The sequence below is a fragment of the Aeromonas sp. S18(2024) genome, assembly GCF_041402525.1.
Taxonomy (GTDB): Bacteria; Pseudomonadota; Gammaproteobacteria; order Enterobacterales; family Aeromonadaceae; genus Aeromonas; species Aeromonas enteropelogenes.
Window position 1 is genome coordinate 1 of record NZ_JBGLQV010000015.1, and the last position, 56,849, is coordinate 56,849.

Consider the following 56,849-nt stretch of genomic DNA (forward strand, 5'->3'; position numbering starts at 1 on the left):
TTCATCAGACATTGAAAATCAAAAATTGTTTTTGATGCTCGATGCTGTGAGTGCCCACACAGATTGCTTGATTCAAATTGTTAAAGAGCGCTACGCTTGTCGCGTTGAGGAGGCGCATATTACGCTTCTCACTTCGAAAGTCAAGCGATTGTTTTCGCTTTTCTTTCGGCGCCGGCTTCTTAGTGAAGCTGGCTCATCAGGTTGGCGTGAACCGCCGTGCTGGTGAGGGCGTATTATAGGGAGCCAAGCCACGATGACAAGGGCTTTTTGCAAAAAAGCGTTCGTTTGCTGAAAAAGCGAACTGAAAGCCCTAAAACCCTCTGTTCACGCTCGATTTATGCAGCTTTTTTGCTCAACTCTTCGCTTTGTGCCTGGATATAGTTGACCCAGCTGGTAGCCCGCTGTTGCCAGTTGCCTTGTTGTTGCAGTTCACGAGCCAGTTCCAGCGCCTGGGCATACTGCTCCTTATTGAGGTGTACCTGCACCAGCAGCGCCTTGGCACGATTGCCCTGCTCCCCCTTTACCGACTTCATCGCCACCAGCTGGGCCATGGCGGCATCCAGCTTGCCCTGTTGCAGCAACAGCTCGGCGGCACGCATGGCAGCTTTGGGCCTGGCGTGCTGTTTGGCCAGCAGCTGCCAGCTATCGACAGCCTTTGGCCACTCACGAGCGCCTTCCCACAGCTGAGCCAGCAGTTGCTGGTTTTCGGCGCTTTGCTTCATCTGCCCCTTCGCCATGGCTGCCTCCAGCAGCCAGGCTCCACGATAAGGCAATCCTTGCCAGGCATAGAGACGGATCAACTGGTTGCGGGCAGCGGCATCATCCATCAGTTTTTTATCGATAGCTGTTTGCAACAAGGCCAGCGCCTGATCGCCGCGCTTGGCGGAGAGGTTGAGAGACACCGCCTGTTGCCACCACTTGCTCTCTTGTGGTTCATGGCGGATCAGCTCTGCGGCCTGATCGGCAGCAACCCCGTAACGCTGCAGCGCGGTGAGAGCAGAGAGACGAATGATGGCTGCCTGCTTCTGCCAACTCTTTCTAAGCAGTTGTTCGCTCTGGCTGGCCGCCTCGCCGTATTGCTTGTTGTGGTAGTAGAGGCCGGCCAGACGCAGGCGAAGAGCATCGTCGGCCTTGATGGCCAGCGCCGCCTTGTAGCTGGCGATGGCACCGGACCAGTTGGATTGCTGGGCCTGGATATCACCGCGCAGTCGCAGCAGCTCGAGCTGTTGCTGCTCCGGCCACTCTTTATAGGTCAGCGCCTGTTCCACATAGCGGCTCGCCTGCGCGGTCTGCTGCAGGTTTGCGGCGAGCGATGCCTGCAGCTGGGCCAGCCAGGCACGTTCTACATCTGTGCCAGGCTTGAGTCCGGCCGCCTTGCCCTGGGCCTGTTGCCACTGGCCGGATTGATAAAGCTTCATCACGGGTTCAAGCTGGCGAGAGAAGTGCGGGCTCACCTCCATCGCCAGACAAGCTTGGCTGACCAGGGCCAGCAGACAGATCCAGATCCGCAACATGGTTATGACTCCAGTTTGAATTTGAGCGTGATGACTTGCACCAGCTTGTCGCTGGCGCCGGGCCTTGGCTGATAGCGCCACTTGTTGATCGCCTGAATGGCCGCCCGTTCGAACTGCCGCTTGGGCTTGGCCTCGACCACTTCCACATCCTGCACCCGTCCCTTAGCATCGACGCTGAAGCGCAAGGTGACGGAGCCTTCGATCCCCGCCTGCTGGGCACGGTAGGGATAAACAGGTTCGACTCGTTGCAGCGGCATCAGCATGTCACCGGCACCGATCCCGGCGCCCTGTTGCTGGCCATGGAAGTTGCCGCTCGCGACCGGTGTGGGGCTGGTCGCCACGCCAGGGGCTGAGACCTGTACCGCACTGAGGCTGGAGACCAGATCCAGGCTGGGTTGCACCGCAGGCAGGGGGGCTGCTGCAGGAAGAGGCAATGGGGTGGATGCCAGGGCAGCAGGGGGCTCCGGCAAGGGTTCTGGTTCCTGGGGAACGGGGCGCTCTCGCACCTGCACCTCGGTCACCTCATTTTGCATGTTGATGACGATGGGCTTTTGTTCGCGCGCCATCTTCTCCCCCTTGGGGGGCTCCACCAGAGTGGCCATAAACAGCAGGATCGCCAGACTGAGGGCAACCCCCAGGCCCAGGCTCATCAGCTTGTATTTCATTTCGGCGCCACCGCTACGGCGATGTTGGCGATGCCCGCCGCCTTGGCCTCATCCATCACCCGCACCACCTTGCCATGGGGCACCCGTTCGTCAGCCTGGATCACCAGGCTGGCATCTGGCTGCTCCGCCAGCAGTCGGGCGACGCTGACCTGCACCCGCTCCACGTCGATCTGCTTACGGTCGAGGAAGATCTGCCCCTGGGCGCCGATCGCCAGCATGATGCTGGAGGATTTCTGCGCCTTGGCCTGGCTGGCCTGGGGTCTGTGCACCTCCAGCCCGGCTTCGCGCACGAAGGAGGTGGTGACAATAAAGAAGATCAGCATGATGAACACGATATCCAGCATGGGGGTCATGTCGATCTGTACTTCATCACGCTGGCGTTTGGATTGCCGTCTCATTGTTTTTTCTCTTCTCGCAGGCCGTCCCGGGTCTTGGCCAGCGCTCGCTTGGCCTGGCTCTCGAGCCGACTGAGTAACAACACGCCGGAGAGGGCCACCACCATGCCGGCCATGGTGGGAATGGTGGCGCGGGAGATCCCGCCCGCCATGCTCTCGGGGTTAAAACGGTTGGCCGCTGCCAACGCATCGAATACGCCTATCATGCCGGTCACTGTGCCGAGCAGACCCAGCATGGGGCAAAGCACCACCAGGGTGCGGATGAAGATCAGATGTCGGTTGAGTGCAAGCTCCGCCTGGGCCAGCCAGCGGCCGCGAATGGCCCTGGCATGCCAGCTATGGCGCTCGCTGCGTGCCTGCCAGCGAGTGAACAGCTGGTGCTGCAGTGGGACAAAACCCAGACTGAGGTAGAGCAGCCGCTCGATCATCAGAATCCACATCAGCACCAGCAGGGCCAGAATGACCCAGAGCACGGGACCACCTCGGCCCATGAAACTCTGCAGCTGCTGCCAGATGTCGAACATCATGCCGCCCGCTCCATCCCTTGCAGGTTGCTCTCGGCACGTTCTGCCAGAATGCCGGCCACCTGCTGCTCCAGCACATTGGATAGTTCGCTGAAACGGGATTGCAGCAAACTGTGGGCCAGGATCAGCGGAATGGCCGCCACCAGCCCCTGCACCGTGGTGACCAGGGCCATGGAGATGCCACCGGCCATGATCTTGGGATCACCGGTACCAAACTGTGTGATGGCCTGGAAGGTACCGATCATCCCAGTCACGGTACCGAGCAGACCCAACATGGGGGCGATGGCCGCAATCACCTTGACCATGCCGATGCCGCGCTCGAGACGGGGTGTCTCCTGCAGGATCGCCTCATCGAGACGCAGCTCCAGCGTTTCCATGCTCAGTTCGGGATGCTGATCCGCCACTGTCAGTACCCGGCCGAGGGCATTGTCGGCGTGGTATTCACCCTGCTTGAGCTGGCGACGCACCAGGGTCAGCTCGCGGGTCAGAGCCCACAACCGTACCGCAGCGATGCCAAGGCCGATGAGGGCCAGCAGCACGATAATGGCGCCAACCTGTCCCCCCTGCAGAACCTTCTGCCAGAAGGTAGGAGTCTGGGCCAGCATTTCGAGCAAGGTGCCGTGGGAAGGATCCAGCGGCAGCGCTTCTCCCTCCTGGCCCTGATAAGACGCCAGCTCGGAGTGTACGCTGCCGGGCAGACCCAGCACCGGGCTCAGTCCCTCTGCGGTCGGTTGCAGGAAGCCCGTATCGCCAAACAGGGCAAAGCTGCCTAGCCGGCTCAGCGACTGCTCGCTGGCATTCCCCTGAGCGTCGAGCACCTTGCCGTTGAACTGGGCTACCCGACCCGATTCACGGATCTCCTGTAGCAAGGTCGCTGGCAGCAAGGCGAGGGCGGCGCGATCCGGCACATCCTTGTCTTGTGCCATGGCTTTCAGCGGAGAGAGGCGATCCGGATATTGTCCCTGCACTGCCGATTCGGAGAGCAGCTTAACCGCCTCACCAGCCCCCTGACGAACAACCGCGAAGATCTCGTTCATGTCACCGGAGGCTTGCTCCCACTGGCCGTTGAGTTCGACCAGCTGTTTTTCATTGCTGGCAAACTGGCTGGCCAGCTGCTTGCTGAGGTTCTGGGCTTCCGCCAGTCTGGCACGGGCGCGATTCAATTCGCCGGAAACTGCCGCCAGATCCTGTTGTGCCTGCTGCTCGCGCGCCTGTTCCTGCTGTTGCCACTCATCATTGGCAATGGCGGTATTGGTCCCGAGGGAGAGGGCGATAATAAGGGGAAACCACTTCATGGCGACTCTCATGATTGGGCCTCCTGACTACGGCTGACAGACAGGGGGACATTCAACAATTGCGGTACCTTCTTGTCGGCCGCGATATCCAGGGCATCGGCAATGGGGGAAAGCCACTGACCATCGAGGGCTTGCCACTGTTTGTTCTCGACAGACCAGCGCCAGGCCTGGCTGCGATCCGCAGTCATGGCCAGCAGGGCCACGCGGCCTACCGCCAGAACATCGACCCGGCGCGAGGCGCCGTCCAGGGCGATTTCGGTGGAGTAACTGTCCATCCGGCTGCCATATTCGGCTTCGATCTGGTAGGCCTGCAGCAGTTGGCGAAACTTCTCGGCCTCGCTCACATCGGCTCTGGCCATGGTGGCTTTCAACTGTTCGACTCGCGCCACACGCTCTTCCTTGCGCAGCGGAATGTCCTCTTGCACCAGTTGTTCCAGATCGGCCTGCATCTGCAGCATCAGGGGGATCAGGCCCTGACGGGTCTCTTGTACCGCATCCAGCTGGCGGGTGAGCTTGTCCAGCTCATTTTGCTGATCGGCCACCAAAGACTGCATGTAGCGGTTGTAGGCTTCCAGATCCCGCAGTTGCAGCTGGGCATTTTGCAGCTCCAGTCGGGCGGCGACGGCCGCATCGGCGGCTTTTTCCACCCGCTGCTGGGAGGCTTTTCCGGCAGCGATGCTGTTTTTCAGGGAGGGCGCAACCAGATCATCGGCACTGGCAGCGAAGTGAACTGTTAATGGCAACAGGGCCAAACCCCAATACTTGTGCATGATATAATTCTTAACAATGATAACTATTCTCATTGTCTCAGAGAGTGGGGACAGTATCAATCAGAGGATTTCCTTGGCCTTCGACGGCAAAAAACAGGATAATTTTTAAACACGCACGGAATAATGGCATTGGATGCCATCTCAAAAATTATAAATAACTAGAAAAATCTTTTCGGTCAGACGGATAGCTGGTCGAGAGAGGAGAAAGTCATGCTCAACGATGCGATCTGGGAACATATAGACCAGTTCACCAAGGCCACCAAAACCAGCGACATCCAGCAACTGCTGGAGCGTTTTAGTCATCAGATGGGCTTTGATTACTTCCGGCTGCTGATTATTTTCCCCATCAGCATGCAAAAATCCCACGTGGCACTTTTCAACAACTGCCCGACCAGCTGGTTCGATGCCTACAGCGAGAATCAGTATCTGACCCAGGATCCGGTCGTCTATCTGGGGTTGAAGCAGACCCAGCCGATCTTCTGGAACAAGCTAGATTGCGACTCTCCCTGGTTACCCAGTGCCAGCCGAGATGTGATGAACCTGGCGGCGGACTTCGGGGTGCGCAACGGTGTCTCCTTCCCGCTGCACACCCCGCAGGGGGAACATGGCATCCTCTCATTCATCACCAAGGACAAATCCAATTCCGACCTGATGTTTGAAAACGTTCCCCTGCTCTCTTTCTGTGCCAGTTACATCTTCAATTCGGCACTGCTGTTGATCAAAAGCCGGCCGGACCTGATGAGATACCTGACCGAACTCTCCGATCGGGAGAAGGAGTGCCTGTTCTGGGCCAGCGAGGGCAAGACCTCCTGGGAGATCGCCACCATCCTTGGTATCAGCGAGCGGACGGTCAACTTCCACCTCACCCAGGTCACCAACAAGACCGACTCGAAGAACCGCAGTCAGGCCATCGCCAAGGGGATCACCAGCGGCATCATAGTGCCCTCACTGGATGAGGTGACCATCACCAACCTGCGGCTGTCATGACGCCAACCTGGCAACACAGCCAATAAAAAAGAGCCGCATTGCGGCTCTTTTTTCATTTGTGGCAATGGCTTATTCCACGGTCACGGACTTGGCCAGGTTACGCGGCTGATCCACGTCGGTGCCCTTGATCAGGGCCACGTAGTAGGAGAGCAGCTGCAGCGGCACGGTATAGACGATGGGCGCGATCACCTCTTCCATATGGTTGAGGTTCATCACCCGCATGGTCTCGTCGCTCTTGAAGCCGGTCTCGGCGTCGGCGAAAACGTAGAGGATACCGCCGCGGGCACGCACCTCTTCCACGTTGGACTTGAGCTTCTCCAGCAGGTCGTTGTTCGGCGCCACCACTATGATGGGCATCTCGGCATCGATCAGGGCCAGCGGGCCATGCTTGAGCTCACCGGCGGCATAGGCCTCGGCGTGGATGTAGGAGATCTCCTTGAGCTTGAGTGCCCCTTCCATGGCGATGGGGTACTGATCGCCACGGCCCAGGAACAGGCTGTGGTGCTTGTCGGCGAACTCTTCGGCCAGGGTCTCGATCTGCTTGGCGAGCGACAGGCTCTCCTTGATGCGCTGGGGCAGCGCCTGCAGGGACTTGACCAGGGCGGCCTCGGCGGCGGCGTCCAGGTTGCCGCGGCAGCGGCCGATGGCGGCCACCAGCATCAGCAGGCCGGCCAGCTGGGTGGTGAAGGCCTTGGTGGAGGCCACGCCGATCTCGGCGCCGGCACGGGTCATGAAGGCCAGATCCGACTCGCGCACCAGGGAGGACCCCGGCACGTTGCAGATGGCCAGCGAGCTCATGTAGCCGGAAGCCTTGGCCAGACGCAGGGCAGCCAGGGTGTCGGCGGTCTCACCGCTCTGGGAGAGGGTGATGAGCAGGCTGTTGGGACGCACCACCGACTTGCGATAGCGGAACTCGGAGGCGATCTCCACGTCACAGGAGACACCGGCGATGGACTCGAACCAGTAGCGGGCCACCATGCCGGAGTGGTAGGAGGTGCCGCAGGCGACGATCTGGATGTGATCGACCTTGTCGAAGATGGCGCGCGCGCCGTTGCCGAAGGACTCGACCACCACGTGATCGATGCCCAGGCGCCCGTCCAGGGTCTGGTTGATGGCGGCCGGCTGCTCGTGGATCTCCTTGAGCATGTAGTGACGGTACTCGCCCTTGTCACCGGCATCGTGGGAGATGTCGGACTCTTTCTCCTCGCGTACTACCGGCTTGCCGTCGATATCGAACACCTGCACGTCGCGGCGGGTCACCTCGGCAACATCACCCTCTTCCAGGAAGATGAAGCGGCGAGTTACCGGCAGCAGGGCCAGCTGGTCGGAGGCGATGAAGTTCTCGCCGATGCCGCGGCCGATCACCAGAGGGGAGCCGGAGCGGGCCACCACCAGACGGCTGTCGTCACGGGTATCCATCACCACGGTACCGTAGGCGCCACGCAGCTGCTTGACCGCCTTTTGCATGGCGGTGATCAGGTTCGGCGCCTCTTTCAGCTCGTGGTGCACCAGGTGGGCGATCACCTCGGTGTCAGTGTCGGAGGTGAATACGTAGCCTAGCTCCTTCAGGCGATCGCGTAGGGGCTCGTGGTTCTCGATGATGCCGTTGTGCACCACCACAATATGCTCGGAGACGTGAGGGTGGGCATTGCGCTCGGAGGGCTCGCCGTGAGTGGCCCAGCGGGTGTGGGCGATACCGGTGCCGCCGTGCACGGACTGCTCTTCCAGGGCCTTGGCCAGCTCGGCCACCTTGCCGAGGCGGCGCACCCGCTGCAGGGGGTGCTGGGCGCTGAACACGGCCACACCGGCCGAGTCGTAGCCGCGGTACTCGAGACGGCGCAGCCCCTCGACCAGGATTTCAGCCACATCACGCTGGGCAACAGCCCCGACGATGCCACACATAGACTTCTCCTTGAGACGTAAAAACGAAAGTTCGTTTGGATAATTCAGACTTCAATATCAGCCTGCAACAGGGGCACAGATCAGTGTCACCCCTTTGGCTTGAATCAGTTCACGGGCCTCGGCAGCCAGCCCGTCATCGGTGACCAGGGTCTGGATGCTTGACCAGGGCAGCTCGAGATTGGGGATCTTGCGGCCAATCTTCTCGGACTCGACCATGACGATCACCTCCCGCGATACCTCGGCCATCACTCGCGACAGCCCCACCAGCTCGTTGAAGGTGGTAGTGCCGCGTTCCGGGTCTATGCCATCGGCGCCGATAAACAGCTGGTCGAAGTCGTAGGATCGCAGCACCTGCTCCGCCACCTGCCCCTGGAAGGACTCGGAATGAGGGTCCCAAGTGCCTCCAGTCATTAACAGGGTAGGCTCATTTTCCAGCTCGCGCAGGGCGCCGGCCACATTGAGAGAGTTGGTCATCACGATGAGGCCGCGCTTGTTGCCGAGCAGCGGGATCATGGCGCTGGTGGTGCTGCCGCTGTCGATGATGACGCGGTTGTGATCGCGGATCCGCTCCGCGGCGGCACGGGCGATTGACATCTTTCGGTTCGAAACTTGATCCGGATTGGACTCCACCACCATCTCGCTCGGCAGGGGCACGGCCCCCCCATAGCGGCGCAGCAACAGGCCGCCGGTTTCCAGCACCGCCAGATCCTTGCGAATGGTCACTTCAGAGGTGGAAAAGTGTTTGGCGAGGGCATCGACACTGACCTCACCCTGTTCGTTAACCAGCGTCACTATGGTGTGACGACGCTGCTGGGTATTACGTTTAGTCATCTTTAAGTTTCGATTCGAAAGAATATCGAAATATTAGTGCCTTTCTGGCAAAAATCAAACAGCAAATAGGATCCAATTTGGTTAGGTGCCAGAATGGGGTGCCGACTTGCGACGAGGATGCCATGCAAAAACGACTCATCTGGCTGGTGGAAGATGAAGCCAGCATTGCCGATACCCTGATCTATGCCCTACAAACCGACGGGTTCGAGGTGGAGTGGTTCATGCTGGGCCAGCAGTTGCTAACCAGGCTGGCACAGGTACAACCCGATTTTCTGATCCTCGATGTGGGACTGCCCGACATCAGCGGGTTCGAGCTGTGCAAGCAGGTACGGGCCCGCAGCGATGTCCCCCTGATGTTTCTGACTGCCCGCAGCGAGGAGATAGACAGGCTGATTGGGCTGGAGATCGGCGCCGATGACTATGTGGCCAAGCCCTTCTCGCCACGGGAGGTATGCGCCCGGGTGCGAGTCATTCTGCGCCGCAGCCAGCCGACGGCCCCCAAGCAGAGTGCAGCCCTGACTCTCGATGAAGAGCGGGCCCGCATCCACTTTCACGGCCAGCCTCTGGTACTTACCCGCTACGAATACCTGCTGCTCAAGACGCTTATGCAGTCACCAGGCAGGGTCTACTCGCGCCAGCAGCTGATGGATCTGGTGTGGCAGGATGCGGAGGAGAGCCTGGATCGCACCGTCGATACCCACATCAAGACCATCCGCGCCAAGCTGCGAGATCAGGACCCGGATGCCAACCTGATCCTGACCCATCGCGGACTGGGCTACAGCCTGGAGCTGGCATGAGAACAAGAGTGCAACGGCGGCAAGACAGGGAGCGGATATGAGACTGGGGCTGCAACTGCTGTGCGGACTGCTGCTGATCTTCGCACTGGCCGCCTGGTTCGTGATGGAGATCTTCGTCGAGGAGATCAAACCTGGCGTACGCAGCGCCACCGAAGATACCCTGGTGGACATGACCCAGCTGCTGGCGCCACTGGCGCTCGACGATTTGCAGGAGGGCAATATGATGACCGGGCGGCTGGCCAACGCCTTCGCCCGACTCAACCAGACTCCTATCAATGCCCTGATCGACGGTTATCTCAAGCAACAGGTCGAGTACCGCATCTATGTGACAGATGCGCACGGCGTAGTGATTTACGACTCCGACGGGACGGATCTGGGCAAAGACTACTCCCGCTGGAACGACGTCTACCTGACCCTGCGTGGCGAATATGGCGCCCGCAGCACCCGCACCGATCCCGATGATCCCGCCAGCTCGACCATGCATGTCGCGGCCCCCCTGCGGGATGGGGATAACATTATCGGCTCCCTCACCGTCGCCAAACCCAACCGCACCCTGATGCCAGCCATCAAACGGGGGGAGCAGGAATTGTTGCGCGCCGGGGGTCAGATGCTGCTTGTCTCCTTGCTGATCGGCAGCCTGCTGGTGTGGTGGCTCAACCGCTCCATCGGCAAACTGGTGCACTACGCCGATTCTGTCAGCAAGGGTGAAGTGGCGCCCTTGCCACGGCTGCATACGGTCGAACTGGATCGCCTCGGTCATTCCCTGGAAACCATGCGCCACCAGCTTGATGGCAAACGCTATATCGAACGTTACGTACATGCCCTGACCCACGAGCTGAAGAGCCCGCTGGCCGCCATTCGCGGGGCTGGGGAGATCCTGGCCGAAACGCCGCCTCCCGAGGTGGCCAGCCGTTTCATCGGCAACATCAACCAGGAGACGGCTCGTATGCAGCAGTTGATCGAACGCATGCTGCAACTGGCCAGACTGGAGTCGGGGCAGGGGCTGGATCGCCAGCCGGTGGAGCCGGCAAGCCTCGGCAAACGCGCCCTCGACGCCCGCCAGATCATCGCCCAGCGCCGCCAAGTCAGGCTGGTGGGCGAACTGGCCAACGCCCCCAGGCAGAAGTGGGATCCCCTGCTGGTGGAGCAGGCGATTGGTAACCTCTTGGACAATGCCATCGACTTTTCCCCCGCCGAGGGGGTGGTGACCCTGAGCGGTACCCGCCTGGATGGAGGCTATTGCTTTCGGGTTTGCGACCAGGGGCCGGGCATTCCTGACTATGCCCTGCCCAGGATCTTCGAGCGTTTCTACTCCCTGCCTCGTCCCGACAGGGGCAAGAGCAGCGGCCTTGGCCTCAGCTTCGCCCATGAGGTGGCCCACCAGCATGGTGGCCGCCTGACACTGGTCAATCGTCAGCAGGGAGGCGCCAGCGCCGAGCTCTGGTTGCCACTCGCCTGACCGCGCTCCCGCCGCTTTGCATTTCGCATGCAAAGCGGCGCCCGATACCGGTTTTTTTGTCTTCCTTCACAGTAGCTTCACACAGCCCCATCTCCCCTTCACCCGTGCACGGCACACTCGCCCCATTCAACAAGGAGAGGTGTCATGGTCAAACAGATATTCAGCCACAAGATCGTCCTGCTGCTGTTGCTCAGCCTGCTGCTGATGGTACCGGTGCACTCCATCATGGAGCTGAACCGGGAGCGCCAGGCCTACCGCAGTCAGGCCATTCACAGCATCATGGCCAGCAGCAGCGGCCCGCAACGCCTGCTCGGCCCCGTCCTGGTGCAGCCTTATACCCGCACCGTCACGGTGGAGCAGGATGGCAAGCGCTTCAAACGTACCGAACAGCTTTACCGTTATCGGTTGCCCGAACAGCTGAACGTGCAAGCCGGCATGGCGGTCACCCCGCGCAAGCTCGGCATCTATCAGGCCCAGGTCTATCAAACCCGGCTCTCCCTCTCCGGACGTCTGCCAACCGGGAAGGAAGACAAACCACAGGATCTCGATGACACGGATCCCACCCTGGTGGCTGGCAACCCTTATCTGAGCCTGGTGCTATCCGATGCCCGCGGCATCAGCAGTGTGCCTGCGCTGCAACTGGGCAAACAGCGGATCCCGTTTGCCCCCGGCGCCAGGCTCGGGGACAAGCTGGCCGGCATCCATGCACCGCTGCCAGCCTTGGCTGATGACGAGGGTATCTTTCATATCGAACTGGATTTGCAGGGGATGAATGCGCTGGAAGTGGTGCCCCTCGGCCAGGACAGCAAGCTGAATCTGAACGGCAACTGGCCCCATCCCAACTTCATCGGCGACTTTCTGCCGGCCAGTCGCACCCTCACCGAAAAGGGGTTCGACGCCAGTTGGCAGAGCAGCTGGTTTGCCACCGATATGGAGAGCCGTTTCAACCGGATGATGAAGGGGGAAGGGGATCCGCTGCCCGCCTTCAGCGTCAGCCTGGTACAACCGGTGGATCACTATCAGCTGAACGAACGGGCGGCCAAATATGCCCTGCTGTTTATCGGTCTCACCTTCATCAGCTTCTTCATGTTCGAGCTGCTCAAGGGATTGCGGGTACACCCGATCCAGTACGCCCTGGTGGGCATGGGGTTGGTCATCTTCTATCTGGTACTGCTGGCGCTGACCGAACATCTGGGTTTTGCCCTGGCCTATCTGATCGCCGGCCTCGCCAGCGTAGCCCTCAATGGCTTTTACCTCAGCCATGTGCTGGGTGGGCCCAGACAGGGGATCGGCTTCGCGGCCCTGCTGGGGCTGGTCTACGCCATCCTGTTCGGGCTGCTGCAGGCCGAAGAGATAGCCCTGCTGCTCGGCGCCCTGTTGTTGTTCGCCATCCTGGCGCTGATCATGGTACTGACCCGCAAGCTGGACTGGTATCAGGTGATGGACTATGACTCCCCCACCACCGTCTGGGCAGCCCCCCTCCCATCGACGAGTGACACCAGCCATCAGCCATAAGCCAAAAAAACCGGCGCCCAAGGGCGCCGGTTGCATTTTATTGATCGGGCATCACTTCTTCTTGACCGGGCGAGCCCAGTTCTTGATGTGACGCTGGGGTACTCGGGTGATCACCAGCTCGTTCTCCGCCACATCCTTGGTGATGGTGGAGCCGGCCCCCAGGGTGGCCCCCTTGCCGATGCGCACCGGCGCCACCAGCTGGGTGTCGGAACCGACGAAGACATCATCCTCGATAATGGTCTGGAACTTGTTCACCCCGTCGTAGTTGCAGGTGATGGTGCCGGCACCGATATTCACCTTGGCACCGATCTCGGCATCCCCCAGATAGGTCAAATGACCACACTTGGAACCAACACCCAGCCGCGCCTTCTTCATCTCGACGAAGTTGCCGACGTGGGCGTCCTGCTCCAGCACCGCGCCCGGGCGCAGGCGGGCAAACGGACCGACCGAGCATTGATCAGCCACCTGGGCGCCCTCGATGACGGAGTAAGGCTTCACCTCGGTATGATCGCCGATGACGCAATCCTTCAGCACGGCTCCCGCGCCGATGCGCACATGGTTACCCAGCGTCACCTTGCCTTCGATGATGACGTTGACGTCGATCACCACCTCTTCCCCGATCTCCAGCTCACCGCGCAGATCGAAACGGGCGGGGTCGATCAGGGTGGCACCGGCGATCATCAGCTTCTCGGCCTGCATCTGCTGATAGCTGCGCTCTAGCGCCGCCAGCTGAACCCGGTTGTTGGCCCCTTCCACCTCCGCAGCGCGCTCCGGATGAACGGCGGCGATGGGACAACCATCGGCATGAGCCATGGCGATGACATCGGTCAGGTAGAACTCGCCCTGGGCATTCTTGTTGTCCAGACGGGACAGCCAGCCGCGCAGCTGGGCACCGCTCGCCACCAGCACGCCGGTGTTCACTTCACGAATAGCAAGCTGCTCGGCATTGGCATCTTTCTGCTCGACGATACCGACCACCTGGCCGTTGTCGCGCACGATGCGTCCGTAACCGGTAGGGTTGTCCAGCACCACGGTCAGCAGCGCCATGCCACCAGCCGCCTTGGCGGCCAGCAGCCGTTGCAGAGTCTCGGGCTGGATCAGCGGGGTGTCGCCATACAGCACCAGTACGTCATCTTCGTCGTTCCAGAACGGGATGGCCTGGGCCACCGCATGGCCGGTCCCCAGCTGCTGCGCCTGCAGCACCCAGTTCACATCGGCGGCCTGGATCCGCTCCTTCAGCAGCTCGGCACCGTGGCCATAGACCAGGTGCAACTGCTCGGCACCGACCTGACGGGCGGTATCGATCACGTGGGAAACCATGGGTTTGTTGGCCACCGGGTGCAGCACCTTGGGCAGGGAAGAACGCATGCGGGTACCTTTACCCGCCGCCAGGATCACGACGTTGAGAGACATGGCTTCAACCTTGAACTTGTGTGGAAATACCCGGCGGAGTCTATCCAACGGGCAAAAAAAAAGCGACCCGAAGGTCGCTTTTTGCATCACCGTTATCAGCGGTAATTCTTTTTGACGATATCGATGACCCGCAGTTGGGCCATCGCCTTGGCCAGCTCGGTAGCGGCCTGGGCGTAGTCGATATCACCATGGGAGCTGTGGATCCGCTCCTCGGCCGCGCGTTTGGCTTCCTGGGCTTTCGCCTCATCCAAATCGTCGGCGCGAATCGCGGTGTCCGCCAGCACGGTCACGGATTCAGGTTGTACTTCCAGCATGCCGCCGGAGATGTACAGCACCTCTTCAGTTCCGTTCTGCTTCACCAAGCGGACCAGGCCCGGCTTGATGGCAGTCAGCAACGGAGCATGACCGTGGCGGAGACCCAACTCACCTTCGGAGCCTGTTACCTGAGCGGATTGCACGCGACCGGAAAACAATTTTCCTTCGGCGCTCACCACGTCCAGGTGAAAGGAGATCATCTCTGCCATGGGCCCTCCAGTCGAGGCTTACAGTTTCTTGGATTTCTCGACGACTTCGTCGATACCGCCAACCATGTAGAACGCCTGCTCGGGCAGATCGTCATACTCGCCTTTCAGGATGCCCTGGAAACCACGGATGGTCTCTTTCAGCGGCACGTATTTGCCCGGAGAACCGGTAAACACTTCTGCCACGAAGAACGGCTGGGACAGGAAACGCTCGATCTTACGGGCACGGGCTACGGTCAGTTTGTCTTCTTCTGACAGTTCATCCATACCCAGGATGGCGATGATGTCCTTCAGCTCCTTGTAGCGCTGCAGTACGGTCTGAACGCCACGAGCGGTCTCGTAGTGCTCCTTGCCAACCACCAGCGGATCCAGCTGACGGGAGGTGGAGTCCAGCGGGTCAACGGCCGGGTAGATACCCAGAGCCGCGATCTGGCGGGACAGTACGACGGTCGCATCCAGGTGGGCGAAGGTGGTCGCCGGAGACGGGTCGGTCAAGTCATCCGCAGGCACGTAAACGGCCTGTACGGAGGTGATGGAACCAGTCTTGGTGGAGGTGATGCGCTCTTGCAGAACACCCATCTCCTCGGCCAGGGTCGGCTGGTAACCTACTGCGGAGGGCATACGGCCCAGCAGTGCGGATACTTCGGTACCGGCCAGGGTGTAACGGTAGATGTTGTCCACGAAGAACAGCACGTCACGACCTTCGTCACGGAACTTCTCGGCCATGGTCAGGCCGGTCAGCGCCACGCGCAGACGGTTTCCGGGCGGCTCGTTCATCTGACCGTAAACCAGAGATACTTTGTCCAGTACGTTGGACTCCATCATCTCGTGGTAGAAGTCGTTACCCTCACGGGTACGCTCACCCACACCGGCGAACACGGAGTAACCGCTGTGCTCGATCGCGATGTTACGGATCAGCTCCATCATGTTTACGGTTTTGCCTACACCGGCACCACCGAACAGACCGACCTTACCACCCTTGGCGAACGGACATACCAGGTCGATAACCTTGATGCCGGTCTCCAGCAGCTCGGTGCTGTTGGACTGATCTTCGTAGCTGGGGGCCTCACGGTGGATGGACCAGCTCTCTTCTTCACCGATCGGGCCTTTCTCGTCGATTGGCTCGCCCAGTACGTTCATGATCCGACCCAGGGTCGCAGTACCGACCGGAACCTGGATGGATTTACCGCTATTCATTACTTCCAACCCACGACGCAGACCGTCGGAGGAACCCATGGTGATGCAACGAACGACGCCGCCACCGATCTGCTGCTGAACTTCCAGCACCAGACCCTGGCCTTGACCTTCGCTGACGACCTTCAGAGCATCGTACACCTGGGGCACGGCATTCTGCGGGAACTCGATGTCCACCACAGCGCCGATGATTTGGACGATGAAACCGTTACTCATGTCAAATCCTCTAAACCTTTGATAACCCTTGCCTTACACCGCAGCAGCACCGGAAACGATCTCTGTGAGCTCCTGGGTAATACTGGCCTGACGGGCCTTGTTGTATACCAGTTGCAGATCGTTAATCAGGTTGCCGGCGTTGTCAGTCGCGGCTTGCATGGCAACCATTCGGGCTGCCTGTTCACTGGCCAAGTTTTCCACTACGCCCTGGTACACCTGGGATTCGACATAACGAACCAGCAGGGTATCCAGCAGCTTCTTGGGATCCGGCTCATAGAGGTAATCCCAGTGGTGTTTCTTGACCAGCTTGCTGTCTTCAGTTACGGGCAAAGGCAGCAGTTGATCGACCCGTGGTTGCTGCACCATGGTGTTGATGAACTTGTTGTACACCAGATACAGCCTGTCAATCTCACCGTTGTCGTAAGCCTTCAGCATGACCTTGACTGAACCAATCAGGTCATTGACGCTCGGGTTATCGCCCAGTCCTGCGACGTGAGCTTTCACCTTGGCGCCGTGCCGTTCAAAGAAGTTGGAGGCTTTGTTGCCGATCAGGGCCAGGTCAACCTTGGCTCCTTTCGCGCTCCATTGCTTCATATCATTGAGGGCAGCCTTGAACAGGTTGATGTTCAAACCGCCACACAGGCCACGGTCGGTGGAGACGACGATGTAACCCACTCGCTTGACCTCACGTTCGATGAGGTAGGGGTGCTTGTATTCCAGGTTCCCCTGAGCGATATGGCCGATCACCTTGCGCATGGTTTCAGCGTACGGACGGCTGGCAGACATGCGATCCTGCGCACGGCGCATCTTGCTCGCTGCCACCATTTCCATAGCGCTGGTGATCTTCTGAGTGTTTTTCACACTCCCGATCTTGTTACGTATCTCTTTTGCGCCGGCCATCTCTTCTCTCCATCAGGTGGCAGCTTGCGCTGCCACACACGCTTACCAGGTCTGGGTTGCCTTGAAGTTATCCAGCAACGCAGTCAGCTTGCCAACGATCGCGTCGTTGTAGTCGGCCTTGGCATTGATTTCAGCCATCAGCTCGGCATGCTGGGTATTGGCGTAAGAGAGCAGAGCGGCTTCGAAGTCGAGGATCTTGTTCAGTTCGACATCGGAGAGATAGCCTTTTTCCGCAGCGAACAGCACCAGAGACTGGTGAGCCACGCTCATCGGAGAGTACTGCTTCTGCTTCATCAGCTCGGTCACTTTCTGACCGTGGTCCAGCTGCTTGCGAGTCGCGTCATCCAGGTCGGAAGAGAACTGGGCGAATGCGGCCAGTTCGCGGTACTGGGCCAGCGCGGTACGGATACCACCGGACAGCTTCTTGACGATCTTGGTCTGGGCAGCGCCACCCACACGGGACACGGAGATACCCGGGTCAACCGCAGGACGAATACCGGCGTTGAAAGACTGGGAGGTCAGGAAGATCTGGCCATCGGTGATGGAGATCACGTTGGTCGGTACGAACGCGGAAACGTCGCCGGCCTGGGTTTCGATGATCGGCAGGGCGGTCAGAGAACCGGTCTGGCCTTTCACTTCACCCTTGGTGAACTTCTCAACGTACTCTTCGTTGACGCGAGCAGCACGCTCGAGCAGACGGGAGTGCAGATAGAAAACGTCACCCGGGAATGCTTCACGTCCTGGCGGACGGCGCAGCAGCAGGGAGATCTGACGATATGCAACGGCCTGCTTGGACAGGTCATCGTAAATGATCAGGGCATCTTCACCGCGGTCACGGAAGTATTCACCCATGGAGCAACCGGAGTACGGAGCCAGGTATTGCAGGGCAGCCGCTTCGGACGCAGAAGCCACCACCACGATGGTGTTGGCCAGGGCGCCGTGCTCTTCCAGCTTGCGCACCACGTTGGCGATGGTGGAGGCCTTCTGGCCGATCGCAACGTAGACACACTTAATGCCGGAGTCTTTCTGGTTGATGATGGTGTCGATCGCAATGGCAGTTTTACCTACCTGGCGGTCACCGATGATCAGCTCACGCTGGCCACGACCGATGGGGATCATGGCGTCGATCGCTTTCAGACCGGTCTGGACAGGCTGGTCAACAGACTTACGCTCGATAACGCCCGGGGCGATCACTTCTACCGGAGAGAAGCCATCGTGCTCGACCGGACCTTTACCGTCGATAGGCTGACCCAGGGTGTTGACCACCCGGCCCAACAGACCACGACCAACCGGCACTTCCAGGATGCGGCCAGTACCTTGTACTTTCATCCCTTCGGCCAGATCGGCGTAGGGACCCATTACTACGGCACCAACGGAGTCACGCTCCAGGTTCAATGCCAGAGCGAAGCGGTTACCCGGCAGCTCGATCATCTCACCCTGCATGGCATCGGCCAGGCCGTGGATACGAATGATACCGTCGCTCACGGAGACGATAGTACCTTCGTTACGCGCTTCGCTCTTTACATCAAACTGCGCAATGCGCTGCTTGATCAGCTCGGCGATTTCAGTGGAATTCAGTTGCATGCTCTAATACCCCAATCAAGATTGCAGCGCGTCAGCCATGCGATCCAGCTTACCGCGGACAGTACCGTCGATAACCAGATCACCGGCCTTGATGAGCACTCCGGCCATCAAGGACGCATCAATGCTGCAATTCAGCTTCACTTTGCGCGCGAGACGTTGTTCCAGAGAAGCCTGAATATTGGCTTTCTGCTGGTCGGTCAGTTCGATCGCCGAAATCACGTCAGCCTGAACTTCTTTATCCAGTTCAGCCTTGAGCACCACAAATTCGGCAACGACCGCCGGCAGCACACCCAAGCGACCATTCTCAGCCATCACCCGGATCAGGTTCTGGCCATGCTCGTCGAGTTGCTCACCGCAGATGCTGACAAACAGTTTTGCCAGTTCTTCGGCAGCCACAGAGCCGTTTACCAGGGAGTGGATGGTCTCGTTCTTCACGACTTCCGCCGCGAAGCTGAGCATCCCCAGCCACTGATCAACCGCCTTGTGCTCAACGGCAAACTCGAAAGCAGCCTTGGCGTAGGGGCGAGCGATTGTAGTCAGTTCAGACATAGCCCCGTTCCCGTTACAGTTCTGCTACCAGTTTGTCGACGATGTCGCTGTTGGCAGCCTGGTCGATTTGGCGCGCCAGGATCTTCTCTGCACCAGCGATGGCAAGAGTTGCAACCTGCTTGCGCAGTTCTTCTTTGGCACGATGACGTTCAGCTTCAATCTCGGCACGGCCTTGAGCCAGGATTTTTTCCCGCTCGGCCTGGGCCCCGACAGTTGCCTCATCAATGATCTGGGCCTTGCGTTTGTTGGCCTGTTCAATGATTTCAGCAGCCTGGAGCTTGGCTTCTTTCAGCTGATCGACGGCGTTGGCCTTGGCCAAATCCAGATCTTTCTTGGCTCGTTCGGCAGAAGAGAGACCGTCAGCAATGGCTTTCTGACGAGCTTCGATGGCAGCCATCAGCGGCGGCCATACGTACTTCATGCAAAACACTACGAAGAAGAAAAAAGCAATTGCTTGGCCGAGGAGGGTGGCGTTGATATTCACAGCCGATGTCCTCTTTAGTTAGTTAATGGGTTATGCCTGGAGATGTCGTATCGACTTAGCCAGCAACCGCAAACATCACGTACAGACCCAGACCAACGGCGATCATCGGAATCGCATCCACCAGACCCATTACGATGAAGAACTGGGTACGCAGAACAGGGATCAGATCAGGTTGACGAGCAGCACCTTCCAGGAACTTACCACCCAGAATACCGATACCGATGGATGCACCGATAGCAGCCAGACCCATCATCATTGCAGCAGCGATGTACAGCAGGTCCATGTTCAAGTTTTCCATGAGGATCTCCATTTATTAAGATGTAATTGATTGTATAAAAAGGATTATTTGAGTTGCATCAACCATGATCTTCCTGCGCCATCGACAGATAGACGATGGTCAGAACCATGAAGATAAACGCCTGCAAAGTGATGATCAGGATGTGGAAGATTGCCCAAGGCACGGACAGAATCCACTGTGACCACCAGGGTAACAAACCCGCAATCAGGATAAAGATCAGTTCGCCAGCATACATGTTGCCGAACAGTCGAAGACCCAGAGAAACAGGTTTGGAAATCAGCGTAACAGTTTCCAAGATGAGGTTAACCGGGATGGCCGCCGGGTGGTTGAAAGGCTGAAGCGTCAGCTCTTTCACAAACCCGCCGATTCCCTTGACCTTGATGCTGTAATACAGAATCAAGAAGAACACGCCCAAAGCCATGGACATGGTGATGTTAACGTCAGCAGAGGGAACCACACGCAGATAGGGAATACCCATCAATTGTGCAGCGTGGGGGATAAAGTCAACGGGGATCAGATCCATCAGGTTCATCAGGAAGATCCACACAAACACCGTCAGGGCCAAAGGTGCGATGACCTTGTTTCGACCATGAAAGATGTCCTTGACGTTACCACTCACAAACTCGACCAGCATCTCCACAAAGCACTGCAGCTTACCCGGTACCCCGCTGGTAGCCTTGACGGCGACACGGCGGAACAACCAGATAAACAGGGCGCCCAACAGAACAGAAAATACCATTGAGTCGATATTGACTGTCCAGAACCCAGACCCGACTTGCAGGTGGGTCAAGTGGTGGGAGATATATCCCTGAGGAGTCAGGACTTCTCCGGTTGCAGACATGAGTTTTCCTAATAGTGGTTGTTAAGTGTGAATGAGACCATCCACTGTACAACGAGGGCGAGGATATAAGTGGTGAAGAACGAAGCGGCATGCACTTCAACACCTGCACCAAACAGCAGGCCAAAGAGTCCTGTTGTAGTTATGAGCTTAATCCCTGCCCCACCATAAAAGTCCCGCAAGACCAGGCCTACACTCTCGGCATCCACCTTGCGGCGCAATACCCAGACCGTAAACAGGGCTTGAGGAACCCAGTACATCCCCCCTCCATAGAGGGAGGAGTAACCAGCGCTGGCGCCAGTCAGGTAATACCAGACGGCACTCATCGCCAGGATCAGGACCAGCTGACAAACGAGCATAACCAAGGCCAGTGTCAAACCTTCCAAGGCTATTTTCTGCTTCACCAACGTACCCCTGAACATTACAGAACTGTAAAAAATCGGGATCCGAAGACCCCATGTTAACAGCTCTTAAAGCCGGTCAAATTATACCCTTGAGGGCAGCTATTGCAATATGACAAAAATCCTTATTTTTTGCGGCTTTCAGCGCTAAATTCAGGTTATGTACATATCAAAAGGAATGGATGTTTTATTACTACAAAAAGCGTAAAAATCACGATTCCGACACGCCAAAATAGCCCAATATACGGTCCAAATCGGACAAGTTCTCGTAACTAATTACTAACTTTCCGCTATCCCGCTTGCCAGGCTGAAGTTGTACCTGATTACCAATTTTTTCGGCCAGCTGGCGTTCCAGGTAGCCAAACTGGGGATCGCGTGCCGTTTCCACCCTGGCTTTTTCCGGCTCCAGCGCCTTTTGCACCAGTTTTTCGGTATCCCGCACGGTCAACCCTTTCTGGGCAACCAGCTTGGCCAGCTCGGACTGGGCCTGGCCGCTCAGGGCCAGCAGGGCACGGGCATGGCCCATGTCGAGATCGCCGTGTTCGACGAAGCGCTTCACGTCATCGTTGAGCTGGTTGAGGCGCAGCAGGTTGGTGACCGTGGTGCGAGACTTGCCCACCGCCTCGGCCACCTGTTGGTGGGTGAGTTCGAACTCAGTCAGCAGCCGCTGCAGGGCGACCGCCTCTTCGATGGCATTGAGATCTTCGCGCTGGATGTTCTCGATGAGAGCGATGGCCACTGCCGACTCGTCGGGCACATCCTTGACGATACAGGGAACTACTTCGAGACGGGCCAGTTGGGATGCACGCCAGCGTCGTTCACCGGCGATGATTTCGAAAGACTTTTCGGCGACAGGGCGCACCACGATGGGCTGGATCACCCCCTGGGCGCGGATGGAATTGGCCAACTCTTCCAGTGCATCCTGCGACATATCCTTACGCGGCTGGTACTTGCCGGAGTGCAACCACTCCACCGGCAGCTTGCGCAGCTCCCCCTGGTTGGCGGGGGCCATGGCCTGCTCGGTGCGCTGATCGCTCATCACCTGTTTCTGGCGGGCAGCCGTGCTGGTACTGAGCAGGGCATCCAGCCCCTTGCCCAGACCACGTTTTTTCAGAGTCATATGCTCTCTCGGTCTGCGATGGTCGCCTGACGCTCCTGTTCCTGGCGGCGCAGTATCTCGCCGGCCAGCGCCAGGTAGGCCTTGGCGCCCACCGATGATTTGTCATAGTGCATGGCCGGGGCACCGAAGCTCGGCGCCTCTGCCAGTCTTACGTTGCGGGGGATGATGGTGCGGTAGACCCGGTCACCGAAATGCTGTTTTAGCTGATCGGACACATCATTGGCCAGCCGGTTGCGGTGATCGAACATAGTGCGCAGCACCCCTTCGATCTTGAGATCCGGATTGACCACGGCCGCCAGCTTGCTGATGGTATCGACCAGGGCGGTGAGCCCTTCCAGCGCGTAATATTCGCACTGCATGGGCACCAGCACCGAGTCGGCAGCCGCCATGGCGTTCACCGTCAGCATGTTGAGAGAGGGTGGACAGTCGATGAAGACGTAGTCGTACTTGTCCCGTACCGAGGCCAGCGCGTTGCGCAGGCGGATCTCGCGGGCGAAGAACTCCATCAGACGGATTTCGGCCGCCGTGACGTCGGCGTTGGCGGCGATCAGGTGATAGCCCCCGGTGGTTTCGGGGATGATCACCTCGCCGATGGGGGCATCTTCGATCAGCAGCTCATAGGCGGTGCGTTCGACATCGTACTTGTCGACGCCACTGCCCATGGTGGCATTGCCCTGCGGATCCAGATCGATCACCAGCACCTTGCGCCGGGTGGCAGCCATGGAGGCGGCCAGGTTCACACAAGTGGTGGTTTTACCCACCCCACCCTTCTGGTTGGCTATGGCGATGACTTTTCCCACACGATCCCCTAATTGATACTGCGACCCTATTCGGGCTGGATATGTTTGAATTCCAGCAGGTGACGTTCCCCTTCCAGTTCCGGCACCCGCAACTCATGACAGGCTACCAGACGGATATTGGCAGGCAACTGGGCCAGCTCCTGTTCGGGATATTGTCCCTTGAGGGCCAGGAAGCTGCCCTGTGCTGACGGCAGATGGTGACACCAGCTCAGCATGTCTTCCAGCGAGGCGAAGGCCCGGCTGAGCACGCCGTCAAATCCCTGTTCGGGTTGATACTCTTCCACCCGGGATTTGACTGGCGTGACGTTGGTCAACCCCAGCTCCAGAATGACCTGGCGGATGAAGTTGATCCGCTTGCCCAGACTGTCGAGCAGCACGAACTGCTTGTCCGGATTGATGATCGCCAGCGGCAGGCCAGGCAAGCCGGGGCCCGTGCCCACGTCGATGAAGCGTTCCCCGTGCAAGTGGGGACTCACCACCAGGCTGTCGAGAATATGCTTGACCAGCATGGCATCCGGATCACGCACCGAGGTGAGATTGTAAGCCTTGTTCCACTTGTGCAGCAACTCGACCAGCTGCACCAATTGGCTCTTTTGGGTATCGGTGATAACAATTCCGGCCTGCATGAGCAGGCCGTTCAATCTTTCCAACATGGGATTCCTCAGGCGGTTTTACGCAGCAGGCCGTGTTTTTTCAGGTGAACCAGCAGGATGGAGATGGCAGCCGGGGTGATCCCCGAGATGCGGGAGGCCTGACCAATGGTCTGCGGCTTGGCATCGTTCAGCTTGGTTTTCACCTCGTTGGAGAGGCCGTTCACATCGCGGTAGTCGAGATCCAGCGGCAGCAGGGTGTTCTCGTTGCGCAGCTGCTTCTCCACCTCGTCGTGCTGGCGCTCGATGTAACCAGCGTACTTGATCTGGATCTCCACCTGCTCGGCGGCGGCCGGATCGGCGATGGCCGGACCGACCCCGTCGATGGCCATCAGGGCATCGTAGGTTACCTCGGGACGACGCAGCAGCTCTTCCAGGCTCTGCTCGCGAGTCAGCGGGGTGTTGACCAGGGCGTTGACCGCTTCCAGAGACGGATGTTGCGGGTGGATCCAGGTCGAGCGCATGCGCTGACGCTCCAGCTCCACCTGTTCCATCTTGGCGTTGAACTTGCTCCAGCGCTCGTCGTCGACCAGACCCAGTTCACGACCGATGGTGGTCAGACGGATATCAGCGTTGTCTTCCCGCAGCAGCAGGCGATATTCGGCGCGGCTGGTGAACATGCGATAGGGTTCGCGGGTGCCCAGGGTGGAGAGATCGTCCATCATCACGCCCATGTAGGCCTGATCCCGGCGCGGATGCCAGGGATCCTTGTCCTGGGCACGCAGGGCGGCGTTCAGACCGGCCATCAGGCCCTGGGCTGCAGCCTCTTCGTAACCGGTAGTCCCGTTGATCTGGCCGGCGAAGAACAGGTTGGGGATGCATTTGCTCTCCATGTTAGCCTTGAGATCCCGCGGATCGAAGAAATCGTACTCGATGGCATAGCCGGGGCGAGTGATGTGGGCGTTCTCGAAGCCCCGGATCGAACGGACGATCTGCACCTGCACGTCGAATGGCAGGCTGGTGGAGATCCCGTTCGGATAGAGTTCATGGGTAGTCAGGCCTTCCGGCTCGACGAAAATCTGGTGCGCGGTCTTGTCAGCGAACCGGGTGATCTTGTCCTCGATGGAGGGACAGTAACGGGGGCCTATCCCTTCGATCACTCCGGCGTACATGGGGCTGCGATCCAGATTGTTGCGGATCACGTCGTGGGTACGCTCGTTGGTGTGGGTGACGTAGCAGGGGACCTGGCGCGGATGCTGGCTGGCATCTCCGATGAAGGAGAACACAGGACGCGGATCGTCACCGTGCTGCGCCTGCATCACGGAAAAATCGACGCTGCGGGCATCGATGCGAGGCGGCGTGCCGGTCTTGAGGCGATCGATGCGCAGCGGCATTTCACGCAGGCGCTGGGCCAATGCGATCGAGGGAGGATCCCCTGCGCGACCCCCCTTGTAGTTTTCCATCCCGATGTGGATCAAACCGTTCAGGAAGGTGCCGACGGTCAGTACCACCGTCTTGCCACTGATGCGGATCCCGCTCTGGGTCACCACACCGGCGACGCGATCCCCGTCCATGATCAGATCGTCACAGGCCTGCTGGAAGATCTTCAGGTTGGGGTAGTTCTCCAGCATCTGGCGCACGACCGCCTTGTAGAGCAGACGATCCGCCTGGGCGCGCGTGGCGCGTACCGCCGGGCCCTTGGAAGAATTGAGGGTGCGGAACTGGATCCCGCCAAGATCGATGGCACGCGCCATGATCCCGCCGAGTGCGTCAACTTCCTTGACCAGGTGTCCCTTGCCGATCCCGCCGATCGCCGGATTGCAGGACATGTGCCCCAGCGTATCGATATTGTGGGTGAGCAGCAGGGTATTCATGCCCATGCGGGCCGCCGCTGTTGCTGCTTCTGTTCCGGCATGACCGCCACCGACGACGATCACATCAAATTGTTCATGGTATTGCATTGGGATCACCTTGATCTGCACGCCTGAAGATCTTTCTCTGCATGGGCTAAAAGGGCGGATCATTCTATCTGTTTAGCGTCCTGAGGGGAACGTCTACTTAACGTTCAGTATGAAGGGAGGATCTGCTTATTAGATCTTAAGGATCTTTAGATCGATCTTTTACTGGATCTTTTATTAGGATCCGCCACTTCTGTTGATAAGCACTTTTTGATCATAAAGATCATTCAGTTAAGAACGATCTATGACTGTGGAAAAGCTTGGATCCTACCCCTTTTAACCCGGGGACAACCCTTGTGTTTATACACAACGCCAGGTGGGGCCGGATCTAATTCATAGGATAACTATAGGTTTTACAGAGGTTAAACCTGTAGTTATTCACAAAAATGACGGTTGCTGTGGGTAACCTTGTAGAACAACTTATCCGGATCCGGCTGTTAATAACCTGGTGGATAGCCGATCTGGGGATAAGTCGGGAGATCGCATTTTTTTGCGGATCTCCCGCTCCTGATCAGGCGATCATCGCCATCCACTCCCGGATCCACACTTCCGCCGCATCTTCCGGGATCTCGTGCTGGGTCACATCGATGTCGAGCCGCTCGCCGATCCGACTGGCACCACACTCGCTCAGCAGATGATCCAGCGTCTTGCCGCCTTGGCAGAAGGTGTCATAACTGCTGTCACCCAGAGCGATCACGCCATACCTGAGGTTATCGAGATCCGGACGCTGCTCGGCAAGATCCCTGGCGAAAAGCTGCAGGTTGTCAGGCACATCACCGGCGCCATGGGTTGAGGTGACCACCAGCAGGATCTCCTCTGGTTCGCCCAGCACCTCGGCCAGTCGGGCCGGGTTGTGGATCCTGGTCTGATGGCCCGCCTGTTCCAGCAGGCTGGCAACGTGGTCTGCGACATATTCGGCGGCGCCCAGCATGGAGCCGACGACGATATTGAGTTTGGCCATGGAATGGATCCTGATTTCAGACAAGAAAGGAAGAGACGGATTCTACCGCCAAAGGGTGTGGATAAATATGGATAAAGCTTGGGGATAATGGATCCACTCAGAACGGCGGTCTGGATCCGGGGACCCAGGGCCATTTTCTGCTTCCTTATATGCCTCTCTTTACGGGGCGCTCCTGATGACTCCTTCTGGCGGCGAGATCGGCTGGCAAGGCTCCCATAAGAGGATAATACGGATGGTAATGATTGCTAATAACTATATCGATTGAGCTGTTTCCTGTAGTAGGATTGCGCTGCTTTATTCACCCACGGAACAGGGTGATGTCGCTAAAAACGACCAAAAATAACAATTAAAACAACATAACTCATTGATATACGAGACTTAATATGATTGCGCAAAAAAACACTACAGGACTCTGCAGAAGCAGAAAGAGAGGGTTGGGTATGCTCTCGCTGTCCGGCCTGCTGGCCTCTCTGCCTGTGATGGCCGAACAGACTCCCGCCGAGCTGGCCAAGGCCAGTGAAACCATGGTGGTCACAGGGACCGCCATGAAGGTGGAAGTGCCCATGGCCGAGACGCCTCGCGCCGTCTCAGTGGTTAACCGTGAAGAGCTGGACCAGCACGCCGTGCTGAAGCTGGACGAGGCGCTGCGCTATCGCTCCGGCGTGCTCTCCCAGTCTTATGGTGCCGATACCGATGCCGACTGGTTCAAGGTGCGCGGCTTCGATGCAGCCTCTTATCTAGATGGCAACCGTCTGTTCAGCACCGGCTACTATGTCTGGACGCCGGAGCCGTTCGGTCTGGAGAGTGTGGAAGTGCTGAAAGGCCCGGCCTCGATCCTCTACGGCGAGGCGCCTCCCGGCGGGGTGATCAATGCCATCAGCAAGCGACCGACCGCTACTCCCCAGGGGCAGGTGGATCTTCAGCTGGGCAACCGGGATCACCGACAAATCGGGGTGGATGTCTCCGATGCGCTGACCGACAACAGCCGCTACCGCATGGTCGCCCTCTATAGCGAACGGGACGGCGTGCTGAATGGCAGTTACAACGATCGCGTTTATCTGGCGCCGAGCGTCACCCTGGATATCTCGGATCGCACCAGCCTGACCCTGCTGGCCAGCTTCAAGCACGACGAAGGAGTGCCCACCAACGGCTTCTTCCCGGTCTACGGTACCCTCAATACCTCGGGTGGCCAGATCGATCCCGCCACCAACCTTAGTCAGCCGGATTACGATCGCAACCGCAACACCCAGATATCCGCCGGCTACGAGCTGGCCCACCAGCTCAACCAGACCTGGGAGTTCAAGCAGAACGTCCGCTTCAACTACAACGATCTGCTGCTGCGCCAGACCTATATCTTCCCGACCTATGAAGGCACCACTGCCTACCGTGGCCTGGTTTACCGCGATGGCGATACCAAGAGCGCCACTATGGACAACCAGATGGTGGGCTACTGGAACACGGATCGTACCGAGCAGACCCTGCTGCTGGGGGTGGATCTGCAGCGCCATGTCAACGAAGGGATCGAGGCCGACAACTACGGCATGGGATCCATCAACACCTTCCACCCTGATTACAGCGGCTTCCCCGGGTTTGACGAGTCTACCGCCACCCACCAGAAGAGCACCAAGGGCCAGAGCGGCTTCTATGCCCAGCACCAGATCCGCTGGGATGATCGCTGGTTGCTGACCGCCGGTGGCCGTTTCGACTATGTGGAGACCCACAACACCAACGCGACCAAGAACGAGAAGCAGTATGACCACGAGCTCTCCCTCTCCGGCAGCCTGATGTACCTGGCCGATAACGGCCTCTCTCCCTACGTGGCCTATGCCGAGTCGTTCGAGGTGTTGCCGGGGATCGATCCCAATACCAGAAGCTCCTACAAGCCGCTCGAGGGCAAGCTCTACGAAACCGGCATCAAGTATGCGCCAGCCTTCCTCGACGGTTACATCAACCTGGCCCTGTTCGATCTGGCGCAGACCAACTCGCTCGTCTCTACAGGATCCGGCCAGCAGACCCAGGCGGGTGAAGTCACCTCCCGTGGCGTCGAGCTGGAGGGAAGCGTGCAGGCCACCGATGCGCTGCGCCTGACCGCCGCCTACACCTATACCGATGCCAAGACCAACGACACCGGCAACGGCGATCGTCGTGCCAGCCTGATCCCGCGCCATATGGCCTCCTTCTGGGGCAACTACAAGGTGCAACAGGGCGTGGCATCGGGTCTCGAGCTGGGTACCGGCGTGCGTTACGTCGGTTCCAGCGTCGGTATCGGTGCCGTGGATGCCGGTTACAACCCCATCTATGGCTCTGCCGAGGTGCCGGCCCATACCGTGTGGGATGCGATGATCGGGTATGACTTTGCCAAGAACTGGCGAGCCCAGATCAACGTCAACAACCTGCTGGGTGAAACCTATGTGGCCAGCTGTGACTACTACTGCTACTACGGCGAACCGCGCAGCGTAGTGGGCAGCATCAACTACCGCTGGTAATGAAGGCAGGGCGGGGGCCGAGGCTCCCGCCCTGTTTTTCCCGGCATCTTGTTTTGAGCATTCCCCTGAAATAGCGGTCCTTTATGGAACTCTTGTCTCTGGTTTACCGCCAATACCGTTGGCCCTTTCTCGCCATTGTTCTGCTCAGCTTGCTCAGTGCCGTCAGCGGAATTGGCGTGATAGCCTTTATCAATCAATCTCTTATCGAATCAGTTGGTGAGCCGCTACCGGTACTCGGCCAGCTGATTGGGCTTATTCTGTTGCTGCTGGTGATCACCCTCGGCTCCCAGCTGGCCCTGACCACCCTTGGTCATCATTTTGTCTACCGGCTGCGCGGCCGTCTGCTCAAGCAGCTGCTGGATACCGATGTCGGCCGCATCCGCCAGATAGGGCAGGGGCCATTACTCGCCTCTCTCTCCAGCGACATCGGCCAGATCACCATCGCCTTCGTGCGCCTGCCGGAGCTGGTGCAGGGGCTGGTGCTCACTCTGGGATCGGCCATTTACCTGGGCTGGCTGTCGCCGGCCCTGCTCGGCGTCACCACCCTCTGGGTCACCGTCACCATGGTGGTGGGTTGGCTGCTGGTCAACCGGGTCTATCGCCACCTCTCCCGCATGCGTCAGGCCGAGGATCGGCTCTATCAGAACTACCAGGCGATCATCGCCGGCAGCAAGGAGCTGGCGCTCAACCGTGAACGGGCCCACTTCGTCTACCACCAGCTTTATCTGCAGAATGCGCAGGACTACCGCCAGCAGATCATCCGCGCCGACACCTATCACCTGAGCGCGGTGAACTGGTCGAATATCATGATGCTGGGAGCCATCGGCCTGGTCTTCTTCCTGGCCAACGGCCTGGGCTGGGCCAACACCAATGTGGCCGCCACCTTTGCCCTGACTCTGTTGTTCCTGCGCACGCCGTTGCTGCAGGGGATTGGTGCGCTGCCGACCCTGCTTGCCGCCCAGGTGGCATTCGACAAGATTGCCGCTCTGGCGCTGGCCGAGCCGGAACCCGATTTCCCGCTGCCGCCTGCCCCCCGCGCCTGGCAGCGCATCGAACTGGAGCAGGTGAGCTTTCACTATCAGGGGGAGGGCGGCTTTGCCGTGGGCCCCATCAATCTCGTGATCGATCGGGGAGAGCAGATCTTCATCATCGGCGGCAACGGTTCCGGCAAATCGACCCTGGCCATGTTGCTGACCGGCCTCTATCAGCCGGTATCTGGCCGGATCCTGCTGGATGGCGAGCCGATCACCGATCGCAACGCCTATCTGGCGCTCTTCTCCGCCATCTTCACCGACTATCACCTGTTCCAGCACCTGCTGGGGCCGGAACCCAAGGATGAGCTGGTGGCCGAGTGGCTGGAACGGTTGCAGATGGGCAGCAAGCTTGCCATCGAGGAGGACTTCATCACCGATATCGACCTCTCCCAGGGTCAACGCAAGCGGGTTGCCCTGTTGCTGGTACTGGCGGAGCAGCGCGAGGTGATGCTGTTTGACGAGTGGGCAGCGGATCAGGATCCCCAGTTCCGCCGCATCTTCTATCAGGTGCTGTTGCCACGACTGAAGGAGATGGGCAAGACGGTGATCGCCATCAGTCACGACGATCACTACTTCTCCCTGGCGGATCGCCTGCTGGAGATGCGTCAGGGCCGGCTCAGCGAACTGACCGGTGAGCGGCGCGAGCAGGTGAGCCGGGATGCGGTTGCCCATCTGGATTGCGAGGTGCCGGCCTGATGCCGGCAGCGATGAGACTGGCCTTTGGCCAGCACAGGTAAAGCTTATGTTTGAGATGAAATCAGCCAGCTTTGCGGTCAATGACCGCACGCTGCTGCACCCCACCGATCTGCGCTTCAAGCAGGGGCAGGTCTATGGCCTCATCGGTCACAATGGTTCAGGCAAATCCACTCTGCTCAAGCTGCTGGCCCGCCAGCAGCCGCTCAGTGGTGGCGAGATCCGGTTCGATGACAAGCCGTTGCAGGCATGGGGCAATCGGGATTTTGCCCGCCAGGTGGCCTATCTGCCCCAGCATCTGCCGAGCGCCGAGAACCTGCTCGGCCGGGAGCTGGTGGATATGGGGCGCTATCCCTGGCGCGGCCTGCTGGGCCGCATGGGAGAGGAAGATCGTCGCCAGGTGGACAGGGCCATCGCTCTCACCCATACCGAACGCTTTGCCGACAGACTGGTGGACACCCTCTCCGGTGGCGAACGGGGGCGGGTCTGGCTGGCCATGCTGCTGGCCCAGGAAAGTCGCTTCATCCTGCTGGACGAGCCGCTGGCAGCGCTGGATGTCGCTCACCAGGTGGAGGTGCTGACCCTGGTCAAACAGCTCAGTCGTCAGCTCAATATCGGGGTCATTATCGTCATTCACGACATCAACATGGCCTCCCGTTTCTGTGATCGGCTGGTGGCACTGCACTCCGGCCGCCTGCTGACCCACGGCGAGCCCGGGCAGATCATGACTCGCGAGACCCTGCACGCCATCTATGGCATCCCGATGGAGGTCATTCGCCACCCGGCCCATGACCACGCCATTGCCATCGTCTAATAGGGGGTCTCTCTTGAATCGTTTGTTGAAGATGGCTCCCTGCCTCGTCAGCCTGCTGCTGCCGTTTGCGACGCTGGCCGAACCGCAAGCCGTTGCCACAGAGGTCGGCAGCGGGACGCCCCGTATCGCTACCGTCGACTGGACCATAGCCGAAACCCTGCTGGCGCTGGGGGTGACACCGCTGGCAGTGGGGGATGTCAGTTCCTACCATGCCTGGGTCGGCGAACCCAGGCTGCCAGCTGAAGTGGTCGACATAGGCCTGCGGGCCGAACCCAACCGCGAACTGCTGGCCGAGTTGAAACCCGATCGCATCCTGATATCTCCACTGGCGGAGCCTTTGACCGCCACCTTGTCCCGCATCGCCCCCGTGCAGTCCGTCGCCCTTTATGAACCCGGCAGCGATCTGTGGCAGCGGCTGCACGAGGCGACCCTGACCGTGGCCGGACTGGTAAACAAAACCGCCGAGGCGAGGGAGCAGCTGACCTCGCTGGATTCGGATCTGGCGCAGATGAAAGCCACTCTGCCCGTTGATATTTCCCCTTTGCTGGTGGTGCAGTTCATCGACGAGCGCCATGTGCGGGTATTTGGTCGCGACAGCCTGTTCGAAGCTGTGATGCAACAGCTCGGGCTGCGCAATGCCTGGACCGGGCAGACTAATGCCTGGGGCTTCTCGGTGGCCAGCATAGAGCAGTTTTTAGCCTTCCCCGAGGCTCGGCTGGTGGTGGTCGACCCCATTCCCGTCGGGGTGAACGAGCGACTGCAGGAGCCTGGATTGTGGCAGCACCTGCCACTGGTCAAGCAGGCGCCCGTGCTGCATCTGCCCGCCGTCTGGAGTTTTGGTGGCGTCATCGCTGCCCGCCGTTTCGCCACCCTGCTCAGCGAGGCATTACTGCAGGATGCCAAGGCCGGAGGAGAGCCAAGATGACACGTCTCGTCCCGTTGCCGCTGCGGCGGCCCTCCCTGATCCTGCTGGGATTGACCCTCTCGCTGGCCTGCTGGGAGTTGTCACGCCAGTTGCCTGCGTCACTCTGGTGGCAGAGCCTCTTCTCGCCCGAACTGGAGGATGCCCGCCAGGCGGTAGTGTACTTCAGCTGGCTGCCCCGTCTCGCCATCTGCCTGCTGGCCGGCTCCGCCCTTGGGTTGGCCGGTACCCTGATGCAGCAGGTGCTGCGCAATCCGCTTGCCTCGCCGACCACCCTGGGGGTCGCCTCCGGCGCCCAGCTGGCACTGATGATGGTGACCCTGTTCGCTCCCTCCTGGTTGCTGCTGGGGCGGGAGTGGATAGCCATGGCTGGTGGCAGCCTCGCCATGGCACTGGTGTTCGCCCTGGCCTGGCGCCGTCAGCTCAATCCCGTGGTCATCGTGTTTGCCGGTCTGGTGATCAACCTCTATCTGGCGGCCATCAGCATGGGGCTGCTGCTGTTCTTCCAGGAGGAGCTGAAAGGGTTGCTGGTGTGGGGCAGCGGCTCCCTGGTCCAGAACAGCTGGAGCGGGGCCACCTATCTGCTGCCGCGGCTGCTGGTGGCCGGTGTGCTGGCCGCTGTGCTGGTGCGCCCGCTGGCGGTGCTGGAGCTGGATGATGCCAGTGCCCGCAGCCTGGGGGTCTCCCTTCAGCATCTGCGTTTCGCCGGACTGGGGCTGGCGGTGTTCGTCACCGCCTGCGTGGTGAGCGTGGTGGGGCTGATCGGCTTCATCGGGTTGGCGGCGCCCGCCCTGGTGCGCTTGCTGGGGGTAAGAAAACTGGCCCTGCGGCTGGTGTGGGCGCCTGTCCTGGGGGCCTTGCTGCTGACGGCCACCGATCTGCTGCTGCAGACCCTGAGCCGCTTCTGGCCCGTGCTGATCCCGACCGGCGCCATGACGGCGCTGCTGGGCGCACCACTGCTGCTCTGGCTGATCCCGCGCCTTGGCATCAAGTCTGGCACGCCGAAGGCAAATGCCACCCTGCTGGTGGCCCGTCACCCGGCTCCGGCTCGTCTCATCGGCCTGCTGCTGCTCGGGTTGCTGGCAGCCGTCCTGATCTCCCTGCTGTTCGGGCAGGGGATGCATGGCTGGAGCTGGCCAAGCTGGCTCAGATGGCAGGCCCAGCTGGAATGGCGACTGCCGCGTACCCTGGCGGCCGCTGCGGCCGGCGTGCTGTTGGCGCTGGCGGGCACCCTGCTGCAACGGGTCAGCAACAACCCCATGGCGAGCCCGGAGCTGCTGGGGGTGAGTGGTGGCACCTTTATGGGAGTGATAGGGACGGCGCTGCTGCTGCCCGCCTTGCCGCTGGCCATGATGCTGCTGGGAGGGCTGGTCGGCGCCTTCGGTTGCCTGTTGCTGCTGGTGGCAATCAACCGCAGACACGGCTTTCAGCCGGAGCGGATCCTGCTCTCCGGCATCGCCATCACGGCGCTGTTCGAGCCGCTGCAGGCCATCGCGCTCGCCAACGGCGACCTGCGGGTACAGCAACTGCTCTCCTGGATGTCCGGCTCTACCTATTACGTCACCCTGCCGGTGGCATCCGCGCTGGTGGGCTTGGCGCTCCTGATGCTGGCGGCCTGCCTGCTGATCAGCCGCTGGCTCGATCTGATGCCGATGGGGGCGGCGGTAGCCACCGCGCTCGGCATTCGCCTGAGCTTGGCCCAGCTTGTCATCCTGCTGCTGGTGGCCGTGCTCACCGCCAGTGCCACTCTTGTGGTGGGGCCACTCTCCTTCGTCGGTTTGCTGGCACCGCACATGGCCAAGCTGATGGGGCTAGTGCGGGCGCGCTGGCACCTGCTCGGCGCTGCCGGATCCGGCGCTCTCCTGATGGTATCGGCCGACTGGATCGGCCAGCAGATCCTGTTTCCGCAGGATGTGCCGGTGGGACTGGTCTCCACCCTGTTAGGAGGTGCTTACTTCATGTGGTGCCTGCGCAGGATCTAGCCTGTTGTTTGAAAAATGAGTACAAATCGAACGTTGAGCGAGGGATGAAAGTCACGGGGCAGAGTGATCGGCAAAGCGGAGAGGGAGGCATCATGCCTCCCTCTTCTTATTGGTTATCGTCCGGATGTCCGGATTGTGTTTTCCCTAGCGCATCTATGACGTAGTCGAGGAAGTGGCCGACCAGGGCCGACTCGGCCCGGCGCTGGGTGTAGAGGGCGTAAAAGTTGGCCCCCTTGGGACGGTAGTCGGGCAGCACCTCGCGCACCACCCCCTCGGCCAGCTCGGCCGCCACCAGGTAGCGCGGCAGGCGGGCGATCCCCAGCCCCTGGCGCATCGCCTTGTGGATCGCCTTCTTGCTGCTGAAGGCCAGCTCGCCCGCCACTTCCAGCGGGATCTCGCGCCCCTGGGCAAGCAGGGTCCAGCGCTCGTGGCGGCTGTACTCCTGACAGCGGGTGATGAGGGGGTGCTGCTGCAGATCCTGCGGCTCGCTCAAGGGCTGGTGGCGGTCCAGATAGTCGGCGCTGGCGCAGAGCACCAGATCGTCCACCGCGATGGGGCGCGCCAGATAGGGCTGGCTGCCGAGCTCGGTGCTGCGAAACGCCACGTGCAGGTTGTCGCGCAGCAGGTCGACCGGGGTATTGCTGAAGTCGGCGATGATCCGCACCTCGGGGTGGTCGGCGCGAAAGCGCAGCAGCACCGGGGTCAGCACCACCTCGCCCCACAGATCCGGCGCCGTGATACGCAGCTCCCCGCACAGGGCCGAGCGGCGGCGCTGCAGGCCGTCCAGCAACTGTTCGTGCAGGGCGATCATCTGGTCAGCCTGGCGGTAGGCGAGCTCCCCCGCGTCGGTCAGCTGCACCCGGCGGGTGGTGCGGCTCAGGAGCGTGTTGCCGAGGCTCTGCTCCAGGTGGCGCAGATCCTTTGACGCCTTGCTCGGGGTGATGCCGAGGTGGGCCGCCGCTGCGGCGAAGGATCCGCAGCGGACGATGGCGACCAGCAGGCGCATCAGGTAGAGGGTGTCGAGCTTGTGGTGACTCATGTGTGACGGCCTATTGTGTCTTGCTGGGAATGAATGCCTTGCTTGTATGCCTGATTATATCCTGAGTGCCCGGGTTTATAGTGGCGACATTCCATTGCGATCCCGGGAGAGGGTGATGAACAAGGCACTTGGCGACAGCTTCCACTTCGAACGGGCCGGATTGCGGCTCAAGAACCGGGCCGTGCTGGCCCCTTTGACCCACAACATGAGCGGCGCCGACGGCGATCCCGCTCAGGCCGAGCTCGACTGGCTGGCGCGCTGCGCCCGTGGCGGCTTCGGCCTGCTCATCGCCGCCGCCACTCAGGTGCTGCCTGGTGGGCGCTGCTGGGCGGGGCAGCCGGCCCTGATGACCGACACCCAGCAGCAGGCCTTCACGGCCCTGGCCGACAGTGCGCGGCAGGTCGGGGCGCTGGCGGTGGTGCAGCTGCATCACGGCGGGATGCGGGCCCTGCCCGAACTGAACGACGGGGCGCAGGTCGGACCGTGCGCGCTGGCACCGGGCGGGCGCTACCCGCTCGGGGTCAAGGGGCTGACGGAGGAGGGAATTCTTACGCTCATTGAAGCCTTCGTGCGCGCCGCCGAGCGGGCCCATGGCGCCGGCCTGCACGGGGTCGAGCTGCACGCCGCCCACAACTTCCTGCTCTGCAACTTCCTCAACCCCCTGCACAACCGGCGTACCGACCGCTGGGGTGGCAGCATCGCCAACCGGGCGCGGATCCTGGTGGAGATAGTGCGCGGCATCCGCGCCCGCCTGCCCCGGAGCTTTCTGATCGGGGTGCGCCTCTCCCCCGAGAGCTATGCCCATATTCAGGGCATCGAACTGCCCCATCAGCTGGCGGTGGCGCGCCTGCTGGCGGACGAAGGGATCGACTACCTGCACTTCTCCATGGGGGACAGCTTCAAGACGGTGGCGGGGGACCCTGACGGCGGTGCCCTGCTGGAGGCGGTGCGGGGCGGGTTGGCCGGGCGGGTGCCGCTCATGGTGGCGGGCAAGATTAGCGACGCAGATTCGGCCAAGCTGGCTCTGGCCGGCGGCGCCGACCTGGTGGCGGTGGGCACGGCAGCTATCGGCAATCCGGACTGGATGGAACGGGTGAGCCGCGGCCTGCCGCTGCAGTGCGCCCCCTTCACGGCGGCGCACCTCGCCGAGATCGGCTTCACCCCGAGCGCCCTCGACTACCTGGCCGGCATGGGGGTGCTGGCCCCGCGTGATGCGGCGTGAGGGGGCCATCATGAGCGAGTGGACCCTGCTACTGATGTTTATCCCGACCTTCTTTCTCATCTCGGTCTCCCCGGGTCTTTGCATGATGCTGGCCATGAGCTTTGGCGCCAGTCTGGGGCTGCGCCGCACCTTGTGGGTCATCGCTGGCGAGCTGGTCGGGGTGGGGCTGATCGCCCTCACCGCCTTGCTCGGCTACACCCGGGTGCTGGCCGAGCAGCCGGCCCTGATGCAGGGGTTTAAATACCTCGGCGCCCTCTATCTGCTCTGGATGGGGGTGGCGAGCTGGCGCGGCGGCGGGCAGGCGGGGACGACCCGCCAGGAGGACAGCGGCCGCCCTGGACTGGTGCTGCGCGGCTTTACCGTCGCCATCTCCAACCCCAAGTCTTGGCTCTTCATGATGACCCTGCTGCCACCCTTCATCAGCCCGGCCCTCTCGACCGAGTTGCAGACCCTGCTGTTTGTCGCCTTGGTCATCCTGATCGAGTGCGTCAACCTGCTGCTCTATGCCTATGGTGGGCAGCGGGCGAATCGGCTGTTACAGGGGCAGGGGCGCGGGGATCTGCTGGGGCGAGTCTCCTCCCTGCTGATGATGGGGGTCGCTTTCTACTGGCTAGTCGGTGGTTGATATCAATCGAGGGGAGCCCTGTCTGCCATGGTGTTCAAACCATGGCGGACAGGGTTATCAGGAGGCGTCAGGAGCCGCGAGAAAATGGGGATGCCATCAAACGGTATCTGTTTCTTGCTGGCTCCCAGCGTTGTAGTTCGGCCTTACTTGCCGATGCAGAATGTAAATAATCTATTATCTTCAATGTGTTAGTGACTTTTCGGGGGCCACTTGGGGTAAAAGTAACTAAAACAGCATATTGAGAGGCCGCTCACGGGTTTCTGCCATCGTGCAGCGTTCCCACATAGTCCATTCTCGATCGTGCAGCCTTCCCATATGAATCAACGCGATGCCACCACACGCAGTCAAAGCCGCTTTTTAGGTGAGTTTTGAACATATTTTGAACCGACTATAGCATCGTCCGGTGCCTAGAAAGCCGCTTTTACTCTTCGAACCGTGCAAACTTCACATAGGTGGTTTGGCTAACCGTGCAATCATCCCACATACCGCCAATTTAATCCCAGCCCTTTATCAGCCTGGCTGAGCGGGCTTTTAGGCCCTCTAGAATGGTGCTGCTGATGGCATCGGGGAAGCCCGCTGGCAATTGCTGGGTAACACGCTCAATAACATCATCAACGGAGTTGGCCAGTTCTGTCAGGATCTCTTCCATAGCAGAACGCTCAAATCCCACAGCTTTCGCCGTTTGGAAGAAATGACGCGGGAATACCTGCTCAATGGCGTATTTCTTTCCCTTGCTGCTTGCTAGGCCCATAGCGAGCTTGGCGTCCCTTCGGTTGAGGCCTCGGCCGCCAAACACTGGATAGACAGATAGGATGTCGTAAAAAGGGGTCAGGCGAAAACGCCCTTCCGGTCCAATAAAGACCGAGAAGTTCTTTGCATGGCCATCGGTGGCCGCCAGCAGCCAGAACAGGACCTGAGATTTCATGAACAGGTAGCGATCCTGTTCTGGTGTCACAGAGCCCAGCAAGGTTTTCATGATGTCAGTGATCCCTGGTCCTCCATGGCTCTCGTATTTCCGTGCTGACGGAACATTCAATACCTGACAGAAATCTTCTTGGGGAAGGCGCATGATCCAACTGCGATCGGCAGCGTAACGTCTGTCGAAGCGTTCCACAGCCAGTGCTTTGACCTGGCCAACCTGCATCATGAAGCAGTTAGGTACGGGTAGACCAAACTCCTTGGCAATCAGAGTGCAGAGATATTCGTTTTCTACGCTCTGGGAGAGGTCTATCGAGTAGGAGTGGCTTTCAATCTTGCCGATAGGGAGTTTGATTATGTGGGTTGTCGGCGTTGCATTGAGTGGCAAGTACCAACGGCCATCGAGATAGAGCAGTGCAGTCTTTTCTTGCGCCCCGGCGATAGAGATCCGGAACTCCTCTTGCTCCCTGACCATCCCCAAAGGGATTCCTGATTTGTAGCTGGTCAGGATCTGCTCGAGCTCGTCATCGGAAAGTGCCTTGTAGTCGATTCGCCTGACATCTGGAACATCGTGCCCTTCGGTAACCAGCTGTAATGCCCCTACGCTATCCTGGCCAATGCAACTGAGCAGATCGAAGGGCTGGGTTGATACCGCTTGATAGCGTGCTACAACCCTATTCCTCACCTCTGTATTATCTGGCAGCAGGTTGTCAAAGAAGTTATAGGCTTCATCGCCCCGGTAGGCCTGATGGCGCAATGGCATGGAGAGTGAGATGGGACGGCTGCCCGGTTGTGCTAGCCATGACTCATGGTACTGAAACTGATGGGCGCCGCTGGTAGTTTTGGTGAATGTGCCTACCCGATAGCCGTTCATGTAGACAGCCAGATTGGCCATTACCACTCCTCCTTCCAGCCCGATGCCGGACTCTCGGATGACTCATTGCGGGGTTTGATGTCCAGTGACAATTCGAGTGCCGCGAGGATCTTGAACAGGGTCTCCAGCTTGGTGGACTCAGGATTGAGCTCGAAGCTGGAGACTGTGTCTTGCCTAATCCCTACTTTCTCGGCCACTTTGCCTTGAGAGAGCTTTTGAGAAAGCCTGGCATCCTTGATACAGGCGCTCAGCTGCTTGGCGCTGGTTACTTTCATGATTCGACAACCTGGTAGCGTGCCTTCTTCCAATTTACACGCTATGGCAGGTACATCAAGTTTTACCTGCTGTGGCGGGTAAAGGTTGTTTACACGCTATAGGCAGTATTTAAGATTTATCCTATATAGCGGGTAAGCAGGAGGTTAGCAGGGGAGAAACTTGAGCCATCCGAGTTAATGTAGGCTGTGTACTGACATAACAGGATCCGAAAGAAACGAGTATTATCAACAGTCAGTTCGAGCGGCTGTGAGATGATAGTTCTAGCCGGTTCTTCGCATTTGTAGCCATTTTTATATTCAGTGATGAGGAAGTTAATTAATGTCAAAACCAGATATCCGGCTTCAGGACTCTCTTGTCGCAGGCTTGATTAACGGTGTGATCAACGGCTTGATTGCACACTGGCATTTCAAGGGGGTCGATTTTGTACCCTTGTCGGTCAATGCCATTGCCCACGAGCAGACATCGGTGTGGGGGGAGGCGGTATCCCTGACCTTCGGTCTGGGGATCATACTGTCGCTGATCACCGCCAAGCTGTTCGTCAACCATCTGCACAAGGCTCGTCCTGCGCTGCAAAGCAGCTTCAATCCCTCGTTTTTGCGCACCATGCTGCCTATAGCGATTACCCAGTGTGCTGCCCTGTTCGGCTGGTTTGTGGCGCTGGCGGTGATCTGGACCAAATACATGGGTGAAATGGCCGTCTCCAGCTTCTGGGCCGCCATTCTGGTCGGTGGATTTGCTTTTGTTATCACCCTGTTTATTGAATATCGCACCAAACAGAATCTGATCTTTAAGAAAGTTAGCCTTCTGGATTGATTCTGCCTCCCCATTTATTTCAGAAAAGGAATAACCCTCATGAGTGATCCGAAGAGCGCGGCAACCGAGAAAACGGCCGCTACCGTGCCTGCTGCACAGGACAAGACCAAGCAGGCCCGTTCGCTGACTTATGGTATTTTCCTGGCGGTTTTTATTCTCTGGATTTACAGCCTGTGGGCCGATCGGGTGACCCCCATGACCGATATGGGAAGAGTCAATGGCGAGGTGATCCGTCTTGCGCCGCAGGTATCCGGCCCGGTGGCCAGCATCCATGCCGCCAATAACGATGAGGTGTCGAAAGGGCAGTTGCTGGTCACCATCGAGAAAGCGCCGTTTGAGCTGGAGGAGAAGGCGGCCGAGCTCGCTTTGCAACAGGCTGCCCAGTCATACCATGCCGATTCTGCCTCCATCAAGGTTGCGAAAGCCAATGAGGCTTCCGCCCGCGCTGCTGCTAACAACGCCAGATTGCAGGTGGAGCGATATCGGGCCCTGCTGAAAAAGGGCACCATCAGCCGTGCAGCCATGGATGACAGCCTGACCCAGCTGCAAACCGCCGAGGCCAATCTGGCGCAAACCGTCTCTGCGCTGGAAAAGGCCCGTTTTGAGATTGGCCCGCGCGGTGAAGAGAACCCCGAGATTCAGGCCGTGCTCAACAAGCGAGCCCAGGCCCGCCTCAATCTCGAACACACCGAGCTGAAGGCACCCGCCAATGGTGTCATTACCAATCTGGCGCTGGCCAAAGGCAACTATGCCAGCGCAGGCCAGCCGCTGCTGACGTTTATCAATACCGATAAGCTCTGGCTGACCGCCATGGTGCGGGAGAACTCGCTGGCCTATTTGAAGCGGGATGATGCCGTCAAGCTGGTGTTTGATGCTTATCCGGGCCAGGTTTTCACCGGCAAGATCACTTCCATCGGTTTTGGCAGCAGTGGCAATGGCAGCCTGCAGGTCAATACCGGCACTGGGTTGCTGGATTCCCCTACCTCCCAGCCAAGCGCCCAGCGCTTCCCGGTCAATATCCAGTTTGATGACCTTCCGCCCGGCGTGAACCCGCGCTTCGGCGGTCGTGCTGTCGTCGCCTTCTACCCGGGAGAGTCCTATCTGGGTGAGCGGTTGGCAGATATCTGGATATGGGCATGGAGCTACATAAGCTATGTTTCATAGTCCAGCCAATGCCTTGCTGCGGGTAGCGCTGTTTCCGGTGCTGCTGCTGTTTTGGCAATTTGTCTTTGGTACGGATTTACCGCTGCTGGCCCCGGCCATGTGCGCGGTATTTCTCACCACCACCCATAACCCGCCACCGCTCATCATGGTGTTTCTGATGGCCGGGGTCTTGTATCTGACCTCCTGGATACAGGCATGGCTGGCAACCTTGTTGCTGGATTACCCCCATGTCTATTACCTCGCGCTGCTGGGCGTCTTCTACTGGTGCATGGATCGCACCCGAAAAAACGCGCAGGACCTGATAGCAATCCTGCTCATCGTGGCGACGGCCATGATTGCGGTGTTCGTCAAACAGAAGGGGATTTCGGTCGACCAGATACCGCTGGCGTTGCTTAAGAACATCTTCGTGGCAGGGTTTACCGCGTATCTGGCCTATTTCATCTTCCCGGGTGGTGAGCCGTTAACGGATGCCTCTGCAGCAGCCAGCAGTGCAGGCAAGACGCCTCATCAGGATTGGCACACTCTGTTCAAGGCGGTGCTGGTGCTGGCTACTCTCTGTGTCGGCATCACCCTGGATCTGGAGCAGAGCACCATCATTGCCATCGTGGTCGCGCTGATCATCAAGGATCCCAATCCGGCGCTGGGGCACAACTACGGTATCCGGCGGTTGCTGACCACCTATGCCAGCGTGCTCTATGCCGTGCCGCCCCTGATCATGTGCGTGTTTCAAACCAACCTGATTGGGCAACTGGGGGTCACTCTGGTGTGCGCCCTGTTTATGGGGATCCACGCCGTCGAGAGAAAGGCCAGTTACAACTCGATTCAGCTGCTCTATTCAAGCTATGTCGTGCTGGTGTTCTACTCGATTACCTCGACCAGCATCGATGCGCTGAGCGATGGCATGATCCGCTTCGGCTCGGTGATGCTGGCGGTGATCCTCGGGGTAATGGCACTGATTATCATGCAGCCCAGATCGCCTGCCGAGGTGGCAGTGCAGCGAGCCGACCACCACCCTGGCTGAGAACCTGCCTCTACTGCTTCAGCCGTAGTCATAAAAAAAGAGCCCTTGAGAAATCAGGGGCTCTTTTTATTGGCAAGCGAGGGTTAATCGATCAATCGATGTGATAGATCTGATTGTATGACTGTAAATGGCTATAAAAATCATAGGAATGATGTAATTTTTCTTATTTTTTTAAGAAACACTACCCAGGCAATGATGACTGCCCCGGTTTATGGTTAACCATCCCCAAAGGGATTCCTGATTTGTAGCTGGTCAGGATCTGCTCGAGCTCGTCATCGGAAATGGCCTTGTAGTCGATTCGCCTGACATCTGGAACATCGTGCCCTTCGGTAACCAGCTGTAATGCCCCTACGCTATCCTGGCCAATGCAACTGAGCAAATCGAATGGCTGGGTTGATGCCGCTTGATAACGTGCTACAACAGGCAAACAGAAAGATGATGTCGAAGTTTCAATCAATATGGGCAGCCAACCAGTCGAGACCTTGCTTTGCAAACGTAAACAGTTGGTCGCTATAGCCAGGAGTAATCACACTGAGAATTATCTCGGGGTCAATATTCAGATAGTCTTGCACCAGCGTATTGCGAAGGCCAATGAGCTTGCTCCAACAGATCAAAGTGTCGGGGCATAGCTCACCACGTAGGACAAGGAACTCGAATGCCTGATTGGCATCCTGTGGGGTATGGCCTGCCAGTGTTTTGGCCCAGTGTTTTGCCACGCCAATACTCGTTTCGATAGAAACCTGCAGGATTCGCTCGGCGGCGCGGTACTCCAGATTGGAAAGGGTACGCTGCGCCAGAATTGCCCGGATCTCTGACAGCTCCGCCTGGTAGCGCGACAAGCTGGTGCGCAAAGCGCCGATATAAGCGTTATCGCTCATCTCTACTTCTCTACTTAAATCGATAACCGAGAGTTTCCCCCAGAACTCATTGCACTACAGCGCCAGCAGTTCTTCAGTGCTGTATCCAGTAGTCCACTCTGTTTAGTCGGAGCAAAGGCCACCGCCAGATCCCAGTTGGTGCTCGGGCAAGCTGTCCCCTTGGTACGGTCATTTGGTAGTTTGAGACAGAATACTTGTCAGTATGGTGTCACATGGTTGGGATTTTGTACGTAACGTTCAATAGCCTGCCGCGCTGCGCTTGGCTGCTGGCTTGTTCGGTGAGTCGAAAAGATGACTCACCGAACAAGCCCAGCTTCTGTAGATTTCCTCCTTTGGCATCCCATTCAGCAGATCAGGAATGGTGAGCAACGTCGCTTAAATACCCAAATACAACTCAAAAGCGACTTTGTGATGACGGATCACACTTAAAGTTTGTGCTGTCAGATCAAAAGGCTATCGAAAGGTTGTGTTTCGATCGTCATGTGGTGGTTCTAAAAAGGTATACCCCATTAAAACCACTTAAGACCCTCTCGAAAATCATATTGAAACCACTTATATTGAACCAATAAGTAGGAACCACTTTAAACAGACTGATGGGGGGTCAATGTTCATACGGGCGTATTTACGTGCATCGACTGTGGAACAGGATGCTGAGCGGGCACGAGAGCTGCTGATTGGTTTTGCTGCTGAGCATGGCCATCAGATTGCCAGTTTCTATGTAGAGAATGAGTCTGGTGCGACGCTGGACAGGCCTGAGCTTATGAGGCTGATCCGCGACGCTGCAGATCGTGACATTGTGCTGGTAGAGCAGATTGATCGTCTGGCTCGCCTCAATCAGACGGATTGGCAAACACTGAAGCAGCTTTTGGCACAGAAACAGCTCTCCATCGTTTCTCCTGAGCTTCCGACTTCCTGGGTGGCATTACAGGGGGACAGCCGCTCCGAGTTCACCAGCGCCATCTTGCAGGCTGTAAATGGCATGCTGTTGGATATGCTCGCAGCCGTCGCTCGTAAAGACTATGAAGATCGCCGTCGCAGGCAGCAGCAGGGTATTGCCAAGGCCAGGGATGAAGGGAAATACCGTGGTAGGCAGAAGGATGAGAAGAAGCGTCAGCACATCGCTAGGCTGTTGGTGACAGGCCACAGTTATTCCGTGATTCAGGAGATGCTTGGTTGCTCAAGGTACCTTATCGCCAGTGTGGCCAAGGAGACACGCAGTTAGCTCCAGAAGTAGTAATTTTTGATGACCGGCCCACCCTTGCGCTGTGGGCGTGGGGTTGTCTTGAGGGTTTTCGCTGTCCAGATGAGTGCGATGCTCAGCGCAGTGAACAGCCCGGCGGGCCAGTGCCAGCAGGTGAGTGCGGCAAGAGCCATTAACTGCAACCTGGCCGTGATGGGGCGCCTGGTGGCCCAGGCCAGTATTGGCCAGCACCAGTAAACCGGTGGCAGGCAGATCAGCAGCCATGCAAACAGCGTGTCGCCAAGTGCCATCAAGCCCAGCGCAACCACCGCCATGAGGGCGATATCAGCGATCGGTTTCATGGTGTCTCTCTTTTGCATGCGCCTTGTAGCTATACAGACTCCACACGAAGACAAGCGTGAAGAAGGCCAGCAAGCCAACCATCCCCCAACTGAACGAATCCATCGTGTTACTCCACCAATGAACATGATTTCAGCATGGCACCGAAGGCCTTGGTGTTCAATCAACTTATTGAAAATGTTGAGTTTGTTCGTTCGTAACAAAGCTGGAGTACTGGAATCCAGTGGCTTATTGGCCAGTGGAATCAGCGCCCTCATCCCCGGCCAATCTCTGTCCAATTCCTTTCCACATAACTATCTATCTGGAATCTTGGTGCGGATATTCCAGATAGTGGAATGTCGCTTCAGAACGAGCACCTGGAACATTGATAGGGGCCTTCCCATCTATCTGGAATGTTCGCGCTGTTTTTCGCTCTGGAATGTTGACCACTCTGTCTGAGGTGAGTGGGAAAACCCTGTGTGCTGGAATTGATGGGGGCAGATTCCTATCTATCTGGAATCTTGGCCTCTGCATTCAGCGAGAGCCAAACCGGCTGACTTGCTATGGGACTAACTCAAGCGATGCACTTCAACAATCATTCACTACGACCTAGTTACGCCATTGCCAGACGTTTCCTTGACCCGAAGGCATGCCATCAAGAGCAGCACCCCATGTTGCTTTATGAGTCTGAAATCAACAAAACCCGGCTGATTTTATGAGAGAATCTTGAGCAATATTGTCCCCCGACCGGAAGAGAGCTCATGGCCGAGATCAACAAAGCAACCCTCACCGAAGCCGACATCATCTCCAAATATCTTCTGCCTGCCATCAAGGCGGCGGGTTGGGATGACCTGACCCAGGTCCGCCAAGAGGTGAAGCTGCGGGATGGCAAGGTGGTGGTGCGCGGCCAGATGGCGGCACGCAAAAAGGTCAAATCGGCCGATATCGTGCTCTATCACAAGATGGGCTTGCCACTGGCGGTGATCGAGGCCAAAGCCAACAAGCATGAGATTGGCAAGGGGATGCAACAGGGGCTCGATTATGCCCGTCTGCTGGATGTGCCGTTCGTATTTGCCAGCAACGGCGATGGCTTCGTATTTCATGACAAGACCAATCCGGCCAAGCTGGAATCCGAGATCGCGCTGGAGGACTTCCCCAGCCCAGGCCAGCTTTGGGACAAACTCTGCACCTGGAAGGGTTACACCCAGGCACAGTTGCCTGTCATCAGTCAGGACTATTACTCCGATGGCAGCGGCAAATCTCCCCGCTACTACCAGCTGCAGGCCATCAACAAGACCGTAGAAGCAATATCGAAAGGCGAGGATCGGGTATTGCTGGTGATGGCCACCGGTACCGGCAAGACCTACACCGCATTCCAGATCATCTGGCGTTTGTGGAAGGCGGGCGCCAAGAAGCGCATCCTGTTTCTGGCCGATCGCAACATTCTGGTAGATCAGACCAAGGTCAATGACTTTCAGCCCTTTGGCTCGGCCATGACCAAGGTCACCGGACGCACGATCGATCCTGCCTATGAGATCCACCTTGCCCTCTATCAGGCGCTCACCGGGCCGGAAGAGTCGCAGAAAGCCTTCAAGCAGGTCTCACCCGACTTCTTCGACCTGATCGTGGTGGATGAGTGCCATCGGGGCAGCGCCGCCGAAGACAGCGCCTGGCGCGAGATCCTCGAATACTTCTCATCGGCCACCCAGATTGGTCTCACCGCCACGCCCAAAGAGACCGAAACCGTCTCCAGCACCGATTACTTCGGTGACCCTGTTTATACCTACTCCCTCAAAGAGGGGATCGAAGATGGTTTTCTTGCCCCCTACAAGGTGGTGCGGGTCGATATCGATGTCGATCTGCAGGGGTGGCGTCCCACCAAAGGGCAGATGGACAAACAGGGCAACCTGATTGAAGACCGTATCTATAACCAGAAGGATTTCGACCGCACCCTGGTGATCGACGAGCGTACCCAGCTGGTGGCCGAAACCATCACCAACTACCTCAAGAAAACCGACCCGATGGCCAAGACCATCGTGTTCTGCAACGACATTGATCATGCCGACCGGATGCGACGGGCGCTGGCGAACCTTAACCCCGAGCAGATGCTGAAAGATGATCGGTATGTGATGAAAATCACCGGCGATGATGACCTTGGCAAAGCCCAGCTCGACAACTTCATCAACCCGAAAAAGCCCTATCCGGTCATCGCTACTACCTCCGAGCTGATGACCACCGGCGTCGATGCCAAAACCTGCAAGCTGGTGGTGCTGGACCAAAACATCCAGTCCATGACCAAGTTCAAGCAGATCATCGGCCGTGGTACCCGTATCGACGACAAGTACGGCAAGCTCTGGTTTACCATTCTCGATTTCAAGAAGGCTACCGAGCTGTTTGCCGATCCCCGTTTCGACGGCGAACCGGAGCGCGTCATGGTGGTCAAGCCGGCAGACATCAACAATCCAGATGATGGCTTGGGCGATATCATCGATGGCGCCGATCCGCTGCCAACCGATGAACCCGGCGACCATGGCGATCCGTTTGCCCCCGGAGTAGATGAACAACCCGGCAGCTACACAACCGGTAGTGATGGTGGCCAGAGTGGCGCAGGGGGGCAGGGCGCGGGCCCGCAGGGTGGTCCAATGCCCGGAGTCAGCAAGTATTATGTCAACGGCGTGGCGGTCAGCGTCATCGCCGAGCGGGTACAGTATTACGATGCCGATGGCAAGTTGGTGACCGAATCCTTCAAGGACTACACCAAGAAGACCCTGCTCAAAGAGTTTGCCACCCTCGATGCGTTCACCAAACGTTGGCAAGCCGCCGAACGCAAGCAAGCCATCATGGATGAATTGGCTCAGGCGGGCGTGCTGTGGGAGGTGTTGGAGCAGGAAGTGGGTAAGGAGCTCGACCCGTTCGACCTTATCTGCCATGTGGTATACGATCAGCCACCACTGACTCGCCGCGAGCGGGCCAACAACGTCAAAAAGCGCAACTACTTTACCAAATACAACGACACCGCCCAGTTGGTGCTTACCAGCCTGCTCGACAAGTATGCCGATCAGGGCGTGACCGAGATTGAGACCAAGGATGCGCTAAAAGTCGCCCCCTTTACCGAGCTGGGTCGCCCGCTGGAGTTGGCCAAGAAGGGTTTTGGTGGCCCCAAACAGTTCGAGCAGGCTATCACCGAACTGGAGCAAGAAATTTACCATGAGCAGCAGAGCGCCTGACGGCCTGACTGCTTCTGAACTACCATGCGGCCATTCCAATGATGGCCGCTTGTTTGATCGATCTTCCTGACGCATTCGCCCCTGTATTCGTCACCATTTTTGTAAAAAGCAGAGAATCCCATGTCATCCATCAGCTCAGTCATCAAATCCATTCAGGACATCATGCGCAAGGACGCCGGTATCGACGGCGATGCCCAGCGCCTCGGCCAGCTCTCCTGGCTGCTGTTTTTGAAAGTGTTCGACGCCCAGGAAGAGGAGCTAGAGTTTGAGCAGGATAACTACCGCTGCCCCATCCCCGAACGCTTCTTGTGGCGCCACTGGGCGGCTGATAGCGAAGGGCTGACCGGTGATGCCCTGCTCGATTTCGTCAACAACGATCTGTTCGACAGTCTGAAAAACCAGCCTGCCAATATCAGCCTCAACCCCCGTGGCTATGTGGTGAAAGAGGCGTTCAGCGATGCCTTCAACTACATGAAGAACGGCACCCTGCTTAAGCAGGTGATCAACAAGCTTAACGAGATCGACTTTACCGACAGCAGCGAACGCCACCTGTTTGGCGACATCTACGAGCAGATCCTGCGTGACCTGCAAAGCGCCGGTAACGCGGGCGAGTTCTACACCCCCCGCGCCGTCACCCGCTTTATGGTTAACCGCATCGACCCCAAACTCGGCGAGCGGATCATGGACCCGGCCTGCGGCACCGGCGGCTTTCTCGCCTGCGCCTTCGATCATGTCAAAGAGCACTATGTCGAGACCGCTGCAGACCATCAGACCCTGCAGAAGCAGATCCTCGGGGTCGAGAAGAAACAGCTGCCGCACCTCCTTTGCACTACTAATATGCTGCTCCACGGTATCGAGGTGCCGGTGCAAATTCGCCATGGCAACACCCTCGACCAACCGCTCTCGAGCTGGGATAGCGATATCGATGTGATCCTCACCAACCCGCCCTTTGGCGGCACCGAAGAGGATGGCATAGAGCAGAACTTCCCCGCCGATCTGCGCACCCGAGAAACTGCCGACCTGTTCCTGCAGCTCATCATCGAAGTTCTGAAAAAGGGCGGTCGCGCCGCCGTGGTGCTGCCCGATGGCACCCTGTTTGGCGAAGGGGTCAAAACCAAGATCAAGCAACTGCTCACTGCTGAGTGCAACCTGCACACCATAGTGCGGCTGCCCAACGGCGTGTTTGCCCCCTATACCGGCATCAAGACCAATATCCTCTTCTTCACCAAGGGCCAGCCCACCAAGGATGTCTGGTTCTATGAGCACCCCTATCCGGCTGGGGTGAAGAACTACAGCAAGACCAAGCCGATGAAGTTCGAGGAGTTCGAAGCCGAGATCGCCTGGTGGGGCGATGAGGCGGACGGCTTTGCCGCCCGGGTAGAGAACGAGCATGCCTGGAAGGTCAGCATCGACACCATTATCGAGCGCAACTTTAACCTCGATATCAAAAACCCCCATGTCGGCGAGCAGATAAGCCACGATCCGGACGAGCTGCTGACGCGCTATGCCACAGAGCAGGCCGAGATCCAGACCCTGCGTGACCAGCTAAAAGCCATTCTTGGCGACGCCTTGGGCAAGCAAGGGGGGCAGGCATAATGGCGGCTCTGAAAATAGAAAATCTGATTACCGACCACCTGGATCTCTGGACTGCGGCGGTGCGCCCAAAAAGCAGTGCCGGGCGCGGTAGCAACAGCAAGCTGGAGCTCACCGGTATCAAAAAGCTGCGCGAGCTGATTTTGGAGCTGGCCGTGCGCGGCAAACTGGTGCCGCAAGACCCCAGCGATGAACCCGCCTCCGTGCTGTTGGAACGGATTACCGCCGAAAAGACGCGGTTGGTGAAAGAAGGGAAAATTAAAAAGTCTAAGGTCTTGCCGAAAATTAGTGAGGAAGAGCAACCTTTTGATCTACCAGAGGGATGGGAGTGGGGATGTTTAGGAGATATTGTAGCCATTATTCGTGGTATTACATTTCCTGCTAGCGAAAAACACTGCGAGCCATCAGAAGATAGAATTGCTTGCCTGCGTACAGCTAATGTCCAAGATAAAATAGAATGGGATGACTTGCTTTATGTAAAAACCTCATTTGTTAAACGTCTAGAACAACGAGTCGAAGTTGGTGACATTGTTATGTCTATGGCAAACAGCAAGGAGCTTGTTGGTAAAGTTGCGTACATAGAAAAAATACCATCTGGAAGTGCAACATTTGGTGGTTTTCTTAGTGTTATTAGGCCATATGAAATTGATGCATCTTTTTTAATGACTGTATTACGAGCACCTCAGACAAGGTCTGTTCTTATCGATAGATCAAGTCAGACAACAAATATTGCCAATATATCACTGGAAAAATTAAATCCGCTTGTCATTGCTATCCCACCTTTGCCAGAGCAACACCGCATCGTCGCCAAAGTGGGTGAGCTAATGGCCCTCTGCGACCAGCTGGAACTGCGCAGCGAATCACAGCTAGCAGCCCATCAGATGCTGGTGGAGACCCTGCTCGCTACGCTCACAGATAGTGCCAATGCCGACGAGTTGGCGCAAAACTGGGCGCGGCTAAGCACTCACTTTGATACCCTCTTTACCACTGAGGCCAGCATCGACGCCTTGAAACAGACCATCCTGCAACTGGCGGTGATGGGCAAGCTGGTATCGCAAGACCCCAGCGATGAACCCGCCTCCACCCTGCTGGAGCGTATCGCCGCCGAAAAAGCCCAGCTGGTCAAAGAGAAGAAAATCAAAAAAGAGAAACCGCTTCCTGCAATTAGTGAAGACGAAAAACTATGCAATCTACCAGAAGGGTGGCTGCAATGTAGGCTGAATGACATCATTAAAATATCATCTGGTGATGGCCTTACATCAAAACAAATGGCTAGCGATGGTTCTATCCCCGTTTTTGGCGGTAATGGTATAACTGGTTATCACGACCAGTTTAATGTAAGTCAGCCAACTATAGTTATTGGTAGAGTAGGGTTTTACTGTGGTTCAGTTCATATAACCCCGAGTAAGGCATGGGTGACAGACAATGCATTTATTACCAGCTTCTCTCATGTAAATGTTCATCTTGAATTTTTGGCTTGGTTATTAAAAGCTACAAATCTTAATGAACATGATAATGCAACAGCACAGCCTGTAATTTCAGGAAGAAAGCTATATCCTATAGTCGTTTGTTTACCTCCATTAGCTGAACAACATCGTATCGTTGCCAAAATCGATCAGTTAATGACTATCTGCGATCAACTTAAATCCCGCCTGCAAACCAGCCAGCAGACCCAACTTGCCTTGGCCGAGTCGCTGGTGGAGGGAGCCCTTGCCTGATGCCCTACGCTCGTCCCTGGCTTAGCTATCAACAGCAACTGGATCAGCTGATTGAGCGCGGTATCACGGTCACCGACCGGGATGCCGCACTGAGCTATCTGGAGCGGATCGGCTATTACCGTTTAAGCGGCTACTGGTACCCGTTTCGCCGCTTTGAGCCTCCGGCTGAGGGGGAAAGCAAACGGGAGACCCGGGCGACTGACCAGTTTTGCCCCGATACCCATCTGCTGGATGCGGTGGAGCTCTATCTGTTCGACAAGAAGCTGCGTCTGCTGGTAGTGGATGCACTGGAGCGGATCGAGGTGGCCTTGCGGGTCGATCTTGCCTATCTCCTTGGCAAGCGAAATACCTTTGCTCACCTCGATCGCAGCTACTTCCACCCCAGCTTTATCCGGCAGCCTGCATTCAGGGGGAGTCACCAGACCCACTTTGAGGCGTGGATGGAGAAATACCGGGGGCTGGTAAAGCGCTCCAAAGAGGATTTTGTGCGCCACTACCATCAGCGCCATGGTGAGGAGCTGCCGATCTGGGTGGCGGTGGAAGTCTTTGATTTTGGCGCCATCTCGCAGCTGATCGGCATGATGAAGGTGTCGGATCAGCAGCATATCGCCAGCAAATACGGTTTGGATTGGCAGGTGTTTGCCAGCTGGATCTACGGCCTCAGTTACCTGCGCAATATCTGCGCCCATCATAGCCGCCTCTGGAACCGCAACGTAACGACGCAGGTGAAGTTGCCCAAGCCAAGAGAGGTGCCGTGGTGCGATTTCCTGGCAAGAGACGATGAGCGGCTTGCCAAGCCATTCGTGTTGCTGGCCATCACACGGCATCTACTCAAGGTGATTTGCCCGAATACCCAGTGGCATCTGCGCCTGCGGGATCATCTGCTGACGTTCCCCACACAAAAGTCGGTGCGCAAGCTCGGGTTGGCAAATATGGGGTACATAGAGAACTGGCAGGAGTGGTGGTAAATCCACCAAATAAGAACCCCAGCGTAAGTTGCGAAGCAACCAAGAGGCCGGGGTCGTGTTGCGGAGAAGAATAGGGGGGAACCTCCATTCAGTCAAACTTTTTTACCCCATTTTGTGACGGATAGAGTGGTAGTCGAGTGGGTATTAAAGCAGGATCTCAAAGGCTCTTCAGCTACGTGAGAGCCGGCTTGAAATATCAATATTACAAGGAGTTGCGATGCTACATGCAATCCTGCATGGCAAGGCTGGGCGTATCGAGCGGGAAGGGGAATCCCTGCGCTGGCGCGACCTGTTTAAAGGCAGCGAAGATCTGCTAACTGCCACTTTCTTTGGCCGTTTGCCCCACCTCTCGGACGGTACTCTGGGGGCCGTGCTGCACTTTCTACTCGGTGACAATCCGCTAGACCCGGCCACCTTTCAACGGCTGGAGCTGTGGCCAAAACTGGCATCGTTGCAGGATCGCCGTTATGTCGAGCCCGATGTGCTGCTCCACTTTGACGACGCACTGGTGGTTATCGAGGTGAAGCCCCCGTTCGGTGGTGACCAGTATCGGGAGCAGTGGCTGGCACAGGTCAATGCTGTGGTCAGCGAAGCCGAGTTTGATGACTATGAAGACCGGCTCTATTACGTTGCGCTTGGTAATATCCCTGTCGCCCCGCTGATTCGCCCAGAGCTGCCCGAACGCTTTGTCCAGATGACCTTGCGTGAATGGGAGCCACTGCGCCGCTATCTGCAAACTGCCTCCGAGTTTGAATCCTGCCGTCAGGATCGCGCCATTCGCGATGAGTGGCTGCAGGCGTTTGAGCTGTTTGGCATGGCCCCGGTGGTGCCTGAATGGGCGCCGTTGTTTGCCTACGCAGGGCAGCTGGACCTGGATTGCGGGGTAATGTCTGAGCGGGAAACTCCCCCACCGGCTGAACCTACTGGTTGGGCTGCTCTGCTCGACTATGCCGGGACATTGTACCTCTCTCGCCCCGATTTCTCTTTTTTGAATCACTGACTTTGGCTAAGGATGCCGTCATGCCACACGATCTTGAACAGACCACCCAGCTGGTTACCCAACTGCAACAAGCCCACCGACTCGCCGCCGGTTTCTACCAGCGTATCCTGCCGCTATTCGATCAGATCGCCAGTCAGGCGCTGGACGCCGAGTTCTGGTATTGGGAGCCCAGCGAAAATAGCCGCCCCTGCCGCTCGGGAACCCGCCCATCCAGCAGCTGGGCATGGGACTATCTGCCACTGTTTGCTTCTACCCATTGTTACCGTGATTGGGGTGGCGATACGGCCGAAAAGAACGATATCACTCTGGCTTTCCGCCTTTACATTGATAGCGATTTTCGCCATACCTCAATGCTGCGGGCAGGGGTAAAAGGCCAGCCAGACCCTCTGCAACTTGATGGCCAAGCCATTGTTGAAGTGAGTCTGTTCCGTTGTCTGGAAGATAGCGACAAGCATTTCGATGAGCTGTGGCGCCCGGTGCCTTGGCCCCTTCATCAACCGGATTGGAAGCAAAGTGAGGAGTGCGGCCAGCTCGCCTTGTGCTCCAACCATCTGCCGCTCGCTCAGCTGCTTGCCGATCCTGATGGCGTTGGCCGTTGGATCGAAGAGATGAGCCATCGTTGATCCTGTGGTTGGCTTGGGATAGCCAACCTAGTGGAGCCTGATGACTTTACTGGCGGTCTCTCGCCAAAGTGTCATTTGCCCCCCCCCCTTCCTGTTTCCATCTTAAATTTCACATCCGAAAATTTTCCAGAAAACGCTGTAAGTGCCCAAAACGGGCACTTACAGCGGTCTGGATTTCGTTAGGTCCCCGGTACGCTCTTGCATGCTGATGTTTGTAACTAGGAGACAATCTGCATGCGCGAACAAAATTCGTCAGTTTTCAGTGATCCGAATGGGGCAATCCTGAAAGAGCTTTATGAGCTTAAGCAGTTGGTAATCCAGCAAGGACAGGCGCAAAAAGAGGTGCTTTCTGCCGAGGAGTGCGCTGAGTTGCTGGGGGTTTCTGTCTGCTATGTGTACCGGCTGACCAGTGAAAAGCGTCTGCCGCATTACAAGCCACAAGGCAAAAAAATCTACTTCAAGCGCGTTGAGCTGCTGGACTGGCTGCTCTCCCACCGCATTTCACCAGACGCCGAACTCACTGAGCATGTAACCAAGCGTGTGCGGCAAGCTAGCCATGGGCGGTTGTGAGGTGGGTATGACACAGGATCTGATTACATCTCTCTGCCCCCAGGATCTCCGGTCGGCTTTTATTGAACCTCCGAAACCCCTCGATTTTGTCCTCCCGGGGCTGCCTGTTGGTTGCGTTGGTGCTTTGGTGTCACCGGGAGGAGTGGGCAAGTCGATGTTGGCATTGCAACTGGCAATGCAGATCGCCGGTGGGCCGGATTGGATTGAACTTGGCAAGCTGGGCAGGGGGGCTGTGCTCTACTTGCCTGCCGAGGACCCTTGGCCTGTACTGCACCAGCGCTTGTTTGCCTTGGGCGGAGGCCTTGATGCTGAACTTCGTGCCAACGTTGAACGAGACCTTCGTTTGATATCGCTTCAGGGAGCCAGTCCGAATGTGTTGGATAGCCGCTGGTGGGAAGCGATTGCCATTTGGGCTGAGGGGGTCAGGTTGGTGGTTATCGATACACTGAGACGCTTTCACGATGCTGATGAGAATGCAGCCTGTGCTATGACACTGGTGCTGGGTCAGCTGGAACGGCTGGCCATGCTGAAGGGATGCGCTGTGTTGTTTGTACACCACACCAGCAAATCCGCAGTTTTCCAAGAGGCTGGCGATCTGCAGCAGGCAAGCAGAGGTTCGTCTGTACTGGTGGACAACGTCCGCTGGCAGGCCTATCTCGCCACTATGACCAAGAAAGAGGCGCAGAAGCTGGGCGTATCGGCAGAGAAGAGCCAGCTTTACGTGCGGTTTGGGGTAAGCAAAAGCAATTATGGGCCGCCACTACCGGAGCGCTGGCTGGAGCGGAAGGAAGGTGGCGTGCTGTACCCCGCTGGTTTTGACGAAATACACTGGGCTGGGGGCAAACGTGCCTTGCTTTGAATTGACTCATGCCCGGCACGACCATATGCACTGCCTTGCTCCCGGGTTGTTTAGGGCGATCTCGAATGGCCAACGCCGCCGTGACAAGCTGGAGGTGATTTACCGTTTGGATAACGGTAATCAGATTGAGTTTTCTGGGCCAGAACCCTTGGGGGCTGACGATTTGCGCGTACTTCAAGGGTTGGTTGCCCTAGCTGGGCTTGAATCAGAAAGTGGCAAGATTGGGACTATTGCGAGTGGTGAAACCGGAGAGATATTACGAGACCTACTTCAGCTGCGTGGGATTGCCAACCAGCAGGATGTCTTGGTAGTCAAAAGCAGCTTGCGCAAACTGGCCAAGGAGATTGGTTACGCAAACCCTCGTGACACCAATACGGTGCGTCGCACTGTCGAGCGGTTGTGGAAGGTGTCGGTAATAGCACAGGTAGCAGGCTTGCGTAGTGGTTTTCGTCTGCTGGCGAACTATGCCAGCGATCCCCTGACCGATAGGCTCTTTGTGGCGCTTAATCCATTGCTGACCAATGCCATATTGGGTAATGGCCGATATACCTATATCGATCTGGCTGAGGTACGGCAACTGCGTAGTAGCACTGCCCGGATATTGCATCAGCGGCTTTGTGCCTGGATTGATTGTGGCCGCAGCAAGCCAGTAGGTTTAGATAAACTGGTCTCTTACGCTTTTCCTGATAAGTCCAGCGCGGCCACCAACCGAAAGCGGCAATCGCGAGTTCGCAAGGCACTGTATGAACTGGCTGAACTGGGTTGGTCAATCAGTGAACATGCCAAGGGGCGGTTTACCATCGGCCGGCCTGCACTATCACGATAACGGTCACAAACTATCACGAAAGTGGTCACAAAGTTCACGATAACGGTCACAAGCCAATTCAGTGAAACCCAGTTACCGCTTGGGCTGCAGGGCGATCCTGAAATCCGATCTATATTATCTAAGATAATCTAGGCCAGCGCATGGTTGCGCTGGCCTATTTGTTGGCTCTTCCTGGCCATGATCTTGTCGAGGGTGCTTCTATCACCCCAAGACATTGGGGAAATCGAGCATGGCATCTCGGCGCCGCGATTCAAGAATGTCGGCGTAGATCTCGGTGGTTCTCAGCTCACTGTGCCCCAGCAAGCGGGAAAGGGCATAGATATCGACGCCGCGGTTAAGCTGGATGACGGCGAAGGTATGACGCGCGCTGTGGAAGGTTACCTTCTTGGTTATACCCGCCTGCAACGCCCACCGGGTGAGCTCCATGTTGTGCCAAGCCGAGTACTTGAGGCCCTTGAAGATCCGCTCTGTTGCCTTGCCTGGGCGCCCCATCAGCTGCATCGCCATGTCATTCAAATCCAGGTATTGCAGGCCGCTGGTCTTTTTCTGGGTGAATACGATACGGTAATGGCCATAGAAGGGCTCCAGCTCTGCCCAGGTCAGCTTGTGAATGTCGGACCAGCGCAAGCCAGTGCAACAAGAGAACAGAAAGGCGCGCTTAAGAACGTCGTAACGGCACTCGGCCTGGGCCAGGGCTCGTACCT

At 58.0% G+C, this 56,849-nt stretch carries 54 protein-coding genes (1 of these 54 running past the window's edge); 25 read left to right on the plus strand and 29 right to left on the minus strand.

The features are described 5' to 3' along the window. Window positions 1–226 (plus strand): hypothetical protein (locus ACB034_RS19155; protein ID WP_371173506.1); only part of this gene is annotated, 226 nt, incomplete at its 5' end. A gap of 109 nt (window positions 227–335) precedes the next feature. On the opposite strand, the gene ACB034_RS19160 is transcribed toward ACB034_RS19155, so the two are convergent. From ACB034_RS19160 to ACB034_RS19185, 6 genes are read right to left on the minus strand one after another with little or no spacing between them, the layout of a single operon-like run. Further along, on the minus strand, window positions 336–1,514 hold the full coding sequence (locus ACB034_RS19160; RefSeq protein ID WP_371173507.1) for a hypothetical protein: 1,179 nt from the start codon (window positions 1,512–1,514) through the stop codon (window positions 336–338). Window positions 1,515–1,516: 2 nt separating this feature from the next. Further along, a complete protein-coding gene (locus ACB034_RS19165) occupies window positions 1,517–2,179 on the minus strand; it encodes an energy transducer TonB (protein ID WP_225633718.1) in 663 nt (220 codons plus the stop codon). Next, entirely contained in the window at window positions 2,176–2,577 is a 402-nt protein-coding gene (locus ACB034_RS19170; protein ID WP_216993346.1) for a biopolymer transporter ExbD, read from the minus strand. Before ACB034_RS19170 ends, ACB034_RS19165 begins: the two co-directional genes overlap by 4 nt. Further along, window positions 2,574–3,101, minus strand: a complete 528-nt coding sequence (locus ACB034_RS19175) for a MotA/TolQ/ExbB proton channel family protein (protein ID WP_371173508.1) — start codon at window positions 3,099–3,101, stop codon at window positions 2,574–2,576. Before ACB034_RS19175 ends, ACB034_RS19170 begins: the two co-directional genes overlap by 4 nt. Next, complete coding sequence (locus ACB034_RS19180) at window positions 3,098–4,405, minus strand: MotA/TolQ/ExbB proton channel family protein (RefSeq protein ID WP_371173509.1); 1,308 nt, start codon at window positions 4,403–4,405, stop codon at window positions 3,098–3,100. Before ACB034_RS19180 ends, ACB034_RS19175 begins: the two co-directional genes overlap by 4 nt. Further along, window positions 4,402–5,163, minus strand: a complete 762-nt coding sequence (locus tag ACB034_RS19185; RefSeq protein WP_216993348.1) for a DUF3450 domain-containing protein — start codon at window positions 5,161–5,163, stop codon at window positions 4,402–4,404. Before ACB034_RS19185 ends, ACB034_RS19180 begins: the two co-directional genes overlap by 4 nt. 210 nt (window positions 5,164–5,373) lie before the next feature. On the opposite strand from ACB034_RS19185, the gene ACB034_RS19190 reads away from it, so the two are divergent. Continuing rightward, window positions 5,374–6,150 carry a LuxR family transcriptional regulator gene (locus ACB034_RS19190; protein WP_201983029.1) on the plus strand — a complete coding sequence of 259 codons (777 nt, stop codon included), beginning with the start codon at window positions 5,374–5,376 and terminating at the stop codon, window positions 6,148–6,150. Window positions 6,151–6,219: 69 nt separating this feature from the next. On the opposite strand, the gene glmS is transcribed toward ACB034_RS19190, so the two are convergent. Then, on the minus strand, window positions 6,220–8,052 hold the full coding sequence (gene glmS, locus ACB034_RS19195; protein ID WP_042073507.1) for a glutamine--fructose-6-phosphate transaminase (isomerizing): 1,833 nt from the start codon (window positions 8,050–8,052) through the stop codon (window positions 6,220–6,222). Between the two features lie 57 nt (window positions 8,053–8,109). After that, window positions 8,110–8,883: a DeoR/GlpR family DNA-binding transcription regulator gene (locus ACB034_RS19200; RefSeq protein ID WP_371173510.1), complete on the minus strand. Its 774-nt coding sequence runs from the start codon at window positions 8,881–8,883 to the stop codon at window positions 8,110–8,112. A gap of 122 nt (window positions 8,884–9,005) precedes the next feature. Between ACB034_RS19200 and blrA the strand changes: the two genes are divergently transcribed. From blrA to creD, 3 genes are all read left to right on the plus strand, one after another. Next, window positions 9,006–9,680: a beta-lactam response regulator transcription factor BlrA gene (gene blrA, locus ACB034_RS19205; protein ID WP_042073505.1), complete on the plus strand. Its 675-nt coding sequence runs from the start codon at window positions 9,006–9,008 to the stop codon at window positions 9,678–9,680. Window positions 9,681–9,717: 37 nt separating this feature from the next. Beyond that, on the plus strand, window positions 9,718–11,139 hold the full coding sequence (blrB, locus tag ACB034_RS19210; RefSeq protein WP_371173511.1) for a beta-lactam sensor histidine kinase BlrB: 1,422 nt from the start codon (window positions 9,718–9,720) through the stop codon (window positions 11,137–11,139). 144 nt (window positions 11,140–11,283) lie between these two features. Further along, window positions 11,284–12,654: a cell envelope integrity protein CreD gene (gene creD, locus ACB034_RS19215; RefSeq protein WP_371173512.1), complete on the plus strand. Its 1,371-nt coding sequence runs from the start codon at window positions 11,284–11,286 to the stop codon at window positions 12,652–12,654. A gap of 51 nt (window positions 12,655–12,705) precedes the next feature. Here creD and glmU read toward each other — a convergent pair whose 3' ends face one another. From glmU to mioC, 15 genes are all read right to left on the minus strand, one after another. Continuing rightward, window positions 12,706–14,067, minus strand: a complete 1,362-nt coding sequence (gene glmU, locus ACB034_RS19220; RefSeq protein ID WP_224210695.1) for a bifunctional UDP-N-acetylglucosamine diphosphorylase/glucosamine-1-phosphate N-acetyltransferase GlmU — start codon at window positions 14,065–14,067, stop codon at window positions 12,706–12,708. A gap of 95 nt (window positions 14,068–14,162) precedes the next feature. Continuing rightward, a complete protein-coding gene (locus tag ACB034_RS19225) occupies window positions 14,163–14,591 on the minus strand; it encodes a F0F1 ATP synthase subunit epsilon (RefSeq protein WP_026455855.1) in 429 nt (142 codons plus the stop codon). An 18-nt stretch (window positions 14,592–14,609) separates the two neighbouring features. Next, a complete protein-coding gene (gene atpD, locus ACB034_RS19230; protein WP_026455856.1) occupies window positions 14,610–15,998 on the minus strand; it encodes a F0F1 ATP synthase subunit beta in 1,389 nt (462 codons plus the stop codon). Window positions 15,999–16,031: 33 nt separating this feature from the next. Then, on the minus strand, window positions 16,032–16,898 hold the full coding sequence (gene atpG, locus ACB034_RS19235) for a F0F1 ATP synthase subunit gamma (protein WP_026455857.1): 867 nt from the start codon (window positions 16,896–16,898) through the stop codon (window positions 16,032–16,034). 42 nt (window positions 16,899–16,940) lie between these two features. After that, window positions 16,941–18,482, minus strand: a complete 1,542-nt coding sequence (atpA, locus tag ACB034_RS19240) for a F0F1 ATP synthase subunit alpha (protein WP_026455858.1) — start codon at window positions 18,480–18,482, stop codon at window positions 16,941–16,943. Between the two features lie 15 nt (window positions 18,483–18,497). Continuing rightward, window positions 18,498–19,031, minus strand: a complete 534-nt coding sequence (atpH, locus tag ACB034_RS19245) for a F0F1 ATP synthase subunit delta (protein ID WP_026455859.1) — start codon at window positions 19,029–19,031, stop codon at window positions 18,498–18,500. A 13-nt stretch (window positions 19,032–19,044) separates the two neighbouring features. After that, window positions 19,045–19,515 (minus strand): F0F1 ATP synthase subunit B, encoded by a 471-nt coding sequence (atpF, locus tag ACB034_RS19250; RefSeq protein WP_026455860.1) that lies wholly within the window; start codon window positions 19,513–19,515, stop codon window positions 19,045–19,047. Between the two features lie 55 nt (window positions 19,516–19,570). Then, the gene (atpE, locus tag ACB034_RS19255) at window positions 19,571–19,813 is read right to left on the minus strand and encodes a F0F1 ATP synthase subunit C (RefSeq protein WP_005307205.1); all 243 of its coding nucleotides are present in this window, start codon (window positions 19,811–19,813) and stop codon (window positions 19,571–19,573) included. Between the two features lie 58 nt (window positions 19,814–19,871). Further along, window positions 19,872–20,654 carry a F0F1 ATP synthase subunit A gene (gene atpB / locus ACB034_RS19260; protein WP_042025369.1) on the minus strand — a complete coding sequence of 261 codons (783 nt, stop codon included), beginning with the start codon at window positions 20,652–20,654 and terminating at the stop codon, window positions 19,872–19,874. Window positions 20,655–20,662: 8 nt separating this feature from the next. Further along, complete coding sequence (locus ACB034_RS19265; RefSeq protein ID WP_042025370.1) at window positions 20,663–21,073, minus strand: ATP synthase subunit I; 411 nt, start codon at window positions 21,071–21,073, stop codon at window positions 20,663–20,665. 190 nt (window positions 21,074–21,263) lie between these two features. Next, window positions 21,264–22,172 (minus strand): ParB/RepB/Spo0J family partition protein, encoded by a 909-nt coding sequence (locus ACB034_RS19270; RefSeq protein WP_042025372.1) that lies wholly within the window; start codon window positions 22,170–22,172, stop codon window positions 21,264–21,266. Then, a complete protein-coding gene (locus ACB034_RS19275; RefSeq protein WP_026455863.1) occupies window positions 22,169–22,972 on the minus strand; it encodes a ParA family protein in 804 nt (267 codons plus the stop codon). The genes ACB034_RS19270 and ACB034_RS19275 overlap by 4 nt, the downstream gene beginning before the upstream one ends. Window positions 22,973–22,998: 26 nt before the next feature. Then, a complete protein-coding gene (rsmG, locus tag ACB034_RS19280) occupies window positions 22,999–23,625 on the minus strand; it encodes a 16S rRNA (guanine(527)-N(7))-methyltransferase RsmG (RefSeq protein WP_042073499.1) in 627 nt (208 codons plus the stop codon). A gap of 8 nt (window positions 23,626–23,633) precedes the next feature. Then, window positions 23,634–25,523 (minus strand): tRNA uridine-5-carboxymethylaminomethyl(34) synthesis enzyme MnmG, encoded by a 1,890-nt coding sequence (mnmG, locus tag ACB034_RS19285; protein WP_124239393.1) that lies wholly within the window; start codon window positions 25,521–25,523, stop codon window positions 23,634–23,636. Between the two features lie 508 nt (window positions 25,524–26,031). Continuing rightward, window positions 26,032–26,481, minus strand: coding sequence for an FMN-binding protein MioC (mioC, locus tag ACB034_RS19290; RefSeq protein ID WP_371173513.1), 450 nt, complete (start codon window positions 26,479–26,481; stop codon window positions 26,032–26,034). Window positions 26,482–26,864: 383 nt separating this feature from the next. On the opposite strand from mioC, the gene ACB034_RS19295 reads away from it, so the two are divergent. The 5 genes from ACB034_RS19295 to fhuB all read left to right on the plus strand — a co-directional run bounded on the left by ACB034_RS19295 (window position 26,865) and on the right by fhuB (window position 34,412). Continuing rightward, window positions 26,865–28,967 carry a TonB-dependent siderophore receptor gene (locus ACB034_RS19295; protein ID WP_371173514.1) on the plus strand — a complete coding sequence of 701 codons (2,103 nt, stop codon included), beginning with the start codon at window positions 26,865–26,867 and terminating at the stop codon, window positions 28,965–28,967. Between the two features lie 83 nt (window positions 28,968–29,050). Beyond that, complete coding sequence (locus tag ACB034_RS19300; RefSeq protein ID WP_371173515.1) at window positions 29,051–30,697, plus strand: multidrug ABC transporter permease/ATP-binding protein; 1,647 nt, start codon at window positions 29,051–29,053, stop codon at window positions 30,695–30,697. A 46-nt stretch (window positions 30,698–30,743) separates the two neighbouring features. Beyond that, entirely contained in the window at window positions 30,744–31,508 is a 765-nt protein-coding gene (locus ACB034_RS19305; RefSeq protein WP_371173516.1) for an ATP-binding cassette domain-containing protein, read from the plus strand. Between the two features lie 31 nt (window positions 31,509–31,539). Then, entirely contained in the window at window positions 31,540–32,433 is an 894-nt protein-coding gene (locus ACB034_RS19310; RefSeq protein ID WP_371173536.1) for an ABC transporter substrate-binding protein, read from the plus strand. Beyond that, a complete protein-coding gene (fhuB, locus tag ACB034_RS19315; protein ID WP_371173517.1) occupies window positions 32,430–34,412 on the plus strand; it encodes a Fe(3+)-hydroxamate ABC transporter permease FhuB in 1,983 nt (660 codons plus the stop codon). Before ACB034_RS19310 ends, fhuB begins: the two co-directional genes overlap by 4 nt. 106 nt (window positions 34,413–34,518) lie before the next feature. On the opposite strand, the gene ACB034_RS19320 is transcribed toward fhuB, so the two are convergent. Beyond that, window positions 34,519–35,451, minus strand: coding sequence for a LysR family transcriptional regulator (locus ACB034_RS19320; protein ID WP_371173518.1), 933 nt, complete (start codon window positions 35,449–35,451; stop codon window positions 34,519–34,521). 115 nt (window positions 35,452–35,566) lie between these two features. On the opposite strand from ACB034_RS19320, the gene ACB034_RS19325 reads away from it, so the two are divergent. Both ACB034_RS19325 and ACB034_RS19330 read left to right on the plus strand, forming a co-directional pair. Further along, the gene (locus ACB034_RS19325; RefSeq protein WP_371173519.1) at window positions 35,567–36,673 is read left to right on the plus strand and encodes an NADH:flavin oxidoreductase; all 1,107 of its coding nucleotides are present in this window, start codon (window positions 35,567–35,569) and stop codon (window positions 36,671–36,673) included. Between the two features lie 10 nt (window positions 36,674–36,683). Then, window positions 36,684–37,298 (plus strand): LysE family translocator, encoded by a 615-nt coding sequence (locus ACB034_RS19330; RefSeq protein WP_371173520.1) that lies wholly within the window; start codon window positions 36,684–36,686, stop codon window positions 37,296–37,298. A gap of 493 nt (window positions 37,299–37,791) precedes the next feature. On the opposite strand, the gene ACB034_RS19335 is transcribed toward ACB034_RS19330, so the two are convergent. Both ACB034_RS19335 and ACB034_RS19340 read right to left on the minus strand, forming a co-directional pair. After that, complete coding sequence (locus ACB034_RS19335; protein ID WP_151286440.1) at window positions 37,792–39,111, minus strand: type II toxin-antitoxin system HipA family toxin; 1,320 nt, start codon at window positions 39,109–39,111, stop codon at window positions 37,792–37,794. Further along, complete coding sequence (locus ACB034_RS19340) at window positions 39,111–39,365, minus strand: helix-turn-helix domain-containing protein (RefSeq protein WP_042878568.1); 255 nt, start codon at window positions 39,363–39,365, stop codon at window positions 39,111–39,113. Before ACB034_RS19340 ends, ACB034_RS19335 begins: the two co-directional genes overlap by 1 nt. A gap of 319 nt (window positions 39,366–39,684) precedes the next feature. On the opposite strand from ACB034_RS19340, the gene ACB034_RS19345 reads away from it, so the two are divergent. Genes ACB034_RS19345 through ACB034_RS19355 form a run of 3 tightly spaced genes read left to right on the plus strand, consistent with a single transcriptional unit; the run spans window position 39,685 to window position 42,364 of the window. Further along, window positions 39,685–40,179: a permease gene (locus ACB034_RS19345; RefSeq protein ID WP_151286439.1), complete on the plus strand. Its 495-nt coding sequence runs from the start codon at window positions 39,685–39,687 to the stop codon at window positions 40,177–40,179. A gap of 39 nt (window positions 40,180–40,218) precedes the next feature. Continuing rightward, complete coding sequence (locus tag ACB034_RS19350) at window positions 40,219–41,343, plus strand: HlyD family secretion protein (RefSeq protein ID WP_151286438.1); 1,125 nt, start codon at window positions 40,219–40,221, stop codon at window positions 41,341–41,343. Further along, a complete protein-coding gene (locus ACB034_RS19355; RefSeq protein ID WP_167565534.1) occupies window positions 41,333–42,364 on the plus strand; it encodes a DUF2955 domain-containing protein in 1,032 nt (343 codons plus the stop codon). Before ACB034_RS19350 ends, ACB034_RS19355 begins: the two co-directional genes overlap by 11 nt. 449 nt (window positions 42,365–42,813) lie before the next feature. Here the strand turns inward: ACB034_RS19355 and ACB034_RS19360 are convergent, their stop codons facing one another. Further along, window positions 42,814–43,242, minus strand: coding sequence for a DUF86 domain-containing protein (locus tag ACB034_RS19360; RefSeq protein ID WP_151286436.1), 429 nt, complete (start codon window positions 43,240–43,242; stop codon window positions 42,814–42,816). A gap of 604 nt (window positions 43,243–43,846) precedes the next feature. On the opposite strand from ACB034_RS19360, the gene ACB034_RS19365 reads away from it, so the two are divergent. Continuing rightward, entirely contained in the window at window positions 43,847–44,464 is a 618-nt protein-coding gene (locus ACB034_RS19365; protein WP_031227892.1) for a recombinase family protein, read from the plus strand. On the opposite strand, the gene ACB034_RS19370 is transcribed toward ACB034_RS19365, so the two are convergent. Beyond that, window positions 44,461–44,784, minus strand: a complete 324-nt coding sequence (locus tag ACB034_RS19370; RefSeq protein ID WP_021231525.1) for a hypothetical protein — start codon at window positions 44,782–44,784, stop codon at window positions 44,461–44,463. The two genes, ACB034_RS19365 and ACB034_RS19370, sit on opposite strands and share 4 nt — an antisense overlap. A gap of 738 nt (window positions 44,785–45,522) precedes the next feature. On the opposite strand from ACB034_RS19370, the gene hsdR reads away from it, so the two are divergent. The 9 genes from hsdR (at window position 45,523) to repC (ending at window position 56,145) form a co-directional block, all read left to right on the plus strand. Beyond that, window positions 45,523–47,988: an EcoAI/FtnUII family type I restriction enzme subunit R gene (gene hsdR, locus ACB034_RS19375; RefSeq protein WP_371173521.1), complete on the plus strand. Its 2,466-nt coding sequence runs from the start codon at window positions 45,523–45,525 to the stop codon at window positions 47,986–47,988. Window positions 47,989–48,108: 120 nt separating this feature from the next. Continuing rightward, window positions 48,109–49,584, plus strand: coding sequence for an N-6 DNA methylase (locus ACB034_RS19380; protein ID WP_371173522.1), 1,476 nt, complete (start codon window positions 48,109–48,111; stop codon window positions 49,582–49,584). Continuing rightward, window positions 49,584–51,299 (plus strand): restriction endonuclease subunit S, encoded by a 1,716-nt coding sequence (locus ACB034_RS19385; RefSeq protein WP_323999264.1) that lies wholly within the window; start codon window positions 49,584–49,586, stop codon window positions 51,297–51,299. Before ACB034_RS19380 ends, ACB034_RS19385 begins: the two co-directional genes overlap by 1 nt. After that, entirely contained in the window at window positions 51,299–52,267 is a 969-nt protein-coding gene (locus ACB034_RS19390; protein WP_323999267.1) for an Abi family protein, read from the plus strand. The genes ACB034_RS19385 and ACB034_RS19390 overlap by 1 nt, the downstream gene beginning before the upstream one ends. 217 nt (window positions 52,268–52,484) lie before the next feature. Further along, entirely contained in the window at window positions 52,485–53,267 is a 783-nt protein-coding gene (locus tag ACB034_RS19395; protein WP_323999269.1) for a hypothetical protein, read from the plus strand. A gap of 20 nt (window positions 53,268–53,287) precedes the next feature. Continuing rightward, a complete protein-coding gene (locus ACB034_RS19400) occupies window positions 53,288–53,890 on the plus strand; it encodes a hypothetical protein (RefSeq protein ID WP_201954364.1) in 603 nt (200 codons plus the stop codon). 234 nt (window positions 53,891–54,124) lie between these two features. Further along, window positions 54,125–54,460, plus strand: a complete 336-nt coding sequence (locus tag ACB034_RS19405) for a helix-turn-helix domain-containing protein (RefSeq protein ID WP_015848536.1) — start codon at window positions 54,125–54,127, stop codon at window positions 54,458–54,460. A gap of 7 nt (window positions 54,461–54,467) precedes the next feature. After that, a complete protein-coding gene (locus tag ACB034_RS19410; protein WP_201954366.1) occupies window positions 54,468–55,319 on the plus strand; it encodes a helicase RepA family protein in 852 nt (283 codons plus the stop codon). Window positions 55,320–55,344: 25 nt separating this feature from the next. Next, window positions 55,345–56,145, plus strand: a complete 801-nt coding sequence (gene repC, locus ACB034_RS19415) for a replication protein C, IncQ-type (protein ID WP_058056544.1) — start codon at window positions 55,345–55,347, stop codon at window positions 56,143–56,145. 201 nt (window positions 56,146–56,346) lie between these two features. Here the strand turns inward: repC and ACB034_RS19420 are convergent, their stop codons facing one another. Continuing rightward, window positions 56,347–56,849, minus strand: partial view of a site-specific integrase gene (locus ACB034_RS19420; RefSeq protein WP_159142772.1) — the end only. The gene runs 637 nt beyond the window's last position; only the last 503 of its 1,140 coding nucleotides appear in the window; its start codon lies off the right edge, out of view; the stop codon is at window positions 56,347–56,349.

Excerpts from the sequence above, each read along its gene's own strand:
- ACB034_RS19160 (WP_371173507.1), bottom strand. The coding sequence starts at position 1,514 with ATGTTGCGGATCTGGATCTGTCTGCTGGCCCTGGTCAGCCAAGCTTGT.
- ACB034_RS19165 (WP_225633718.1), bottom strand. The coding sequence starts at position 2,179 with ATGAAATACAAGCTGATGAGCCTGGGCCTGGGGGTTGCCCTCAGTCTG.
- ACB034_RS19170 (WP_216993346.1), bottom strand. The coding sequence starts at position 2,577 with ATGAGACGGCAATCCAAACGCCAGCGTGATGAAGTACAGATCGACATG.
- ACB034_RS19175 (WP_371173508.1), bottom strand. The coding sequence starts at position 3,101 with ATGATGTTCGACATCTGGCAGCAGCTGCAGAGTTTCATGGGCCGAGGT.
- ACB034_RS19180 (WP_371173509.1), bottom strand. The coding sequence starts at position 4,405 with ATGAGAGTCGCCATGAAGTGGTTTCCCCTTATTATCGCCCTCTCCCTC.
- ACB034_RS19185 (WP_216993348.1), bottom strand. The coding sequence starts at position 5,163 with ATGCACAAGTATTGGGGTTTGGCCCTGTTGCCATTAACAGTTCACTTC.
- ACB034_RS19190 (WP_201983029.1), top strand. The coding sequence starts at position 5,374 with ATGCTCAACGATGCGATCTGGGAACATATAGACCAGTTCACCAAGGCC.
- glmS (WP_042073507.1), bottom strand. The coding sequence starts at position 8,052 with ATGTGTGGCATCGTCGGGGCTGTTGCCCAGCGTGATGTGGCTGAAATC.
- ACB034_RS19200 (WP_371173510.1), bottom strand. The coding sequence starts at position 8,883 with ATGACTAAACGTAATACCCAGCAGCGTCGTCACACCATAGTGACGCTG.
- blrA (WP_042073505.1), top strand. The coding sequence starts at position 9,006 with ATGCAAAAACGACTCATCTGGCTGGTGGAAGATGAAGCCAGCATTGCC.
- blrB (WP_371173511.1), top strand. The coding sequence starts at position 9,718 with ATGAGACTGGGGCTGCAACTGCTGTGCGGACTGCTGCTGATCTTCGCA.
- creD (WP_371173512.1), top strand. The coding sequence starts at position 11,284 with ATGGTCAAACAGATATTCAGCCACAAGATCGTCCTGCTGCTGTTGCTC.
- glmU (WP_224210695.1), bottom strand. The coding sequence starts at position 14,067 with ATGTCTCTCAACGTCGTGATCCTGGCGGCGGGTAAAGGTACCCGCATG.
- ACB034_RS19225 (WP_026455855.1), bottom strand. The coding sequence starts at position 14,591 with ATGGCAGAGATGATCTCCTTTCACCTGGACGTGGTGAGCGCCGAAGGA.
- atpD (WP_026455856.1), bottom strand. The coding sequence starts at position 15,998 with ATGAGTAACGGTTTCATCGTCCAAATCATCGGCGCTGTGGTGGACATC.
- atpG (WP_026455857.1), bottom strand. The coding sequence starts at position 16,898 with ATGGCCGGCGCAAAAGAGATACGTAACAAGATCGGGAGTGTGAAAAAC.
- atpA (WP_026455858.1), bottom strand. The coding sequence starts at position 18,482 with ATGCAACTGAATTCCACTGAAATCGCCGAGCTGATCAAGCAGCGCATT.
- atpH (WP_026455859.1), bottom strand. The coding sequence starts at position 19,031 with ATGTCTGAACTGACTACAATCGCTCGCCCCTACGCCAAGGCTGCTTTC.
- atpE (WP_005307205.1), bottom strand. The coding sequence starts at position 19,813 with ATGGAAAACTTGAACATGGACCTGCTGTACATCGCTGCTGCAATGATG.
- atpB (WP_042025369.1), bottom strand. The coding sequence starts at position 20,654 with ATGTCTGCAACCGGAGAAGTCCTGACTCCTCAGGGATATATCTCCCAC.
- ACB034_RS19265 (WP_042025370.1), bottom strand. The coding sequence starts at position 21,073 with ATGTTCAGGGGTACGTTGGTGAAGCAGAAAATAGCCTTGGAAGGTTTG.
- ACB034_RS19270 (WP_042025372.1), bottom strand. The coding sequence starts at position 22,172 with ATGACTCTGAAAAAACGTGGTCTGGGCAAGGGGCTGGATGCCCTGCTC.
- rsmG (WP_042073499.1), bottom strand. The coding sequence starts at position 23,625 with ATGTTGGAAAGATTGAACGGCCTGCTCATGCAGGCCGGAATTGTTATC.
- mnmG (WP_124239393.1), bottom strand. The coding sequence starts at position 25,523 with ATGCAATACCATGAACAATTTGATGTGATCGTCGTCGGTGGCGGTCAT.
- mioC (WP_371173513.1), bottom strand. The coding sequence starts at position 26,481 with ATGGCCAAACTCAATATCGTCGTCGGCTCCATGCTGGGCGCCGCCGAA.
- ACB034_RS19295 (WP_371173514.1), top strand. The coding sequence starts at position 26,865 with ATGATTGCGCAAAAAAACACTACAGGACTCTGCAGAAGCAGAAAGAGA.
- ACB034_RS19300 (WP_371173515.1), top strand. The coding sequence starts at position 29,051 with ATGGAACTCTTGTCTCTGGTTTACCGCCAATACCGTTGGCCCTTTCTC.
- ACB034_RS19305 (WP_371173516.1), top strand. The coding sequence starts at position 30,744 with ATGTTTGAGATGAAATCAGCCAGCTTTGCGGTCAATGACCGCACGCTG.
- ACB034_RS19310 (WP_371173536.1), top strand. The coding sequence starts at position 31,540 with ATGGCTCCCTGCCTCGTCAGCCTGCTGCTGCCGTTTGCGACGCTGGCC.
- fhuB (WP_371173517.1), top strand. The coding sequence starts at position 32,430 with ATGACACGTCTCGTCCCGTTGCCGCTGCGGCGGCCCTCCCTGATCCTG.
- ACB034_RS19320 (WP_371173518.1), bottom strand. The coding sequence starts at position 35,451 with ATGAGTCACCACAAGCTCGACACCCTCTACCTGATGCGCCTGCTGGTC.
- ACB034_RS19325 (WP_371173519.1), top strand. The coding sequence starts at position 35,567 with ATGAACAAGGCACTTGGCGACAGCTTCCACTTCGAACGGGCCGGATTG.
- ACB034_RS19330 (WP_371173520.1), top strand. The coding sequence starts at position 36,684 with ATGAGCGAGTGGACCCTGCTACTGATGTTTATCCCGACCTTCTTTCTC.
- ACB034_RS19335 (WP_151286440.1), bottom strand. The coding sequence starts at position 39,111 with ATGGCCAATCTGGCTGTCTACATGAACGGCTATCGGGTAGGCACATTC.
- ACB034_RS19340 (WP_042878568.1), bottom strand. The coding sequence starts at position 39,365 with ATGAAAGTAACCAGCGCCAAGCAGCTGAGCGCCTGTATCAAGGATGCC.
- ACB034_RS19345 (WP_151286439.1), top strand. The coding sequence starts at position 39,685 with ATGTCAAAACCAGATATCCGGCTTCAGGACTCTCTTGTCGCAGGCTTG.
- ACB034_RS19350 (WP_151286438.1), top strand. The coding sequence starts at position 40,219 with ATGAGTGATCCGAAGAGCGCGGCAACCGAGAAAACGGCCGCTACCGTG.
- ACB034_RS19355 (WP_167565534.1), top strand. The coding sequence starts at position 41,333 with ATGTTTCATAGTCCAGCCAATGCCTTGCTGCGGGTAGCGCTGTTTCCG.
- ACB034_RS19360 (WP_151286436.1), bottom strand. The coding sequence starts at position 43,242 with ATGAGCGATAACGCTTATATCGGCGCTTTGCGCACCAGCTTGTCGCGC.
- ACB034_RS19365 (WP_031227892.1), top strand. The coding sequence starts at position 43,847 with ATGTTCATACGGGCGTATTTACGTGCATCGACTGTGGAACAGGATGCT.
- ACB034_RS19370 (WP_021231525.1), bottom strand. The coding sequence starts at position 44,784 with ATGAAACCGATCGCTGATATCGCCCTCATGGCGGTGGTTGCGCTGGGC.
- hsdR (WP_371173521.1), top strand. The coding sequence starts at position 45,523 with ATGGCCGAGATCAACAAAGCAACCCTCACCGAAGCCGACATCATCTCC.
- ACB034_RS19380 (WP_371173522.1), top strand. The coding sequence starts at position 48,109 with ATGTCATCCATCAGCTCAGTCATCAAATCCATTCAGGACATCATGCGC.
- ACB034_RS19385 (WP_323999264.1), top strand. The coding sequence starts at position 49,584 with ATGGCGGCTCTGAAAATAGAAAATCTGATTACCGACCACCTGGATCTC.
- ACB034_RS19390 (WP_323999267.1), top strand. The coding sequence starts at position 51,299 with ATGCCCTACGCTCGTCCCTGGCTTAGCTATCAACAGCAACTGGATCAG.
- ACB034_RS19395 (WP_323999269.1), top strand. The coding sequence starts at position 52,485 with ATGCTACATGCAATCCTGCATGGCAAGGCTGGGCGTATCGAGCGGGAA.
- ACB034_RS19400 (WP_201954364.1), top strand. The coding sequence starts at position 53,288 with ATGCCACACGATCTTGAACAGACCACCCAGCTGGTTACCCAACTGCAA.
- ACB034_RS19405 (WP_015848536.1), top strand. The coding sequence starts at position 54,125 with ATGCGCGAACAAAATTCGTCAGTTTTCAGTGATCCGAATGGGGCAATC.
- ACB034_RS19410 (WP_201954366.1), top strand. The coding sequence starts at position 54,468 with ATGACACAGGATCTGATTACATCTCTCTGCCCCCAGGATCTCCGGTCG.
- repC (WP_058056544.1), top strand. The coding sequence starts at position 55,345 with ATGCACTGCCTTGCTCCCGGGTTGTTTAGGGCGATCTCGAATGGCCAA.